The sequence below is a fragment of the Roseateles terrae genome (genome assembly GCF_014192155.1).
GTDB lineage: Bacteria > Pseudomonadota > Gammaproteobacteria > Burkholderiales > Burkholderiaceae_C > Roseateles > Roseateles terrae.
On sequence record NZ_JACHXO010000001.1, the window covers coordinates 1,376,900 to 1,432,266 of the forward strand.

The window sequence follows — 55,367 nt, forward strand, 5'->3', positions numbered from 1 at the left end:
GGGGGCGCATGGCCCACAGCGCATTGAGCAGGAAATTGAAAAACAGCACCAGAACGGTGACCACCGGTTGCGCCAGATACGGATGCAGACCCAGGTGCAGCAGCAAGGCCATGCCGCCGGCGTTGAGGAGCCAACCGAGGCTGGCCACTGCGGCGAAACGTGGCAGATGTCGGGCGTGATGGCCGCGCAGTCCGAAGGTGAAGCGCGCGTTCAGCAGGTAGTTTGCGAACGCGCCGACGATGAAGCCTGCGGCAGAGGCCGGCACCGCCGGCCATCCCGCCAGCCGGAGCAGCAGGAAGGCGGTGAGGTAGTGCACCGCCGTCGCCACACCCCCCACCAGCAGGAAGCGACCGAATCGGCCCAGCGAGACCGGTGCAGCTGCAGCCGGAGGTGCAGGGCGTGTGGCAGCACTGCCAGCCCCCGCGGCGACGGTAGCCGCCGGTGCCGAAGCTGTGGGCGTGGGAGAGCCGGCAGCCATGGGCGCGAGGTCAAGTGGGGTGGCGTGAAGCAGGGTCGCGTGACGGAGCCCGCTCAGGCGATGGGCTTGAAACGCACGCGCTTGGGACGCGCGCCCTCTTCACCCAGACGCTTCTTCTTGTCGGCCTCGTACTCGTGGAAGTTGCCGTCGAAGAAGAACCACTGCGAATCGCCTTCACACGCCAGGATGTGGGTGCAGATGCGGTCCAGGAACCAGCGGTCGTGGGAGATGACCATCGCCGAGCCACCGAACTCCAGCAGCGCCTCTTCCAGCGCGCGCAGGGTTTCGACGTCCAGGTCGTTGGACGGTTCGTCAAGCATCAGCACATTGCCGCCCTGGGCCAGGGTCTTGGCCAGGTGCAGACGGCCGCGTTCACCGCCGGACAGCTGACCCACCATCTTCTGCTGGTCATTGCCCTTGAAGTTGAAGCGGCCGATGTAGGCGCGCGACGGCATCACGAACTTGCCAACGATGATGTTGTCCAGACCGCCGGAGACGTCTTCCCACACCGTCTTGTTGGCGTCCAGGCTTTGACGGCTCTGGTCCACGAAGGCCAGCTTGGCGGTCTTGCCGATCTTGACCGTGCCTGCGTCCGGCTGCTCCACGCCCTGGATCATGCGGAACAGCGTCGACTTGCCGGCGCCGTTCGGGCCGATGATGCCGACGATGGCGCCCGGGGGCACCTTGAAGGACAGGTTGTCGATCAGGACGCGGTCGCCAAAGGATTTGGTGACGTTTTCGAACTCGATCACTTCATTGCCCAGACGCTCGGCGACGGGGATGAAGATTTCGTTGGTTTCGTTGCGCTTCTGGTATTCGACGTCGCTCAGTTCCTCGAAGCGGGCCAGACGCGCCTTGCTCTTGGCCTGACGGCCCTTGGCATTGGAGCGCACCCACTTCAGTTCTTCCTTCATCGCCTTGGCGCGGGCGTCTTCGGACTTCTGTTCCTGCTCCAGGCGGCGTTCCTTCTGGTCCAGCCAGTCGGAATAGTTGCCCTTCCAGGGAATGCCGTGGCCGCGGTCCAGTTCCAGGATCCATTCGGCGGCGTTGTCCAGGAAGTAGCGATCGTGGGTGATGGCCACCACGGTGCCGGGGAAACGCTGCAGGAACTGCTCCAGCCATTCGACGGATTCCGCGTCCAAGTGGTTGGTGGGTTCGTCGAGCAGCAGCATGTCGGGCTTGGACAGCAGCAGGCGACACAGGGCCACACGGCGCTTCTCGCCGCCGGACAGCACGCCGATGTTGGCGTCCCACGGGGGCAGGTTCAGCGCGTCAGCAGCCAGTTCCAGCTGCAGGTCGGTGTTTTCCGAGCCGGCGGCGGCAATGATGGCTTCCAGCTCGCCCTGTTCGGCGGCCAGGGCGTCGAAGTCGGCGTCCGGCTCCGCGTAGGCGGCGTAGACCTCATCCAGGCGCTTCTTGGCGGCCAGCACGCCGCCAATGCCTTCCTCGACGGCTTCCCGCACGGTCTGGTCCGGATTGAGCTTGGGCTCCTGCTCCAGATAACCGATCTTGATGCCGGGCATCGGCACGGCTTCGCCTTCGATTTCCTTGTCCACGCCAGCCATGATCTTCAGCAGGGTGGATTTGCCGGAGCCGTTCAGGCCCAGCACGCCAATCTTGGCGCCGGGGAAGAAGGACAGCGAGATGTCCTTCAGGATGTGACGTTTGGGAGGAACCGTCTTGTTGACGCGGTTCATCGAGAAGACGTATTGAGCCATGGCGGAAGGGTTCCGGAGTGGTTCTGAAAGAGAGTGGGCGGCGTCTGGAAGACACCGGTCCGGCGGGGCCTGGACCGCGTGGGCGTTCTTTCGGTGCTCTCTCGGGCATTCGATCGGACGCCCGCCCGATGTCCCCCATTGTCGCAGCTTCCGCGACTGCCCCTAAACTGGATCGCAAGACGAAACTTCAGCATCTGAAGCTGAAACGCTGACTTGTCCGGGTGAATGTCCCCGGACTCGGGTCAGGACGCGGGTCTCCGCCCCCTGCGGAGCGGGCCGCGGCCGCTTCGATGCTGCCTCTGGAGAAGCCATGAATCACCCCCTGTCCGCGCCTGCGGCCGCTGCACTGTTGCCTGTGTCCCGTCGCCTGTCTCCGTTATTGCGCCAATCCATGCCGCTTGCCCGGCCCTTGTCCCTGCCCCGCGTCGGGACATCGCCTTCGCCCCGTGCGGCGCTCGTGCGCATGGCGGCTGCAGTGAGCCTTGGCGCGGGGCTGGTCCTGGGCCTGGGTCTGGCCGCGCAGCCGGTGCAGGCGCAAACCCTGCGCTGGGCTGGCGCGGGCGACATGCAGACCGCCGATCCGCATTCCCAGAACGAGATCGTCACCAACGCGATGAACGGGCAGGTGTATGAGCGCCTGGTGGCGCGGGACCGGAACCTGAACCTCGTGCCCAGCCTGGCCACCGAATGGACGCAGCTCAAGCCGACGCTCTGGCGGGTCAAGCTTCGCCAGGGGGTCAAGTTCCAGGATGGCACCCCGTTCACCGCGGACGACGTGCTGTTCTCGGTGGCGCGTGCGAAGGACGTGAATTCCAACATCAGCGCTTACGCGCAGGCGGTCGGCACCCCTCGCAAGGTGGACGACTTCACGGTGGAGTTCCAGCTGGAGCAGGTCAATCCCATCTTCCTGCAGCATCTGGACCTGATCTTCATCATGAGCAAGCGCTGGAGCGAGCAGCACAAGGTCACCCGTCCCCAGAACTACAAGGACAAGGACGAGACCTACGCCGCCACCCACAGCAACGGCACTGGGCCCTACATGATGATGGAGCGCCAGCCGGGGGTACGCACCAGCTTCAAGCGCAATCCCAATTGGTGGGGCAAGTTTGAAGGCAACGTGCAGGAAGCGGTGTTCACACCGATCGCCAATGACTCGACGCGGCTGGCGGCCCTGGTCTCCGGCGAAGTGGACGTGGTGCTGGACCCGGCCCCGCGCGACCTCAACAAGCTGAAGCAGACCAGTGGCGTGAAGGTGCTGGAAGGACCGGAGAACCGACTCATCTTCATTGGCATGGATCAGGCGCGGGACAAGCTGCTCTACGGCAAGGTGCCGGGCGACAAGAATCCATTCAAGGATGCGCGTGTCCGTCAGGCGCTCTATCAGGCCATCGACATCAACGCCATCAAGCTCAAGCTGATGAACGGCCTGAGCATCCCCACGGGGGGCCTGACACCCTCCCCGCTCGGGGCCTACAACGATGCCCAGATCGAAGCGCGTCTGCCGTATGACGTGGCCGCAGCCAAGAAGCTGATGGCGGATGCGGGCTATGGCAATGGCTTCGAGGTGACGCTGGACTGCACCAACAACCGCTACGTCAACGACGACAAGATCTGCCTGGCACTGGCGTCCATGTGGGCGCAATTGAAGGTGAAGGTCAACGTCAATGCACAGCCGCGGACGCTGATGTTCCCGAAGCTCGAGAAAATGGACACCAGCCTCTACATGTTCGGCTGGGGTGGCGTGATCACCGATGCGGAGGTGGCCTTCACCCCGCTGCTGCGCAATCGCGGTGACAAGGGGGTGGGCTATTACAACTTCGGCAACTGGAAAGACGACAAGTTCGATGCGCTGGCAGCCAGCTCCAGTGTGGAGGCCGATCCGAAGAAGCGCGAGGAACTGGTGAAGTCAGCGCTGCGCGAATTCAAGGCGCAGAACCATGTGATTCCGCTGCATCGTCAGATGATCCCCTGGGCGTTCCGTCAGAACGTGACGGTGCAGCATCGGGCGGACAACTGGTTCGAGTTGCGCTGGGTGACGGTGGCCGGCAAATAATGCGGGCCGGCCCCCCTGACGCGCGCGGCGCGTCCGTTGGGCCGATCGGCCGTTTGGCCGTTTGGCCGTTTGGCCGTTTGGCCGCACGGCCGTTCGCTCATCGCGGGGTGGCGGCGGTGTCGGACGGCGACCCGCCGGGGCCGTCCGGGGCCTGCTGGACAGGCGTCAGGTTGTTCGCTGCCAGTCGCGGCGGCGCGGCCAGCGGCACCGGCACCGGCCGCACATCCAGGCGGACATCCAGCAAGGTGATGTCATCCGCATCCCCCTGACTGTTGAACCAGCCCTGGGTCCCTTCCCCCCGATAGAGGCGGAACACAAACGCAGTGCGGTCCCGCGGCTCGGTCGCGCCGGGGCGGACTCGCGCCGCCATCGCGCGGACTTCACCCGACGGCGCGGTCATCAATTCGGCCATGGCCTGCACGATGCGGTTGTCGCCCAGGATGTCCGTCTGGAAGGTGCTGACCGGGCTGGTCACCGCATGGGACGCGCGGATGATGCGGGCTTCCGGCAGCGGCGTCTTGCGCTTCTCCGGGGTCACCTGACCGCTGCGCAGATCGTAGTGGTCGCCGTTGTCCAGGTAGCTCAATCGCGCGTCCTGCACATTGAACATCGTCAGTGAGGGATCGGTGCGGGCGCTGCGCAGATCCACCAGCAGCGCGCCACGGGCGCCGATGATGTCCACTGACGGTCCGCGGATGACGGCGGCACTGTTCTCTTCGATGCCCAGACCCAGGCGGTAGCCCTGCGCCATCATCAGGGGCAGCATGCGGCCGATCCGACCACGCTTGAGGAAATGCTGGTCCACAAACAAGCGGTCGGTCACGAAGCCGAGGCCGCGGTCGATTTCATGGCCATCGCGCATCTGGCCGCGCATCACGCCCATCACGTCCAGCGCGTCGCGGAACATCGTGCGACTCATGATGGCGGCGCCGGCGCTCGTGCCAGCCACCACGCCACCCCGGCGGTAGACGTCCCAAATGGCGTCCAGCATGGCGGTGTTCTTGCCGCCCGGCTGGAAGGTGTCCACGATCAGGCCTTGCGCGCCGCCGGAAAAGAACACGGCGTTGGCGCCGCGGATCTTCGCGATCAAGGCGGGGTCGTTCAAATTCTTCTGCAGATCGGCGCCTTCCAGCCGCGGCGCCACCGGGATGTGCTCCGCGGACGCACCGTGCTTCTGCAGGACCTGCACGATGGCATTGGCCGATTGCTCGGGTGCGGCGGAAGCGGTGGCCAGCACCGCCACCCGCGCTTTCCCCGCGCCGCCCGCTTCATCGACGATGCGTTGCCACACCTCATCGTTATCGAAGCGAAGGTTCCCGCCGATCACCACGGCGGTTTGCGCCTGGGCAAGGTGCCAGCCACACACGGCCAGCAGCAGCACAGGCGTACGAAGGAGTCGGCTCAGCATCTGCATGTCGTGATAGTGCCGCGATTGCCAGTTGCAATCCAGCAGCTCCACCCAGGTTGGGGAGGGAGAAATGTCGAATTAGGGGGAAACGATGAGCGTCAAAGGACGGTCGTGGGGCGGTCGTGGGACGCTCACGGCGGCGGTATGTGCGAGGAGCAACATATTGCGTACGGTTGCCGGGCGTGACGGCGCTGAGAGCGGCGTCGCGCGGTGGCGGCGTCAGGCATGCGATCTGCCGAAAAGGGGGCAAGAACAGCGAGGCGGTCTCGTTGTGATGACCGGAGAAACCCATGTCCGACGAAGCAAGCTTTGGCGCCCCTCCTCAAGGCGGAGCGGCCACGTCGCCCACCGGCGCGATCAATGTCGGGGATGAGCAGGAAGTGCAGACCTGGGCACGCAAGCTCAATGTCACCGAGATGCAGATCCGGGATGCGGTGAAGGCCGTGGGGGCGCGTCCGACCGATGTGGAGGAGCACCTGAAGGGGTCGCGTGCCACCACGAATGCGGAGCAGACGCGCGCCGCCGGGGCTCGCTGAATCGCCGCTTCGCCGGGGCGGACCCAGGGCTTGGCGGAACTCAGGCAGCGCTGTGGAAGCTCGTCCCGCCGGCGCTGTCAGAGCCCGGTTTCAGGCTGACGCTGCGGCAGTCGGATATCGATCAACTGCCAGGACGCGAAGCCTCGCTGCTCCAGCACCAATCCCATCTTTTTGTGGTCAGGCTCATCGCCGCGCCGCGCATAGAAGATGACGGTGTTGAGGCCTTTGCGTTCGGTCCACCATTCGACCTGTCGGTGGGGATCGGCGCTGGCCCTGCCCTGCTGACCTTCGGCCCCCTCGCCGCGGTCTGAGGTCGGCTCTGCAGGACGCTTCTTCGGCAGCAGCTGACCTTCCTGCATGGCCCGCATGACCACTTCCGGCCGGACCAGCGCGCTCACCGCGCCGGCCGCCATGGCCTGGCCGAGCGCGCGGCCGAAGCCGCCGCCGGAGCGTTCGTCACCGGCTCCATGGGCGGGCACTTCCGCGCTGCCGCCGAAGGCGACCATGATCTGGCCGGTCAGGTTCTCTCGCAACTTCGGGTAGTCGACGTACGCGTTGAAGCGATCCGCCTGGCCTTCCCGGGCCGCCTCGCGCATCTGGTGCATCGTCCAGTAAGGCGATGCAAACCAAAGCCCGCCCACCGCCACGATGACCGCTGCCGTGGTCCCTTTGATCCAACGAGTGCTCATGGCGTGGTCAGTCTGAAGCGGGTTCAGAGATTTCAATCAGATTGAGGTCGGGGTCCCTCAGGTAAACCGAGCGGATCTTCCCCGTGGCGCCAGTGCGCATCACGGGACCTTCCACGATGGGGACGCCCATCGTCTGCAGGCGCGTGATCACATGGTCCAGAGGGACCGACGCCATGAAGCACAGGTCCAGCGCGCCCGGCACCGGCGTATGCGCCTTGGGCTCGAACTCGTGGCCCTTCAGATGCAGATTGATTTTCTGATGGCCGAATTTGAAGGCCCGACGCTCCACCGGGGGCGTGCCGCCGATGAAACTTTCCAGTTGCATGCCCAGCACGTCGGTGTAGAAGCGGATGCACTCGGCTTCATGGCTGGTGGTGAGCACCAGATGGTCAAGATGGTCGATCATGGTCGAGGGATGGTCTGGACGCATGGACTGTATGCCAACGCGATGTCAGTGGCCGGGGCCAACTTGATGCCATATGTTGCCGTGTGATGCCTCATCGGGCGCCTCGCTGGCCGGGCATCAACGCTTGGTCTTGCCCCGCCCTCGCCGCAACCGATACGCCGCCAGCGGCAGCACCAAGGCCAGCAATATGCCGATGACGACGCGCACATCCGACTGCTGCTTGTTTGGCAGATCGGTGAGCCAGCCCATGAGCTGCTTCGCCCCGCTGTTGATCAGCCAGATAAACAGCAGCGCCGCCACGGCCGCCAGCAGCAGCCCAATGGCCCGTTGCTGGCCCGTCGGTTTCATATTCATGTGAGATGCGCCCTCAGCCACGCCGGCAACTCCACCGACTTTTGGAGGGCCGCATCCTGCCACACGGTGGTGGCGCCGCCGGCGGCACAGAGGACGCCCGGCTCGTCCACTCGCTCCAGCGTGATCCAGGTATCAAAACTGGACCGCCCCGGCGACGACACGTAATGCCGGGCCAGCAACTCCCCGGGATAGGTCACCTGGCGATAGAAATTGCAGAAGGCATTGACGATCACCGGCCCCTGCCCGTCCGGGCTGGGTGCGCCGCCCAAACTCTCCAGCCATTCCACACGCGCCATTTCCAGGTAGCGGAAATACACCGTGTTGTTGACGTGCCCCATCGCATCCATGTCGCCCCAGCGGATCTGGATGTGCATCTCGTGCACCAGCTTTTTCTCCTCGGGGACCTCCAATCTCATGGCGTCATGCCCAGCTCAGCCTGAAGACGCGCCACAGCCGCCTTGAGCTGGTCCACATCCGCACGCAGGGCTGCAATTTCTTCATCCCGCGGGTCGGGCCCGGAGGGTGTTGAAGCGGCGCCATACGCAGTGCCCGGTCCGGCGGGCCCGCTGGCGCCCGCCGGTATCTCCGGCTCCCCGCTCAGCAGATGCGCCCAGCGCTGTTCCCGCGCGCCCGGGGCCCGCGGCAGTTTGCGCGCCATCGGCGGCTCACGCGCGGCCAGCTCCTCCAGGAAGCCCTCCACCGAGGACACATCGGCAAACTTGTGAATGCGCTCGGCATTGAGCCGCAGCTCCGCCGCCGTTTGCGGACCGCGCAGCATCAGCACCGTCAGCAGTGCCTCGGCCTGCCCGGGCACGCCCAGCACCCGCTTCATGTTGTGCTCGAAACGCACCACGCGGCTGCCACTCACGGTGTTGACCAGGCTCATCGCCTTCAGTTCGTCCAGCGCGGACGCCACATCGGCTTCCGACGCATTCATCACCGGGTCCCGCGCCGTCTTTTGATTCACGCCGAGGGTAAGGCTGTTCAGCGACATCGGATAGCTGTCCGGCACGGTGAACGCCTTTTCCACCAGCACGGCCAGCACGCGCGCTTCCAGCGCGCTCAATTCACGCAGCGCCATGCTCAGACACCGAATCCGTCGTCGGCCTGGATCACCGCGCCGTTGATGAACCGGCTCTCCTTGGCGCACAGCATCAGCAAGGTGGTATCCAGATCCTGCGGCTGGCCCACCCGCTTGCGAGGCAGCAGGTCCACCAGCTTGCGGCCCTGGTCGGTCTGCCAGTGGTGATGGTTGATTTCGGTATCGATATACCCGGGGCAGATGGCATTGACGTTGATGTCGTATTTGCCCCATTCCAGCGCCATGGCCCGGGTCATGTGGATGACCGCTGCCTTGCTCATGGAATAGACGCCGATCTGGGACAACACCCGCAGACCCGCCATCGAGGCAATGTTGACGATGCGACCGCCGGTGTAGGTGCCGGGGGCGGCGCCGCGGGCCCGGGCCAGCATGCGCTTGCCAACTTCCTGCGCCACGAAGAAGGCGCCACGGACGTTGGTGTCCATGACGAAGTCGTAGTCGTCCGGCGTCACGTCGGTCAGCCGCTGGGTGGTGCTGACGCCGGAGTTGTTGATCAGGATGTCCAGCGTGCCGACTTCCGTCTCCGCGCGCGCGACCGCGGCGGCGATGCTGTCCATGTCGGTCACGTCCATGCTCACCACATGCGCGTCTCCACCGCCAGCTTCAATTTCGGCGCGCAGCGCCTTGAGCCGCTCCACACGCCGGGCGGCCAGGACCACACAGGCGCCCGCCTTCGCCAAGGTCTTCGCGAACTGCGCGCCCAAGCCGCTGGACGCGCCGGTAACCAGGGCCACGCGGCCCTCCAGATCAATGCTGTAGCTCATGACAAGGTCTCTCGTTGGTGACTGCTCGGTGACCCAAAAAGTGCAGGGTTCACGATAGCACGCGTGCCGGACGGTTCACGTCACCGATGCGTCGGACCTTGCCCGGCGTCAGTCCCGGACCTTGTTGACCTCAATCGGCCAGAACCGTTTCGATCTCCGTCGTCACTTGCGTCATGAGCTTGTGGATGGGGCACTTGGCCGCCACCTGCAGCAGGCGCTCACGGTCTTCCGGCGTCAGCGGACCCACCAGCGTGACGGTAGCCTTGAGCTTGTAGATGCCCTGCTGCTCCTGGGACCCATCCCGGTCCACCTGCACCAGCACGTCTTCCACTGGCAACCCCTTGCGATTGGCATACCAAAGCACGGTCAACGCCTTGCAGGTGCCGAGGGCGGCGTCGTAGAGTTCGTGCGGATCCGGACCGGCATCTTCGCCCCCGCCGGAGACCGGCTGGTCGGCGGTGAATTGATGCTGACGGATGCGCACGGTCTGGCGCATCGGGCCGGTCTTGTCGCGCTGAATCTGGATGGTCATCGGGAACTCCCCTGCGGGTGTGAAGTCGAACAGTGGGGTCCGATCCTACGGCGGCCCTGCCCTCCCCGCATCCGCCGACCGGGAGAGCCACCTGCCGGAGGCCTCTGCACTCCTGTCTGTCACTTTCGGCGCACCTCTCTATTCCTGCCCCTCCGGAAAAGCACGACCGTTCTTTTTTAGCAGCGCACGGCTAGAATGCGCCGCAACCTTGCCGGTGCTGCTGCCCGGCCCCCAAACGAGAACAACCTAGGAAGACCATGACCTCCGAAGAACTTGTTGCCCAGTACGGCCCGCGCGACAGCATGGAATACGACGTGGTGGTCGTGGGCGGTGGCCCGGCCGGCCTGTCCACCGCCATCCGCCTGAAGCAGCTGGCGGCGGAAAAGGGCCAGGAGATCTCGGTCGTGGTGCTGGAGAAGGGTTCGGAAGCGGGAGCGCACATCCTCTCCGGCGCGGTGATGGACCCGCGCGCGCTGACCGAGCTGTTCCCCAACTGGAAGGAACTGGGCGCTCCGCTGGCCCAGCCGGTCACCGGCGACCAGGTGCTCTTCCTGAGCGAGACCGACGCCAAGGACACGCCGCAATGGCTGATTCCTGCCTGCTTCCACAATCACGGCAACTACGTGATTTCGCTGGGCAACGTCACCAAGTGGCTGGCCCAGCAGGCCGAGGCGCTGGGTGTGGAAATCTTCGCCGGCTTCGCCGCGGCCGAGGTGGTGTATGACGAGCAGGGTCGCGTCAAAGGCGTGGCCACCGGCAATGTGGGCGTCGGCAAGGACGGCGAGCCGCACGAAGGCTTCCAGCTGGGCATGGAACTGCATGGCAAGTACACCATCTTTGCGGAAGGCGCTCGCGGCCATCTGGGCAAGCAGCTGATCAGCAAGTTCCAGCTGGATGCGGGCAAGGATCCGCAAACCTACGGCATCGGCATCAAGGAACTGTGGGAAGTGCCGGCCGACAAGGCTCAGCCCGGCCTGGTCGTTCACACCGCCGGCTGGCCGATGGACAGCGAGACCTACGGCGGCGGCTTCCTCTATCACCTGGAAGGCAACAAGGTCACGCTAGGCTTTGTGGTGGGTCTGGACTACAAGAATCCGTGGCTGTCCCCCTTCGAGGAAATGCAGCGCTGGAAGACCCATCCGTCCATCCGTCGTCACATTGAAGGCGGCAAACGGCTGGGCTATGGCGCGCGGGCCATCACGGCCGGTGGTCTGCTGAGCCTGCCCAAGCAGGTCTTCCCCGGCGGCGCGCTGGTGGGGGATGACGCGGGTTATCTGAATGCGGCACGCATCAAGGGCAGCCACGCCGCGATCAAGAGCGGCATGCTGTGCGCGGAAGCCATTGCGGACGCACTGGCGGCGGGCCGTCAGCTGGACGAGCTGAATGCCTATCCGGCGGCCTTCGAGCAAAGCTGGCTGCGTGAGGAACTGAACCAGAGCCGCAACTTCAAGACCTGGTTCAAGAAGGGCAACACGATGGGGACGTTGATGACTGGCATTGAGCAGTGGTTGCTGCCCAAGCTGGGCATCAAGAGCCCGCCGTGGACGCTGCACCGCGACAAGCCGGATCACACTTATCTGCGTCCGGCCGCGGAGATGCCCAAGATCAGCTATCCGAAGCCGGATGGCAAGCTGACGTTTGATCGCTTGTCATCGGTGTTCGTGTCCAACACCAATCACGAAGAAAACCAGCCGGCGCATCTGAAGTTGAAGGACAACGCGGTGCCGGTGCAAGTCAACCTGAGCAAGTATGCGGGTCCGGAAAGCCGCTACTGCCCGGCGGGGGTGTATGAGTTCGTGAAGAACGAAGACAACTCCGAGCGACTGCAGATCAATGCGCAAAACTGCGTGCACTGCAAGACTTGCGACATCAAGGATCCGACGCAGAACATCGTCTGGGTGACGCCTGAGGGCGGCGGCGGTCCGAACTACGCGGGAATGTGATCTGCGCTGGCGGGGGACGGAGAGGCCCGAGTGGCGGACAGACTCCCGCCCGAGGGTCTTCGCCCGCAGGAGCCGAGGGGAATGCGGTCATGCCAGGCATGACCGCCCCTTGGAAGGATCATCGCTGCAACGACGGTGTCGTATCCGCCTTCGGAGTTCGGATCCAGTCGATGATGGCCAGAAGCAAGGGAGCTCCAATGATCCAGGTTGGGATGAGTGCGTCCATGTCGACTCCGTTGGAAGCTGAGGGTGATGGAGTCGGGCAAGGCGCGTGCCTCCCGGACAGGTCCTCTGGATGCCAGGGTCAGACTTCACCCGGTACTCGCGTCGACGTTGCAAGCCGAATCGCCGAGTAACGCATCGCCCAGACATCTCCTGTCTCGACGTTTCCGAGTTAGCCGCCGTTCCTGCCGCTGCCTCATCACAAGTCGTCAAACCGCTTCAGCCCCCTCGCCCGCATGGTCTTGATCAGCTTACTGGCGTAGTCCGGGTCCGTCGCATAACCGGCCGCCGCGACGGCCTGCGCAAAGTCTTCTGATTGGGTGAAATTGAAGCACTTGGCATAGCGGGCATTCTCGTGAAAGAACCTGGCGTGGTCGTCCAGGCTGTCCTGCCAGGTCGCGTACTTGCGCCATCGGGCGGTCACGTGGATCCACTGGTCGTTCTGGAACTCCCGCGTTTCCATCAGCACCACGTCGCCCGCCCAACTGGCGGTGGCTTTGACGCCAAACAGGTTTTTGCCCCTCACCGCCAGCAGCGACTTTCCCCAGTTCGACTCCAGCGCCGCCTGGGCAATGGTGAAGCCCGCCGGTACTTTGGACCATCGCATGGACGCCACCGCCGCCGCCCCAATGCGTTCAATGAAGGCCTCCGGGGAGGCAGGCGGCTCTTCGGGTGCCGTGGCAGGCGCCAGTGCCGGCAGACCGGGTTGCGGCGGCGCCTGGGCGCCTGCGGGAATGGCGTCCACCAATTCCAGCTGCAGCCCTCCCCAGGCGGCGTTGGCAAGGATGGGAGCAATCGGTGTAATGACGGTGCCCTCCGCCAGGCTCGTCGCGACCACCATCCCAATCACACGACCTTGACCGTCCAGTGCAATCGCCCCGCTGTCACCCCCCTGACTGATGGGCGCACTGGTGAAAATCTGCCGCTTGTAGTTGATGACCGGCGCGTCCGCCCACCCCGGTCCTGCGACCAAGACGTCAATATCCTGATTCACGGCCTTGATGCTGCTGACACGCGGCTGCTCCTGCCCTTCCGGCGGCACGATGAGCACCCGTTCGCCCACGGCCGGATTCAGATTCACCCCGCGAGGAACGCCCAGGCCACGCAGTTCAGGAGACACCGCTGCCGGGTCCACCCAGATCAGTGCCGCATCCGCGGTCGGATCGCCGTCGATCGAGGTCCACGAGAACAATCGCCCGATGAGAGCGCCGGTGTCGTTGTCGACAATGGCATCGCCTTGCTGCGCAAAGGTCGGCAGCACCACATGACCCGCCGTCAGCATCAGCATCCGGTCCGGGAAAGCGCTGAACCTGACCAGACATCCCGAGCTCCCCTCCTCGAATCGTCCATAACGCAGTCGGTCGCCACAGCTGAACTGAGCCATATCCACTCCTGGCGCGGTTTACTTGAGAGCAGGCGGCAGGGGACGGGCCGTCGCCATTGTGGAAGGCGATGGAGCACCTTTGACTTCAGCGCTCACCGTGGTGGCGGGCGCCGCCTTGTAGGCCAGATAGCCCGCATGGCTGATACCCAGCAGATAGACCAGTGAGTCGGACATCTTCGGCAGTTGCGTCAGTCCGCCAGTGGCCGTGCTCGCCGAGTCCCCGGTGTAGAGCAGCCGCGCCAGCATGCCGAGATAGAGGCTCCAGAGAATGAAGGTGACCACCCCTTGCTGCAGTTTGCCGATATCGACCGTTCCGGCCTTCGACACCTCGTCTCCCTGAAAGAGGTCTTTCACCATCGGATCACTCGCAGGATCCCGAATGACGACCTTGCCCACCGTCCCCAGTCGTGCGCCGACGCGCCGCTCCGCATCCGACACCGATGGCCCGGTGACGTTCTCCGATTGCGCCTTGACCGACAGAATGGCGGGCGCAGCCGCCGCGCTTGTGACGCTGATTCCCATGACCCAGAGCAGCTCCTCCGGAATCACGATATTCAAGGCACCCTCCATCCCACCGGTGCCGGCCGGCACGAACAACCCGTGGGCCCGACACGCGGCCACAGCCGCAATCGCGCTCAGCACGAGCAGTGTCCACATGCAGATCTGCAGCCGCGAGAGGCTGTAGCTGTTGCGGGTGCTCCAAAGGACACCCATGCGTTGCCCCGTGACGCCAACACCAATCGCCAGCATCGTGGTGACCATGGCCGCGAGGCTGCCGGCAAACATCACCAATCGCAGGGTCGCGGCGCCTGCGTCTCCCGGTTTGTAGTGAAGGGACAGTGGAATGACCACCAGCGTCACCACGACGATGGCCAGTGCAAGGACGACATACCAACGTGCCTGCCAGGGCCGGTCGTGGGTGGCGCCTGCTGAATGACGCGAGGCGGCGTGGTGCCGGGGCTTCGCTGTCGAGGGGATGGATGCTGGCATCTCGCACGCTCCTCGTGACACTCACCTGGACGCTGCGCTGGGGGCGATCACCGGCGGCCTCGGTACGGGGGCCACGCCGGAGGCGCCTGATGCAGGCCCGGTCACTGGCGCCGTCCCGGTCCCAGTCCCAGTCCCGGTCACTGGCCCGGTGGCAGGTGCTGGCGTCCCCGCGGCTGGCTTCGGTTCGGGGCAGTCGCCCGCGGAATTCACAGGCTTGCTCTTGCCCAGTGCAGCTTCCAGTGGCGCGCCGAATGCCGCTTCTGGGGGCGTGATCTGGAAGCAGTTGTTGAGCTTCAACACCCGCGCTTTCCAGGCAGGGTCATTCTCGGACTTGACCGCTTCCCCAAGCCCGATGAGGCTCCTGCGACGCAGGAAACTGTTCATCGCCCCTGCGCCGGTGTCACCCGTTGCGCCTCCGCGGCCCTCCGCGCCCGCGGACGGCGCCTCGGGCTTCACCACGGACACCGTCACTGTCGGACGCAGGCGTTTTCGGGTGTCACCGTCCTTCACATAGAAGTACATGACATAGCTTGCCGCAGCAGCGCCGGGCGGCGCTGCAAGACCGAACCGGCCGTCGCCCGACGGGGACACGGCCAGGTTCTGGGCCGTCGGGGTCGCGCCATCGAAGTCGTGGAAGATCGGTCGGCTGTCGGTCTGTTCGACCGTGAGCGAATACACGTCACCCCCCGCCTTGAGCACCGGCGCTGCCGCGGGCGTCACCACCCGGACGTCCTGATCCGGCAGGTTCATCGCGCAGCTGCCCAGCGACGCGGTGTTCACTGCTGCGTTCCTGGGCAATGCGTTGCCAATTTCATCGGCAACCTTCTGCAGAACGGCGAGGTCCATGACCAGCTGGTCGGCGAGCGTCTGATGTTTGGCCGATGCAATGGCCCCGACGCCCAAGCCGGCGGCCTTGGTGCTGTTGGCATCCGTCGCCAGCTTGCTGTGAACATTCACGAAACCGCCCACCACCGAACCGGCATTGGCAATCGTCGCGAGCGACGGGGCACGTTCCCGCAGCTGACTGTTGACCTCCCGAACCGTCGCATCAACGGCGGTATAGAGGGCGAATCCAATGTCGGAGTCTTTGAAGAATCGCGTCAATGTGGCTTGAAGCTCAATGGCGGCCGCCAGGGCTGTGTCACCACGCCCGATCAGCGTCTTCAGCGCAGCATCCGGGCTGGCGACGTTGTGCGCGGCGCTGAGATCGTCGGCCAGCTTCGTCGTGGCCTGTCGCAGGCGCGGCTCCAGCGCCCTCAGCGGCGCCCGCGCATAGTCGGTGGACTGATGGGCCTGGTAGGCGGCGGTGCGTATGCAGGCCAGTCTCTCCAGACCTGCCTTGTACACCTGCGACTGCGTCGCCGGCATGGAGGTCTGATTGAGCGCATAGGACATGCCGGCCACCGTCAGTGACCCCAGAATGAGATCCGGATGAGCCTTGGCCAGCGTGGCCACCGAAGCACCGACCGTGCCGGCGCCCACCCCGCCGAGCGTGACGGTATTGAGATGGTCGACGCTTTTCTGCCCCGCTTCCAGGCTGGCTCTCGCATCGGCAAGGTAGGTCAGCGCCCGGTTCCAGGAGAGTCCATTTTGCAGATCAGCGACGGTGGGATGCGCGGGGGCTTCAGCCAAAACGGTGCAGCCGCACAGGATGACGACTGAACACAAGCCAGCTGCGGTCGCCGCTGTTCTGGCGACAGACGGTGTCTTCATGGCCTCGCCCTGGAGGGGTTTGTGAAGCCACGGACTATCTAGAACGTCGTGCCGACACGCTTCATCAATCCAGTGGACATCCGGCTTGGCGCGCCCGCTTTCATGGACATCCGATGAAGATGGGGATGGACATGCAGAGCTTCGGACGGATGGAAGCAGTCAGCCGATGTCGCGTTCCAGCGGACTGCGTGGCACCGTCACCGCCACCCACAGCCCCCCCCCCTCCCGATTCCCGATCACAATGCGCCCGCCATGCGCTTCCGCAATCTCCCGCGCGAGCGCCAGCCCCAGCCCCGTCCCACTGCGCTTGGTGGAGTAGAAGGGCAGCAGCGCCTGAGACAGTTGTGCCTCATTCATCCCCGGCCCACGGTCCGCCACCTGCACCCGCCACTCATCCCGCAGCGCCTCCACCTTCAGGCTCACTTCATCTGGCGCGCTGCCCGACTCATGCGCATTCTTCAGCAGGTTGATCAGTGCCTGCTCCATTTGCGCCGCATCCAGGCGCGCGGGCTGCGTGGGCACCGGCGCGTCGAGCGTGAACCGGTAATGGGCGGACAACCCCTCCACCACCTGTGCCCAGGTCACGGACGCCAGCACCGGCGCCGGCAGCTTCGCCACGCTCGCATAGCCGGCCAGGAACGAATGCAGATGCGCCGCCCGCTCACCAATGCTGGCAAACACCCCGGGGATTCGTTCCATCTGCCCACGCCGCGCCAACTCAGCGCCGCTATGTGCCAATGAAGAAATCGGCGCCAGCGAGTTGTTCAGCTCATGGCTCATCACCCGGATCACCCGCTTCCAGCTCGCCACTTCCTGGCGCGACAGCTCCCGCGTCATGCGCCGCATCAGTCGCAGACGATGCGGCTGCCCCTGCAGTTGGAAGTCCCGCACCGACAGGTGAAAGCGCTCCTCCTGCTGATCCAGCATCACGCTGAACAGCCCGTCCCGCGGCTGCGAAAGGAGAGCGCGGAGGTCCTCCGGCGCCCGCCCCAGCACCTCGTCCATCGACCGGCCCGACAGGCTCCGCCCCTCATCCAGCAGATGGCGCGCCGCCAGGTTCGCATAGGCGATGCGGTCCTGCACATCCGTCAGCACCAGCGCCACCGGTGTGTTTTGCACCACCGTGTCCAGCAGCAGCTCCCGCTGCGCCAGTTGCCGACGCTGCTCCCGCAAGGCGTTGCCCAGCTCGTGATGCAGCCGCAGCAGTTCCTCCAGCTCGGACAAGCCGGTGGGGGCCTGTGCCGTGATGACGCTGCTGAAATCGCCGTCCCGGTAACTCAGCACCGTGCCTTCCAGCGCCCGGATCAGGCGCGTCAGCGGTGCCAGCAGCAGATGCGCCAGTCCCCAGATGCCGGGCAGCACCACCGCGGCGGTCAGCAGCAGGGCCGCCGGGCTCCACGGCGTCGGCGCCGTCCACCCCAGCCACGGTGCCAGCTGCGGCCACGGCCACAAGGTCCAGCTGGCGTGCGTGCCGATGGACAGCAGCGAGGCGCCCAGCAGAAACAGCATCAGCCGCAGTTTCAGCGAATAACGCCCCCCCGGTCGGCGCGCGCCGGTGCTCACAGGTCCAGCCCGTAGCGTTCCATGCGTCGGTACAGCGCCTGACGCGACAGCCCGAGCGCCTGCGCCGCGCGGCTCACCACGCCGGAGGCAGCCTCCAGCGCGGCCAGCAGCGCTTCGCGGCTTGGCTCGTCCAGCGAGCGCGACACCGGCGCTGCCGCCACGGGCAGCGAGAGGTCCTGCTCGGTGATCCGCCGATCCGGCCCGCTGCCGGGGGCCAGCAGCGCCGCGCGCTCCATCACATTCTTCAACTCCCGCACGTTGCCCGGCCAGGCATGCGCCAGCAAGGCCTCACGCGCACCATCGGTCAGCCGAGCGCGGCCCGCCAGGAAGTGCTCGGCCAGGGGCAGGATGTCCTGCGGCCGCTCGGCCAGACCGGGCAGCGCAATCTCGATCACGTTGAGGCGGTAATACAGGTCTTCGCGGAAGGTGCCGGCGGCCACCATCGCCCGCAGGTCCGCATTGGTGGCGGACAGCACCCGCACCTGCGTCTCCCGCGTGCGACTGGAGCCCAGGCGCTCGAACCGTCCCGTTTCCAGCACCCGCAGCAGCTTCACCTGACCGGCCAGGGGCAGGTTGCCGATCTCGTCGAGGAACAGCGTCCCGCCGTCCGCCGTCTCGAAGCGCCCTTCCCGCGCCCGCGCCGCGCCGGTGTAGGCACCGCTCTCTGCGCCGAACAGTTCCGCTTCGATCAGGTCCCCGGGCAATGCACCGCAATTGATGGCCACGAACGGCCCGCTCGACACCAGCGAATTCGCATGCACGATGGCCGCCACCCGCTCCTTGCCGCTGCCATTGGGACCGGTGATGAGCACCGGCGCCGGTGAACGCGCCACCTGACAGGCCAGCTCCAGACAGCGCAGCAGCGCTGGCGAACTCACCACCATGCCGTCCAGCCGATACCGCTGGCGCAGTGCCGCGAGGCGCTGCTGATGGTCCTGCCGCGCCTGGCGCAGCGCCTGGTGGCTCTCCCCCAGCTCCAGCAGGTTCTCGACCGTGGCGAGCAGCTTGGCGTCGTCCCAGGGTTTGGCCAGGTAGTCGGCAGCGCCGGCTTTCACCAGGGCCACCGCCTGCTCCAGCTGCGTCCAGGCGGTCAGCAGGATGACCGGCAGATCCGGATGCGCGTGCCGGATCTGCTGGAACAGCGTTCGCCCCTCTTCGCCGGAGGTCGTGTCTGCGCTGAAGTTCATGTCCTGGATGACCAGGTCAATGCGGCGCTCGGCCAGCAGGGCAAGCCCCTGCGCGGGTGTCAGCGCATGCAGGGGTTCCATGTCATGCAGGGACAGCAGCAGGGTCAGGGCTTCACCCACCGCGGGGTGGTCATCAATGATCAGGACAGTGCGCATCGGCGTGAGAATAATCGAGCCATGAACTCAGGCGCGCAGGGCCACCACTGGCGGCAAGGCGGCTGCGCGTCGGGCCGGCGCGAGCACCGCCACCTGACCCAGCGCCCACAGCACCACGGCGCCCACCGGCAGATACAGCGCCGGTAGCGGCGGCAGTTCGTACTGCCGCATCAGCAGCAGGCTGATGCCATAGGCACCCATCATCCCCAGCACGATGCCCACGGTGGACAACAGCAGGTTCTCCGTCTGGAAGTAGCGCAGGATCTGCCCGCGCGTGGCCCCGAGCGCCCGCCGGGTGCCGATCATGCGGGTGCGTTGCTGCACCCAGAAGCTGCCCAGCCCGATGATGCCGAAGGCCGTCACCACCAGCAGCGCCACGCAGACTCCGGCCAGCAGCTGGATCATCGAGCGGTCCTGCCGGTAGTAGTCGCGGCGCATGTCGGTCAACAGCTGTTGCTGGCGGACCAGCCGCTTCACGCCGGGGCTGTTGTGCATCAGCTTGTCCGCCGCGGCCTTGAGCACCGCCTCGCGCTGCGCCGGGTCGGTGCGCAGCAGAAAGACGCCACCCTGGTAACTGGGCCGGATGGGCAGGATCAAAGCGCCCTGCCCCAGTTCCAGATTCGAGCCCGGCGTCGTGGAGGTGAGGCGCTCCACCACGCCCACCACCCGGTGCGGGAGGTTGCCGTAGACGTAGAGCGCCTGGCCGAGGGGCGACTGGCCGGGAAACAGACGGTCCGCCATGTCCTTGTTGATCAGGACCGACGGAATCACCGGGTTCTCTTCATTCGCGGTTGACGTGCCCACGAAGTCTTCGCCCACGAAATCCCGCCCGGCGATCAGGCGCAGGCCCATCGTCGCCACGCCCTGCTCCGCCGCGTAGTAACTGGACGCGCCGAGGTCCGGGGCACCTGGCCCGGGCTTGAGGCGCACGCTGGAGTAGATCGAGCTGGGCGCATACACCACCTGATTGACGATGGTGGCCGACTGCACGCCGGGCACCTCACGCAGCGCCTGCAGATCGGTCTGTGTCTGCGCTTCCGCATTGCCGTTGCGGGTGACGCCCGACACCTGCAGCATCACCAGATGTTCTTCGTCCAGGCCGGACGGCACGCCGATGCGGTCGATGCGCTGGCTGATCAGGAACAGCGCATTGCAGACAATGGCGCAGGTCAGCGCCATCTGCAGGACGATGAGGCTGGCGGCCGTTTTGTGCCGCTTCAGGGTGGAGAGGATGGGAAGGATGTCCATCAGGTCACCTCATTGCGATTTCAGTTGCAGGGCGGGCGTCACCTGGCAGGCACGCCAGGCCGGCAGCAAGCCGGCCAGGAGACTGGCCACCAGGGAGAGCAGCACCGTCAGACCCAGCATCTGCCAGTCCATCCTCGCCAGTGCGGCGTAGGGGGCCGGATTCATGCGCACGATCCACAGCGCTGCCCAGGTCATCAGAAGCCCGAGCAGGCCACCGGCCAGACCCAGGCTGCCGGCCTCGACGAGGAACTGCAGGAAGATCTGTCGGCGCGGCGCCCCCAGCGCCCGGCGCACGGCAATCTCGCCACTGCGTCGCAGACACTTGGCCAGCAGCAAGCCCACCGTGTTGGTGAGGCAGACCACGAGGAAGCCGAAGGCCAGCCACACCTGCAGGCGGAAGTCGCTGGGCACGACCTTGCGCACCGTCAGCCATTCCATGACCGGCCGCAGTCGGGGATTGGCCGGCCGCTCGAATCGACCCGCCTCGCGCTGCTGGTCTGAATACTGCACGAGGTAGTCGAAGTAGTCGCGGCGCTGTTGCTCCGTGTCCAGCTGCACCCAGTATTGAAGGAAGCTGCAGCTGGCGCCGAGTGCGCGGGGATCCTGGTTGTTGCTGCCCCAGCAGTTCATGCTGCCGGAGCCGCCCAGCTTCAGCGCATAGGAGGTCGCCAGCGGCAGATAGACGTCGGCGGCTTCGGCGTAGGCGCCCAGGGTGAGGTCGAAGTAATGCGGCGCGGGCCGCCAGGGACGCAGCACACCCACCACGGTGAAGTCCTTGTCCCGCAGCCGCACGGTGCGACCCCGGCTGTCCGCCCCCCCGAAGAGCTGCTCGTTGAGGCGGTGCGAGATCACCACCACGCGCGCCTCATTGGCGTCGTCACTGTCCGACCAGCCGCGTCCAAAGGCGAAGGGTGCGTCGAACACGGCGAAGAAGTCGGCGCTGGCGTAGCGGGCCGGGGCAAAGAAGGGCTGCTGAACGGTGCCGCCCGCCGGGCTGGAGCCTTCCGGATCCACCGCGATGTTGGCACCCGTCATCATCACCTGATGCACGGCGCGCTTGTCGCGCAGCAGGGCTTCGGCGTCGAACCGCGTCAACTGCAGCGTTGGTTCACCGCCGGGCTGGAAGCCCTCTTTCGATTCGGCGTCCAGCTGGACATTGAACAGCCGGCCACTCTTCTCCGGAATGGGATCGCCGGAGAGCACATGGAAGACGGTCAGCGTGGTCATGCAGGCGGCCACGCCCAGCGCCATGGACAGCAGCATCAGCACCGTCAGGCCGCGGTGCGCCCGCAGGCTGCGCAGGCCGAGTTCAAGGTAGTGGGTCAGCATCTGGAGTTCCCGGGAGAAGCAGGAGGTTGACGGCGGCCAGTTGCGGCTCACCGAGACGGCCGGCGGCTTGTTGCAGCAGCAGCTTGGCCAGGACATGGCGATGACGCGCCTGTTCCCAGGCACTGCGGGCATTGCTCTGGGTCTGGATGGCGAGCAGCAGGTCGGTCATGCTGCGCGCACCCAGCTCCAGCCCGCTGCGGGTGGACGCAAGCGCTTTTTCGGCGGCATCTACCGCGGCACGTGTGGTGCGCATCTGGCTGAGGGACGACAGCACAGCCTGGTAGTAGCCTTGCGTGCTGCGGATCACCGTGCGGCGAGCCGCTTCGAGGTCGTCCTTCTGATGTTCGCGTTGGTAGACCGCCTGGCGCTTCTGCGATTCGATGGCGCCGCCCGCGAACAGCGGAATCGTCAGACGCAGGCCGACGGTGGTGGTGTAGCGGCCGTCCGGCGCGGCGACCGCAGTGCCGGCGCGGCGTTCACCGTCCAGGCCCATGCTCAGGGTCGGCCAATGCGCGGCGCCGGCGGCGGCCACGCGTTGCTCGCTGGCAGTGAGGTCCAGGGCCCCGGCGCGCAGGCCGGGGTTGTCCTGCAGCGCCTGGCTGACCCATGCCTGCGCATCGGCCGGATCGGGCGGTGCCATCGGCAGGTCCGGCGCGAGCGTGCGCAGGGTGCCGGGCATCTGGCCGGTGATCTGGGCCAGGGCCTGCCGGGCATCGGCCAGCGTTTCCTGCGCCTGCGCGGTACTCACCCGGGCCAGCTCGTAGTAGGCGCGGGCCTGCTCCACATCCTGCGCGGCGCTCAGCTTGGCATCGAAGCGGGCCTGGGCCTGGTCCACCTGCTGGCGGTAAGCGGCCTCCAGCGCCTGTGTGGTGGTGAGGCTGGCCTGTGCGGTGAGCACGCCGAAATAGGCCGTGGCCACGCGGGCGCAGAGATCCGCCTGCGCGGCCTGAACGCGCGCCTCTTCCGCGCTGGCGGAGGATTGAGCGGCGTCCCATGTGCGCAGCTTGCCCAGGTCCAGCAGCACCTGACTGAGGCTGTGGGTGAGCTGGTGCTCGCGGCTGCCGTCCGCCTGGTAGCGCAGCTCGGCATATTGGGCCGACCACTGCGGCAGCAACGCTGCACGCGCCTGGCGCGCCACCTCGGTCTGCCCGCCCTGCACCGCACGGGCCATGGCGAGGACGGGGTCATTGCGCCGGGCCAGGTCGTAGATCTCCAGCAGGTCCTCCGCCCGCGCTGCGGCCGGCAGGCAGCAGCCCACGCACAGCAGCGCGACGGCAAGGGCCGACAACGCACCCGTCCAGCGCCATGTCCGACGCGCCCTTGCGCTGCGATCGGTCTTCCCCATCATCTCGCTCACGCGGCGGCGACGCTGCGCACCGGAGCAGCATCCAGATGCAGTTGAGCGGCGACGTCCATCACCTGTCCGTCAATCACATGGACATTGCGCTGCGCCCGCGCCGCCAGTTGCGGGTCATGGGTGACCATGACGATGGTGGCGCCGTCCCGATGCAATTCCTCCAGCAGCTCCATCACACTGCGGGCCATGCTGCTGTCGAGGTTGCCGGTGGGTTCGTCGGCCAGCAGCAGGCGCGGCTCGCCTGCCAGCGCGCGGGCAATGGCCACCCGCTGCTGCTGTCCGCCGGACAGCTCCGCCGGGTAGTGACGTTCCCGCGCCGACAGGCCCACGCGCGCCAGCGCTTCCCTCGCCCGCCGCTGCCGCTCGGCCGACTTCATGCCGCGATAACGCAGCGGCACCTCGATGTTGTCCAGCAGGTTCAGGTCGGGAATCAGATTGAAGGCCTGGAAGATGAAGCCGATCTTTTCATTGCGCATGCGGGAGCGCTGGTCGTCATTCATGTGGCTGACGTCCACCCCGTCCAGTTCATAGCGTCCGCCGCTGAAAGACTCCAGCAACCCTGCAATGGTGAGGAAGGTGGTCTTGCCCGAGCCGGACGGGCCGGTCACCGCGACAAACTCCCCGGGTCGCACCTCCAGGTTGAAATCGCGCAGGGCGTAGGTCTCGATCATTTCGGTCCGGTAGACCTTGGAGAGCGATTGCATCTTCAGCATGGTTTGTCTCGCAGGGAATGGAATGGCGGTTGGCGAATCAGGGACGAATGAGGAACGAATCAGCGATGCATGAGCGACGAATCAGCGCGCCAGGGTGACCTGCTCGGCCCCGTTGAACGCCTGGGTGCCGGAGATGACGACCTGCTCGCCAGGCCGCAGACCGTCCAGCACCTCGACCTTGGACAGGCTCTGCGCGCCCAGCCGGATCGCGCGCTTGATCGCCTGGCCGTCCTGGATCACGTAAGCGAAGCGCCCGCCGCCTTCTTCAATGAAACTGCCGCGGCTGACGGTGGTGACCTTGTCTCGCCGGTCCAGCAGCACCCGCACCGACAGGCGCTGGTTCTGGCGCAACTGGGCGGGCATGGCGCCGTCGAATCGCAGACGCGCCGCGACTTCGCCGTTGACCACTTCGGGCGATACGGAGCTGACAACAGCCTTCCATGAACCGCCGCTGCCGGAGATCTCACCGGGCATGCCGATGGCCAGGTCGCGGGCGAAGCTTTCCGCGATCTGCATCTGCACTTCCATGGAGGTCAGGTCCACGACGCTCAGCAGCGGTGCGCCGGCGGCCACGTTGGCCCGCTCGGCCACCAGCAACTGACCGACCTGTCCCTTCACCGGCGAGCGCAGCTGCAGTTCCTCCACCTGGCGGCGCACGTCCTGCACCTGCAGCAGCTGGCGTTGCAACGCCTGCTGCCGGGCCTGAAGCTCGAACTTCAGGCTGTCATCCTTCAGACCCATGCCGGCCTGCGCATGCGACTGGGTGATGCGCGCCTTCTCCAGCGCATCCCGGGCCTTGTCGACCTGCATGCCGGCGACGGCGCCCGCTTCAAAAGCCTTGATTTGCCGCTCCAGGTCATTCCGGGCAGTCTGCAGGTCGATGCTGGCGCTCTCCAGCGCGCTTTGCAGGGCGGCGCGCTGCTCGCGGCCGTCCACTTCGGCGCGCAGGAGTTCGGTGCGCAGCGCGTCTGCATTGCTCTGCTCCTGGGCCAGGCGGGCCCGCAGGTCGGGACTGTCGATGTCCCCGAGGATCTGCCCCTGGGTCACCGGGTCTCCGGCCTTCACCCGCAGCACCAGATTGCCGCCATGCAGCGCATACACCGTCGGGCTCATGGCGGCCACCACCTTGCCCTCGCCAGCCACGTCGCGGACCAGCGGCCCCACTTCAACGGTCGCAACGCCCAGGCGCTGCAGGCTGACCGACGGGCCACCGGCCACCATGCGCTGGACGGCGGGCAAGGCGGTGGCGCTGACCAGCGCACCCACACCGACCAGGCCGCCCACCAGCAGCAGGCGGCGGTGACGGGACCAGACGGTGGAAGCTGGGGGGAGGAGTCGGTCTTGGCCGGAGGTGTCGCGAATCATGACACCTGTGTTCGCAAGGGCCGTGCCACGTCGGGCCGCAGGGAAATCTCCTTTGGATTCAGTGACTTGGCGACCCACCGCGCACGCCATCGTGTGTCCGCGGACACTTCCGTGGACAGCGGCGGACAGCGGCGGACAGCGCCGGACGGGCCGAACCGACACCGACGTGCCGCGGCACACACAGAGGTTGCTTCACAGGGGCCCGCACCCCGGACCGTTTATGCATCCCCTTCACCGATTCGTTCCAACCGCCCCCCGCGCCCATGCGCTCACCGTCCCGCCGCCGCATCATGAGCCCGTCCTGAGCATCGCCGAGTGCCGGGCCGTGCTCGAGATGGAGACTCAGACGGGCAAGCGCATGCGATCCCTCGTGTCTTTTTTGAATTCGAACGATCCCGGGGCGGTGATGCCGGAGCCGGAGCGCGAGCGGTTTTTGGCTCGCTGCGAACAGTTCACCGATTGCACGTATATGGAGGACCGCTGGCCCAGCGTCGGCACCGGTGCCTTGCGGTATCCGGCCGACGAGCCACCGCCCTTGTTCTCTCCGCGTCATCAACAGATGGCCAGGCAACGCGCCGCCGTCATGGACCAGTTGGCCGCAGACATCGGGAGCGCATCGACCTCCCTGCTCACACGGCGGTGTGCACCGTTGGAGGCCTCGCTCGCCGAACTGCAGAACCTCATCGTCCAGCTGATGACCGATACCCAACCGACCCTCTGCGCGCAACTGGAATCCACGCTGAGCGCCATCGCCAAGCGTCCGGTCCCGACTGACGGCACGGGCTGCCGGATCGCCGGCGAGGTCAACCGGCTGCAGAAGTTCGGATTGGACCCTCTCGGTCCGACCATCGAGGCCCTGAAGACGCTTCGCGGTTTGAGCAAGGGAAACGGCGCCCGCCCGTTCACCAGGTTCACGCAGCCCGCCTACTTCAACAAGTGGGACCGCGCATTGAGAGCGGTGGAGCGCGAAGACTGGGCCAAGTTTGAGCGGCAGGCCAAGGAGTTGAGGCAGCTGCATGCGGAACTGGTGCCGCCGACAGTGCCGCCCCGGCCGCAGCCGTCTCCGCAGCAGTCACCCCCCCCGGTGCCGCCGCGACCGCAGCCGATGCCTCGATCGCAACGACCGATCGCATCCGTCGATCCCATCCCTCGGTCGCATGGCCTGCCGGCGTTCCAGCGTGAACTCGCAGACACGAAGCCACCGGGTTCGCACCTGCCGAGCCCGTCCTGGCACTGGTCCTACAGCCCGATGCCTGAGGAAGATCTGCCCTCCGGCCTCATCAGTCCGGGCGGGATGCCGGAATGATCGTCATCCCTTCACGCCCAGGCTCGAACTGAAGGTGCACCCGCGCCGCACAGAGGGGGAGTGTTTTCATCGGCGTGACCACGCCTGCTCCCATGCACCGCATCGCCAGCGACGCTTCGTACGCCTCTCTCCCGTCCCCTTCACTCTGCTCACGATCGGATTCACCAGGAGCCGGGTCGTCCATACCGCCCTCTTACGACTCCGCGGTGTCGATGTCCACCATGGACATCGAGGGTCCCCACCTGTCGGCCGATTCCCAGCATCATCCGCTGAATCCACTGGACATCGGCGTGATGCTGCGCCGCTTCCGGGACAACTGCCTGCGCGGTTATGCGCTCGCGCGGTTCCTGAGCTCTCAGGACCCCGGCGCCCACATGCTGGAGGCTCGCCGGCGGCAGCTGATCGAACGGACCGTGAGGGCCGCAGACGCCCACTATATGGAAGACCAATGGCCCGACGTGGGCACCGGCACCCTGGCCTACCCGGACAACCGTCTGCTGCCTGCCTTCAGCAAAATGCACTGGGAGGTCACGGAGGCCCGCACGACCGTGATCGATTTGATCGCTGAGGAGGCCGGCGCCAACGCATGGAGAAACCTGAGCATCCTGGCCGTCCCCTTACGGACGGAGCTGGACCATCTGAAGCAGCAGCTTGGTCAGCTGGATCAGCTGGGAGTGGCCCTGCATCCCGCCAGCGTCGGTCGGGCAGAGCGACAGCTGCAGTGGGTGGATATCCGTCCTGCCGTCAGCGGGAGCGCTGACTGCGTCATTGCTCATGAGGTCGACAAGCTCGACTTCCTCTGCGGGACCGTCCAGCGCACCACCAAGGCGGTCAAGGCTCTGCGCTCGGCCCTCACCGGCTACAAGAGCGTGCATGGAGAGACGCCCTTCTTCAACGCGGAGAACCATCCAGCCTACTACCATCAGTGGCTGCGCGCGGTGAAGTGCGTGGAGAAGGAAGACTGGGCGACCTTCAGTGCCCAGGTGAAGGGGCTTCGTGCCGAGCGATCCAGGCTGCTGGCACAGCTCCCACGGCCCACCTCGTCGGAGTGCTGAGGCCGCGCCGCCCGGCGAGCCTCAGCGCTGCGCCAGCAAGGTCATCCAGCGGGCGAGCACCTGCTCTTCATACGAGCCCTTGCGCTGATGCGCCAGGATGCGGCTGCGCTCACCTTCACTGCGGTTCTGGCTGAGCTTGACCTTCAGCACACAGCGCTCCACCGGAATGCGGAACCCAATGATGCTGCCCAGCAGCTTGCCGTCCCGGTCGGCAGGCAGACCACTCCAGTCGCGCGCGTAAGCGGGCTCCTGAGTGGCAATGAGGCGCTTGAGCAGGGTGTCTTTTTCGAGCGGGTGATCAATGATTTGCACCCGGCCGTGAATCTGCACCGTCACGTAGTTCCAGGTGGGCACCGACTTGGAGACGTCGTAATGCCGCGGCGAGACATAAGCGCCAGGCCCACTGAACTGCACCAGCACCTGCCCCGCCTTGCCGCTGACCAAGGCTTCGGTGTTCTGGTTGGAGCGGGCCATGTGCCCCTCGACCCACCATTGGTCCGGCTTGTTCTTGTCCGCCCCCCAGATCATGGGCACCGGCACGGCGCTGAGACCATGCGTGGGGTCTTGCAGCATCAAGGTGGCCAGGGGGTGTTGCTGGATCAGCAACCGGGCCATGGACAAATCGGGCAGTTCAGACGAATTCGGCGTGTGCATTGCACCAGGAATGTAGACCACTTCTCCCGTGAATAGGGGGTTTGCGGCCGCCGGACCGTATCCAGCAGCAACAGGAGCAGGCCACGGATTCAGAGTGCAAAACGGGCTGTGACAAACAGCACAAACTGGCCGGATGGCCCGCGTCACACGAGGCCTGCTGGATGGCTTTGGCGCTTTGCATTGGCTCTCGCCGGCGTCACCGCAAGATCTCGAAGCCAAGATGTGAGAAAGCCCCCGCAACTTGCGCTGCGGGGGCCTCACATTCAGTTGGCGGAGACGGAGGGATTCGAACCCTCGATGCAGGTTTTGCCCACATACTCCCTTAGCAGGGGAGCACCTTCGGCCACTCGGTCACGTCTCCATCCGAAGAAGCTGAAACTATAGCATGGGTTTTTGCGCCTCCAGAGAAGATTCCCAAGAATCTCTCTGAGAAATCGCAATGCGCCCAGTCATTGCAGCTTCAGTGACGGACGCTTCAGGCCGTCTTTTCCTGATCCAGGTCGAAGGCACGGTGCAGCGCGCGCACCGCCAGCTCCATGTACTTCTCGTCGATGACGACCGAGGTCTTGATTTCGCTGGTGGTGATCATCTGGATGTTGATGCCCTCTTCCGACAGGGAGCGGAACATCTTGGAGGCGATGCCCACATGCGAGCGCATGCCGATGCCCACGATCGACACCTTGCAGATGCGGGTGTCCCCGATCACCTTGGCGGCCTGCACCGCCGGACCCACCGTCTTTTCCAGCAGCTCGATGGCGCGCTGGTAGTCGTTGCGGTGGACGGTGAAGGAGAAGTCGGTCTTGCCGTCCTGGGACACGTTCTGGATGATCACGTCCACATCGATGTTGGCCTCTGCCACCGGGCCCAGGATCTGGAACGCGATGCCCGGCTTGTCGGGCACGCCCAGCAGGGTGACCTTGGCTTCGTCGCGGTTGAAGGCAATGCCCGAGACGACAGCTTGTTCCATTTTTTCGTCCTCTTCAAAGGTGATCAAGGTGCCGGACTTGGCTTCCTCGTTGATGTCGATGTCCCACGGCGTGAAGCTGGACAGCACACGCATCGGCACGCGGTATTTGCCGGCGAATTCCACCGAGCGGATCTGCAGCACCTTGGAGCCGAGCGACGCCATCTCCAGCATTTCTTCAAAGCTGATGGTGTGCAGGCGACGGGCTTCAGGAACGATGCGGGGGTCGGTGGTGTAGACGCCGTCCACGTCGGTGTAGATGAGGCATTCGTCCGCCTTCATCGCCGCGGCGATGGCGACCGCCGAGGTGTCCGAACCGCCGCGGCCCAGCGTGGTGATGTTGTTGCCTTCGTCCACGCCCTGGAAGCCGGTGATGACCACCACCTTGCCGGCCGCGAGATCGGCACGCACCTTGGTGTCGTCGATGCTTTCGATGCGGGCCTTGGTGTAGGAGCTGTCGGTGGCCACCGGCACCTGCCAGCCGGTGTAGCTGATGGCGTCCATGCCCTCGGCCTGCAGCGCAATGGCCAGCAGGCCGACGGACACCTGCTCACCGGTGGCGGCGATCATGTCCAGCTCTCGCATCAGCGCCGGGGTGCTGCTGGTGGGAGAAAGCTCCTTGGCCAGGCCCAGCAGACGGTTGGTCTCGCCGCTCATGGCCGAGGGCACCACCACCATCTGGTGACCGGCGCGGGCCCACTTGGCGACGCGCTTGGCCACATTGCGGATACGGTCGGGGCTCCCCATCGAGGTGCCGCCGTACTTGTGAACGATCAATGCCATGGGAGTGTCTTCAGACGCAGGGGGAGGCCGCGACTTACACCCAAGCAGGCACCGCGGCCGGAGCCATCGATTCTATAGGTCGAAGTTCAGCGGTCCATGCCGCATCCGCATGCATCGGGGTGCCAACGCAGGCTGAACAGCGGCTCGGTGGACCGTTCGATCTGGCGTGCATCGAGGCCGAGTCCGGGCACAAAGAGCAGCGCCTGCAGGACCCATAACAGCGGCCCTTCCCTCTGTGGCGACGGGATTCCGGCGGTCTGCCAGCTCTTCTTGAGGCTTCGCGGAATCCCCTTGGCATGGGCCTGAAACTGGGTCCTGCCTTCGCGCGGACGCAACTCGACCTTGATGAGGCGGGAAGCCGCCACACCCGCGAAAAGTCCGTCCTGGTCCTGCTCGACGGTGAACACTTCCAGCGTGCCGTGCCACGCCGACAGGGGGTACAGGCCAGGGCGGGAGAGATCGAGTGGTGCAGCGGCCTCGCCGATGGCGGGGCTGGCAGTGCCAGTGCCAGTGCCAGTGCCAGTGCCAGTGCCAGTGCCAGTGCCAGTGCCAGTGCCAGCACCAGCACCAGCACCGATGTTTGCGTTGGCGTTGGCGTTGGCGTCTGCGTCGCTCACCCGGGTAGAGGTCAGCGATGCTGCCGGCCGAGATGGCATGACGCTCAAACGCCCCCGGTAGAGCTGCACTTCCAACTCGCCAAAGGGCCAGCGGCCAAGCTGCGCGCCGCTCACCTCCTCCAGCAGCCGCCGCACCAGCGTCGCAGGTGCGGCATGCCCGGCGCGAAGACGCAGCCAGGCCCTCAGCAGATTGGACAACCGTGCGGGGGACAACGCCGTCCAGGCCCCCACATCCAGGTCAGCCCCTGCTGGCGACCACGCCGCCAGATCCACCGCCGCCATCTCCTCCTGAAGCGCCAGCGCCTCCTGCGCCCACGCGGCGGACTGGGCCAGTGCGGACTCAGCGCCGGGTGCCGTCTGCGTCAGCGCCGGCCATACGGACTGCCGGATCCGATTGCGCGCAAACCGCAGGTGCTGATTGCTGTCGTCCTCGATGTGGGTCAGTCCATGCTGGGCCACATACGCCTGCACCGCTTCCCGTGGCTGACCCAGCCAGGGCCGCGCCCAGCACACGCCCTCGCGCCACTGCTGCGCCGGCATCGCCGCCAGCCCGGCCATGCCGGCCCCGCGCAGCGCCTGCAGCAGAAAGGTCTCGGCCTGGTCCCGCCGATGATGGCCCAGCAGCAGCAGATCCCCCTGCGCCGCCAGCGTCATCCGCTGCAAGGCCTGATGGCGGCCGGTGCGGGCCCAGGCTTCGATGCTCTCCCCCGGCGAGGGCTGCCCCTGCAGCCGCTCCCACACGAGCCGCACAGGCCGTCCCTGCCCCGCCCACTGCGCCACCTGCGTCTGCAGATGATCGAGCCAGCCGTCGGCCTGGGGATTCAGCCCATGATGCACATGCAGCGCCACGACCTGCAGGCCGAGCGTGTCGGCCGCAGAGACGGTGGCATGGAGCAAGGCGGTGGAGTCGCGTCCTCCGCTGCAGGCCACCGCGACGACCGGCGGCCGGGAGGCCGCGGGGGACGACGGTGCGAGGGAAGACATGGACAGGCAGGCGGGCCGACTGGCGGAGCCGCCCGCCGCGGCTTCAGTGGTTCTTGGTGTCGCTGAAGCGGCCGTAGGCCTGCAGGCGCTCGTAGCGGCGCTCCAGCAGGTCCTTGGTCTTGAGGTCGGAGACCTGTCGCAGGGCATCGCCCAGGGCGCGCTTCAGGCCGGCGGCCATCTGCTTCGGGTCGCGGTGAGCGCCGCCGACCGGTTCGCTGATGATCTTGTCGACCAGACCCATGGCCTTCAGACGGTGGGCGGTGATGCCCAGCGCCTCGGCGGCTTCCGGCGCACGAGCCGCCGTCTTCCACAGGATGGAGGCACAGCCTTCCGGCGAGATCACCGAATAGGCGGAGAACTGCAGCATCAGCACCTGGTCGGCGACGCCGATGGCCAGGGCGCCGCCCGAGCCACCTTCACCGATGACGGTGGCGATGATCGGCACTTCCAGCTGCGCCATCTCGAAGATGTTGCGGCCGATGGCTTCCGACTGGCCGCGCTCTTCCGCGCCGATGCCGGGATACGCGCCCATCGTGTCGATGAAGGTGAACACCGGCAGGCCGAATTTCTCGGCCAGCTTCAGCAGGCGCAGGGCCTTGCGATAGCCTTCCGGACGGGGCATGCCGAAGTTGCGCAGCGTGCGCTCCTTGGCGTCCGAGCCGCGCTGATGACCGATGACCATGCAGGGCTGGCCGTTGAAACGGGCCAGGCCGCCGACGATGGCGGGGTCGTCCGCGAAATGGCGGTCACCGTGCAGTTCCTGGAACTCGGTGAACACGTCGCGGCAGTAGTCCAGCGTCTGCGGGCGCTGCGGATGCCGCGCCACCTGGTACACCTGCCACGGTTGCACGCTGGCGTAGATGTCTTTGGTGAGCTGCTGGCTCTTCTTGCTCAGGCGGTCGATCTCTTCGGAGATGTCCACCGCCGACTCGCTCTGCACATAGCGGAGTTCGTCGATCTTGGATTCCAGCTCGGCAATGGGTTGCTCGAACTCGAGAAAATGTCGTTTGCTCATATCAGTAATCCACTGGTAGCGGATCCAGGCTACGCCAAATGTACCATGTGGCCACAGACCGATAAGGGGCCCAGCCCTCGCCCAGCTCCCGCGCTTCCGCCCGGGACACCGGCTCGTCGCTGAAGTAGTGCTGGCTGATGCCCTTGAGCAGCCCGAGGTCGTCCAGGGGCAGCACATTCGGCCGCATCAGATGGAAGATGAGGAACATTTCAGCCGTCCAGCGGGCAATGCCGCGGATGGCCACCAGCTCGTCAATGATGGCTTCGTCGTCCATCTGCGCCCATTGGCGCGGATGAACCTGCCCGGATTCGAAATGCTGGGCGAGGTCGCTGAGGTATTCCACCTTGCGGGCCGACAGGCCGACGGCCTTGAGCTGGTCCTTCTCCAGGGCCAGCACCTCGACCGGTTTGATCCGGTTGGACGGGCCGGTGGTCAGGCCGGCGAACTTGTCCCAGACCGACTGCGCGGCCTTGACTGAAATCTGCTGGCCCACGATGGAGCGCGCCAGCGTCGTGAAGGCATCGCCCCGACTCTGCAGCCGGGCTTCGCCGAATTGCGGGATGAGTTTCTTCATCACCCGGTCGCGCTTGACCAGATGACGGCAGGCTTCGTCCCAATAGTCCGGGGTCACCCCGGCGGTCGCCACACGCCCCATCAGGCCTTCACCCCACCCTTGGTGCCGGTGCGGACCCAGCTGGTGCCGGCCGCGGAATCCTTCAGCTCGATGCCTTGCTCCGCCAGCGACACGCGGATGCGGTCGGCTTCGGCGAAGTTACGGGCTGCCTTGGCCGCCGCACGGGCGGCAATCTGCGACTCGATGAAGGCCTCGTCCAGGCCCTCCCCGGCTTGCAGGTACGCCTTGGGCGACTGCTGCAGCACGCCCAGCACGCCGCCCAGCGCCTTCAGCAGGCCGGCATCCGCACTGGAGCGGCTGCGGTTGACCTGGTTGGCCAGCTCGAACAGCACGGCCAGGGCCGCCGGCGTGTTGAAGTCGTCGTCCATCGCCCGCTTGAACTCGGCCGCGGGGCCGGTGGTCCAGTCGATGGCGACGTCGTCCGCCGGCACGGCGTCCAGCGCCGTGTAGAGGCGGCGCACCGCGGTGCGGGCGTCGTCCAGGCTGGCGTCGCTGAAATTGAAGGGGCTGCGGTAGTGGGTGCGCAGCATGAAGAAGCGGATGGCTTCTCCATCGAACTTCTTCAGCACGTCGGCGATGGTGAAGAAGTTGCCCAGGCTCTTGGACATCTTCTCGTTGTCGACATTCAGGAAGCCGTTGTGCATCCAGAGGTTGACGAACGGATGGCCCAGGGCGCCTTCGCTCTGCGCGATTTCGTTTTCATGGTGCGGGAACTGAAGGTCCATGCCGCCGCCGTGAATGTCGAAATGCTCGCCCAGCAGCGCGCAGCTCATGGCCGAGCACTCGATGTGCCAGCCCGGGCGGCCTTCGCCCCAGGGACTGGCCCATTTGGCTTCCGCCGGCTCTTCAGCCTTGGCGGACTTCCACAGCACGAAGTCCAGCGGGTCCTGCTTGCCGGTGTCCACCGCCACGCGCTCGCCGGCACGCAGCTGGTCCACCGACTTGCCGCTGAGCTTGCCGTAGCCCGGGAACTTGCGGACGGCGTAGTTCACATCGCCGCCTTCGGCCTGATAGGCCAGGCCTTTGGCTTCGAGCTTGCCGATGATGTCCAGCATCTGGGGGACATAGTCGGTGGCGCGCGGTTCATGCGTCGGCTTGGCGATGCCCAGGGCGTCGAAGTCCCGATGCATGGCGGCGATCATCTCGTCGGTCAGCTGGCGGATGGTCTGCCCGCGCTCGAGCGCACGGCGGATGATCTTGTCCTCGATATCGGTGATGTTGCGGACGAAGGTCGTCTTGTAGCCACTGGCCTGGAGCCAGCGGTAGACGATGTCGAAGGCGATGTTCATCCGCGCATGACCCATGTGGCACAGGTCGTAGACGGTGATGCCGCAGACATACATGCGGACGTGGCCCGGATCAATCGGCTGGAACGGTTCTGGCTGACGGGTCAGCGTATTGAAAATGCGCAAGGAGGACATGGATGGGCCACTGGTGAGTCCGGCGCGCCAACCGCCCGCCGTGACTGGGTCCCGCCCCGGCACAGACGCCGGGCAGGACTGCGTGATGCTGGAGCCGCGAGCACTGTCCTGGGGACAGCACGGTGCATGGGTCAGGCACTACAAGGGCATTGGTCGGGCGAGAGACGACAGCTCGCTCTAGAATGACCGTCAGTATAGCGGCCCGCTGGTTCGGGAGCTCCGGGCAGACCCTTGGCGGGTCCCCGCGCAGCCCCCCGCACCACGGCCTTGACCATCGCCAACCGCCCATGCCCAAGTTCCACGCCCTGCTTCCCACCTGCTGCATTGCACTGGCCGCCCTGTTCACCTCCGCTGCCGTCCATGCCGCCGCCGTGGATGACGCTCAGGCCCTGTGGGCCGCGGGCAAGCGCGACCAGGCCATCCAGCTGGCAGAAACCGCCCTCAAGACCACGCCGGACGATCCGCGCCTGCGATTCGCCCTGGGCACCATGCTGCTGGAGCAGCGGCAGCTCGAGCGCGCCCGTGCGGTCTTCATCTCGCTGACCGAGGACTACCCGGACCTGCCGGACCCGTACAACAACCTGGCCGTCATCCATGCCGCCCGCGGTGAGTACGAAGCGGCCCGTCAGCAGTTGATGCGTGCCCTGGAATTGCAACCCGACCATGCGCAGGCGCAGGAAAACCTGGGCGACGTGCTGATGCGCCTGGCACAGCAGGCCTACGAACGTGCACTGAAGCAGGCGCTGGGCGATGATTCCGGGCTGCGGCTCAAGCTGCAGCGCGTGTCCGACCTGAACAACGGAAAGCGCCCGGCGTCCTGAACGAGTCATGAGCGCGTGTGCGTCGCCAGCGCGTCGCGGGTGCGGCAGTCATGCGGCAGCAAGGCGGCAGGGTCCCGGCAGGGCCGGGCGATGAGACCGGGCCCGCCCTCTGCCCCTCGAAACCGGTTGCCCTCTTTCACCTGCCGATTGACGCCCCTCACCGCACACTTCCCGAATGCTTCCCCGCTTTTTTCGGCATCCTTTCCGCACTCACCCCCACCACAGGCACCCCATGAGGACCACCAAACTGCTGATGGCGCTCGGCGCCACCGCGCTGAGCCTGGCCGCATCGCTGGCGCAGGCCCAGGTCGTGAAGCTGAGTACCACGCTGGGCGACATCCGCATCCAGCTGGAGCCTGAGAAGGCGCCCAAAAGCGTCGCCAACTTCCTGGCCTATGTGAAGTCGGGCCACTACAACGGCGTCATTTTTCACCGCGTGATCGACGGCTTCATGGTGCAGACCGGCGGCTACACGCCGCAGCTGGCCCAGAAGGCGACCAAGCCCCCGATTCCACTGGAAGCCGGCAATGGGCTGCTCAACATCCGCGGCAGCGTGGCCATGGCCCGCACCAACGATCCGAACTCGGCCACGTCGCAGTTCTTCATCAATGTGGTGGACAACCCCGGCCTGGATCCCGGCTATGCGCCGGACGGCCGCGGCTACGCCGTCTTTGGCTACGTCATCGAAGGCATGGAGGTGGTGGACAAGATCCGCGCCACCCCCACCGCCGCCAAGAACATGATGTTCCAGAATCTGCCCACCACCCCCATCCTCATCAACAAAGCCACCGTGGAGAACAAGCCATGAGCAAGAAAGTCGAACTGCAAACCAACCACGGCGTGATTACCGTGGAACTGGATGACGAAAAGGCTCCGGCCACCGTCGCCAACTTCATCGCCTACGTGAACAAGGGTCACTACGACGGCACCGTCTTCCACCGCGTCATCAAGGGCTTCATGGTCCAGGGTGGCGGTTTCGAAGAAGGCATGAAGCAAAAGCCCACCGACGCGCCGATCCAGAACGAAGCCAACAACGGCCTGAAGAACCACAAGTACACCTTGGCGATGGCTCGCACCAATGCGCCGCACTCGGCCAGCGCCCAGTTCTTCATCAACACGGTGGACAACGAGTTCCTGAACTTCAAGAGCGAGAGCCCTTCCGGTTGGGGCTATGCCGTGTTCGGCAAGGTCATCGACGGCACCGACGTCGTGGACAAGATCGAGAAGGTCAAGACCAGCCGTTCCGGTTTCCATGATGACGTGCCGGTCGACGCCGTCGTCATCCAGAAGGCTGTCGTCCTCGAGTGAACGCCGCATCCTTCCCGCTGCCGGGGCCGCTGGTGACCTTGCGCGCCGAGCCGCTCTGGCGGCGGGTGGATGTGCTGTCAGACCTGCACCTGTCGCCCGCCCTGCCCCGCACGGTGGAGCGGCTGCGCGAGCATCTGGCCGCCACGCCGGCCGATGCCGTCTTCCTGCTGGGCGACATCTTCGAAGCCTGGATCGGTGATGACGTCCGCTGGGTGCCGGACAGTTTCGAGCAGCACTGCATGCAGATGCTGCGGGATGCGGCTCGCCGCACCCGACTCTTTTTCATGCACGGCAACCGGGACTTCATGCTCGGTCCGGCCATGGCCTATGACGCCGGCCTGACCCTGCTGGACGACCCCGTCCGCCTGGAAGCCTTCGGCCGCCGCTGGCTGCTGACCCATGGGGACCTGCTGTGCATCGATGACCACGGCTATCAGCGCGCCCGCGCGGTGGTGCGACGTCCGTGGGTCAAGGCGCTGCTGCTGGCGATGCCGCTGTCGGCCCGCCGCGCCCTGGCGCGCCATCTGCGCCACCGCAGCAAGGCGCAGCAACTCGATCCGTCCCAGTGGGCGGATGTGGATCCGAAGGCCTGCCTGGACTGGCTCAAGGCCAGCGGCTGCGAAGGCCTGATCCATGGCCACACCCACCGACCGGCCACTCACGAGCTGGGCCTTGGCCTGCGCCGCGTGGTGCTGTCCGACTGGGACTTCGACCACGGCCAGCGCGGCGACGTGCTGATTCTGGACGCCACCGGCCTGCGCCGCGACGCGCCGATGCGCACCGAGGCCGTGCGGGACCGCCTGCGCCACTGAGGCGGCGGATGCTCAAAGGTCTGATCCAGCGCTGGCGGCAGCATCGGGAGCAGCAACAGCTGGCCCGGCACGCCATTCCGGATGCGCTGTGGGAGCTGACGCTGCTGCGTTATGGCTTCCTGGCCCAACTGTCCCCCCAGGATCGCAGCGAACTGCGCCGGCTGTGCTCACTCTTCCTTGCGTCCAAGGAATTCCACGGTGCCGGCGGCTTCGAGGTGACCGATGAAGTGGCCGTCTCGGTGGCCGCGCAGGCCTGTCTGCCGGTCCTGAAGCTGGGGCTGCACTGGTACGACGGCTTCGTTGGGATCGTGATGCACGAGGGGCAGCTGGTCGTCCCCCGGTCGGAGATGGACGAGGATGGCGTCGTCCACGAATATGAAGACACGCTCGCCGGTGAGGCGATGGCGGGCGGACCGCTGGTGCTGGCCTGGAGCGAAAGCACCCCCGAAGCGCATGAGCGACTGGAAGGCTTTGATCCGGTCTACAGCGTCGTCATCCATGAATTCGCCCATGTGATCGACATGTGGGATGCAGGCATGCAAGGCCCCCAGGGCGCGCCCGCACTGGCCACGCCGCAGGCCCGCGCCGCCTGGTTCGCCACACTGGAAGCGGAGTGGCAATGGTTCTGCGACCAGGTGGATGAGGGAGTCGCCACCGTCATCGATCCCTACGGTGCGGAAGCGCTGGAGGAGTTCTTCGCGGTGGCGACAGAAGCCTTTTTTGTCGCGCCCATGGAGCTGCGTCATGAGCAGCCGGCGCTTTACCGCATCCTCAGCGCGTTCTTCCTTCAGGATCCCGCCGCACCCGCAGCACCTGCCGTGTGATCGGCACGAAATCGCGCCGGCGTGACGCCGAGGTGCCGCTTGAACGCCCGCTGGAACGCCGCTTCCGACTGATAACCCACTTCGTCCGCAATCGCCGCCACTGAGCGCTCCGACTGCAGCAGGCGCTGCATCGCGCGCGCCATGCGGATCTGCAGCAGCAACTCCGCAGGCGAATGACCGGTGGCCGTCTCGAACTGCCGGATCAGGGTGGCGCGGGACATGTGGCACAGCGCCGCCAGCGCCGGCAAGGTCCACGGCTTGTGCGGCTCGGTGAACATCGCCATCAATGCCGGCTGAAGCGCGCGACGATGGGTCAGGGCCAGCAGCGTGGGTGCATCGTCCGTGTCCTGACTGGCCCGGCGCAAGGCCAGCGAGAACAGCGCGCCGCACAGATGCCCGATGATGGCGCCGCTGCCCGGCCCTTCCTCTTGCGCCTCCAGCCGCATCAATTCGATCAGTTGGGCCAGCGCCTGTGCCGCCGCAGGCGCGCTGCGCACCACCAGGCTCGCCGGCAGGAACTGGCGCGCCATCGGCGCGGCGTGGGCACTGAGCAGGAAGCGACCACAGAGGATGTCCGCCTCGGCGCCACGACCGCCGTTCTCGGCCACGGAGAGCACCGCAGAGGGGCGCTCGACCGCTGGTGATGTCCGGCGCCCGCTGCCGTCATGAAGGCTGTGCGCGTCGCCATGCGGCAGCAGCACGACATCCCCGGGCTGCAGCGTTTGAGGCGGGCGCCCCCGCATCTCCAGCACCGCCGAGCCGGTCAGCAGGACATGAAACGGGATCTCCAGCTGGCCCGCAGGCCCAGGTGCGATGCGCCAGGGCGCGCCGAAGTGGCAGCGCGTCTCCACCCGACCGCTCACCGGCATCAGCGCCAGCCAATGGCTCAGCGGATCCATGGTGCGCAGGCCCGCCGTTGACCTTCAGTGCGGAGGCCGAGAGACCCCGAAGCGAGCAGTTTGAAACTTTTGAGCATGATCATGGCATTCCTGGATGCAGAAGATATCACGCCTGCGGCCTACAGTTCATTCCATCCGCAGCGCACAGGGCGCCGCGGCCGATTCAACCGGAGCTCACACCATGTCCCGTATTGCACTCATTCCCCAGGATCAACTCTCCAGCGACGCCGCCACCCTCTTCACGCAAGTGAAGAAGGCCGTCGGCAAGGTGCCCAATGCCTACGCCACCATCGGCGGCTACAGCCCGAAGTCGCTGTCCACCCTGCTGACGGCGGACGCCGCGCTGAGTCAGGGCGCGCTCAGCCGGTCCGAGATCGAAGCCATCCGCCTGGCCGTGAGCGAGATCAACGGCTGTGACTATTGCGTGGCTGCGCACACGGTCGTGGGCCGCATGGTGGGGCTGCCCGCCCCCGCACTCAAGCAGATCCGCGCCGGTGAAGCCACCGGCCAGGACAAGCTCGACGCGCTGATCCGTTTCGTGCGCACGGTGCAGACCACCCGCGGCACCGTCCCGGCGGAAGTGCTGGCCTCCGTCCTCGCGGCGGGCTACACCGAGCAGCAGGTGGTGGAGGCGCTGCTGACGGTGTCGATGATCACGTTCACCAATCTGGTGAACCGGGTGAACGACACCGATCTGGACTTCCCCAAGGCCGATTGACCCCCTGCCGCGGCGGCCCCCGCACCGTGATGGAAATGAAAAAGGGCCCGCCGAAGCGGGCCCTTTCGGGGGACGGTGGGAGGGTCATCCGATCCGGAACCCCACCCGGGCATCAATCGGCTGTGGCCGGCTCCGCCTTGGGCTTGTTGTCCTTCTTCAGCGGGGTGATGTCCAGCTGGACCTCGCCCTTCTCGTCCACATCCACGCTCAGGCGGCCCCCGTCGACCAGCTTGCCAAACAGCAGCTCGTCGGCCAGCGCACGACGGATCGTGTCCTGGATGAGGCGCTGCATCGGCCGCGCGCCCATTTGCGGATCGAAGCCCTTGGCCGCCAGATGCTTGCGCAGCGCATCGCTGAAGGTGACTTCCACCTTCTTCTCCTGCAGCTGGCTTTCCAGTTGCAGCAGGAACTTGTCCACCACCCGCAGGATGATGTCTTCGTCCAGCGAGCGGAAGTGCACGATGGCATCCAGCCGGTTGCGGAACTCCGGTGTGAACAGGCGCTTGATGTCGCCCATTTCGTCGCCTTGCTCGCGCTTGGTCGTGAAACCGATCGTCGCCTTCTGCAGCGCTTCCGCCCCCGCATTGGTGGTCATGATGATGATCACGTTGCGGAAGTCGGCCTTGCGGCCGTTGTTGTCGGTCAGCGTGCCATGGTCCATCACCTGCAGCAGCACATTGAAGACATCCGGATGCGCCTTCTCGATTTCGTCGAGCAGCAACACCGCATGCGGCTTCTTGGTGACGGCTTCGGTCAGCAGACCGCCCTGGTCAAAGCCCACGTAGCCCGGAGGCGCGCCGATCAGACGGCTCACCGCATGGCGCTCCATGTACTCGGACATGTCGAAGCGGATCAGCTCGATGCCCAGGATGTACGCCAGCTGCTTGGCCACTTCGGTCTTGCCCACACCGGTCGGGCCGGTGAAGAGGAAGGAGCCGATCGGCTTGTCCGGCTTGCCCAGGCCCGATCGGGCCATCTTGATGGCGGCCGCCAGGGCGTCGATGGACGGATCCTGCCCGAACACCACGCTCTTGAGGTCGCGATCCAGGCTCTTGAGCTTGCTGCGGTCGTCCGAGGACACCGACGCGGGCGGAATGCGGGCGATCTTCGCCACGATGTCTTCCACTTCCGCACGGGTGATCGTCTTCTTCTGCTTGCTCTTGGGCAGCACACGCTGCGCGGCACCGGCTTCGTCGATGACGTCGATCGCCTTGTCGGGCAGATGACGGTCATTGATGAACTTGGCCGACAGCTCCGCAGCCGCCTGCAGGGCGCCCAGCGCGTACTTCACGCTGTGGTGCTCTTCGAAGCGGGACTTCAGACCCTTGAGGATCTCGATGGTCTGCTCCACCGACGGCTCCACCACGTCGATCTTCTGGAATCGGCGGGACAGTGCCGCGTCCTTCTCGAAGATGCCGCGGTATTCGCTGAAGGTGGTCGCGCCGATGCACTTGAGCTGGCCCGACGACAGCGCCGGCTTGAGCAGGTTGCTGGCGTCCAGCGTGCCGCCCGAGGCTGCGCCCGCACCGATGAGGGTGTGGATTTCGTCGATGAACAGAATGGCGCCTGGCTGGTCCTTGAGCTGCTTGATCACCGCCTTGAGGCGCTGTTCGAAGTCACCGCGGTACTTGGTGCCCGCCAGCAGCGCGCCCATGTCCAGCGAATAGACCACCGCCTCGGCCAGCACGTCGGGCACCTGGCCTTCGGTGATGCGCCAGGCCAGGCCCTCGGCGATGGCTGTCTTGCCCACGCCGGCCTCACCCACCAGCAGCGGGTTGTTCTTGCGGCGGCGGCACAGCACCTGCACCACCCGCTCGACTTCCAACTCACGGCCGATCAGCGGGTCGATCTTGCCGTCCCGGGCCTGCTGGTTCAGGTTCTGGGTGAATTGCTCCAGCGGCGAGCCCTTGCCACCACCGCCCTGGGTGTCGCCCTCTTCCCGCTCGGACTCGCTGCCCGAGCCTTCCGGGCCCTTGGGAGGCTCGGGCGGCTCGCTCTTCTTGATGCCGTGCGCGATGTAGTTGACGACATCCAGACGGGTGACGCCCTGCTGATGCAGGTAGTAGACCGCGTGGGAGTCCTTCTCGCCGAAGATGGCCACCAGCACGTTGGCGCCGGTGACTTCCTTCTTGCCGTTGCCGGTGGACTGCACATGCATGATGGCGCGCTGGATCACGCGCTGGAAGCCCAGCGTCGGCTGGGTGTCCACCTCATCGGTGCCGCCCACGGTGGGCGTGTTTTCCTTGATGAACTGGGCCAGCGACTTGCGCAGGTCCTCGATGTTGGCTGCGCAGGCGCGCAACACCTCAGCCGCGGATGGGTTGTCGAGCAACGCCATCAACAGGTGTTCCACGGTGATGAACTCGTGGCGCTGCTGACGCGCTTCCACAAACGCCATGTGCAGGCTGACTTCAAGCTCTTGCGCAATCATGCGGCCTCCATAATGCACTGCAAAGGATGCCCGGCGCGCCGCGCGGCGGCCAGGACCATTTCGACCTTGGTGGCTGCGACGTCCTTGGTGAAAACACCGCAGACGCCACGACCTTCATGATGGATCTTCAGCATGATCTGGGTGGCCGTATCCAGATCGTGGCGGAAATATTCCTGCAAGACCATCACTACGAACTCCATGGGCGTGAAGTCGTCGTTGAGCATCAGCACCTGGTAGAGGCGCGGAGGCTCCGTCTTCTGAGCAACACGCTCCAGCGTCGTTGACGCACCGCCGTCCTCATCTTGGCCCGGTGGCGTGCCTGGCGGTCCCGCTGGCGTGGAGTTGTTGGCAAACAAAGGCATGAACCGATTCTATAAACAGCGGGACTTCCCTACATGCGGTCGGGTTCCCGGGTTTCAAGCAAGCGAGAAATTGATCTGCTTCGGGCCAGTTTTCAGATGAGCCGCCGCATGATCAAGGTCTCGGGAATAGCCCTAGTTTGGCATCTTCAGCGAAGGCGACCCCGGGGAGTTCCTGAATTGACACTGACTTGACGCGGATTTGAGAATCCGCTCGGGTGCGACAAGACACCGGGATGGAGAGAAAAAAGATGGCTACAGGCACGGTAAAGTGGTTCAGCGACGCCAAGGGGTTTGGCTTCATTGAGCCGGATCAAGGCGGAGGCGATGTCTTTGCGCACTTTACGGCGATCCAGATGGAAGGTTTCCGCACCCTCAAGCAGGGCTGCCGGGTGAGTTATGAACTGGTGAACGGGCCCAAGGGCCTGATGGCCCAGGACATCCGCCCGCTGGATGTGGCGGAGCTGCCGGTAGACGTGAGTCTGCTGGCCGAGCAGCAGATGACGACCCAGCCGGCAGCGGCCGCCGCCGCCTGACCGCCGGCGCGGCTTCGCGCTTTGTCCGCCCGGGTGCGGGTTCGCGCCCCGTCCGCTTGGGCGGGGCCTCGCGTCCCGTCCGCTCCTCGCACGCGCCATGTCCCCGGATGGGACGGTGCGATGCCAAGCCCGCCAGTGGCGGGCTTTTCGCATGGCGACGGCGGTTGGACGGTTCACCGTTCAGCGCTCTGATGGGCCAGGGTCAGGAACGGGGCCGGAACCCGTGTCAGGGCCGGACGCGCGGCCAGGCTCCGCCTCTTCGCCCTGCAGCGCCCCGGCCATTTCCCTGAGCAGTTGCGGCACGGCCACGGGCTTGGCCAGATGGGCATCGAAGCCCGCCGCCAGCGCGTGTGCCTTGTCTTCAGCCGAGCCGTAGCCCGTCACGGCAATCATCACCTCCGGCCGATGCACCGACGACGCCGCCCGGGCCACGTCATATCCGCTGATGCCCGGCAGCCCGATGTCGCAGATCAGCACCTGCGGACGGGAATCCCGCAACGCCTGAATGGCATCCGGGCCGCTGTGCACCACGGTGACGCGGTAGCCATGGCCTTCCAGGATCATGCGCAGTGCCTCTGCGGCATCCACGTTGTCCTCGGCAATCAGAATCTCGCCATTCACCGCTTCGCGCTCATCCGGCGGTGACAGCTCGCGGCCGCCTTCGTCCGCATGTTCGGCGGGCAGATCCACCGTGAAGAGGCTGCCCTGACCAGGCCCCTCGGAATGCACCGACACCTCGCCGCCATGCATGGTGACCAGTCCCTTGACCAGGGCCAGCCCCAGCCCCAGGCCGCCGCGGGAGCGCTCCAGCGACCGGTCGGCCTGCACAAAGGCATCAAAGAGCTGCGGCAGCAGCGCCGGTTCGATACCGTCGCCATGGTCTTCCACCTGCCACAGCACCCGTCCGTCCCGCGCACTGATGCGCACCTGGATGCCGTGCCCGGGCGGTGAAAACTTGATCGCGTTGTCGATCAGGTTGTCCAGCACCTGGCGCAGACGGGTCTCGTCTGCATCCACCCACACCGAACAGCTGCAGTCGCAGCTGATGAGAATCTCCTTGGCCTGTGCGGAGATCGCATGGGCCTGCAAGGTCTCCTGCGTCAGCGCGCACAGGTCCACCCGGGTGCGCTCCAGCTGGATCAGACCGCGGGTGAGGCGGGAGACGTCCAGCAACTGGTCGATGATGCGGCCCATATGGCCAACCTGGCGGTCCACCAGCTCCGCCAGATGGCTCTGCCGGTCCGTCGCGAGGCCCGGCCGTTGCAGCAGGTGGGCGGCATACCGGATGGGCGTCAGCGGATTGCGCAGTTCATGGGCCAGCATTGCCAGGAACTGGTCCTTCCGCTCGCCCTGCTCCCGCTGCTGCTCCAGCAGATCCCTCACCTCCATCTGCCGGCGCCGGGCGCGCAGCGCCGAGGCCACGGTCGAGAGCAGTGCGTCACGGGTCATCGGACGCTGGATCATCGACACATTGCCCAGCGCCGCCACCGCCTTGAGCGGCAGACGGTCCGTGCCGTCATTGGCGACGATCAGCACCGGCAGGTCGGACCAGGCCGGCTGCGCCTGGATCAGCAGCGCGAGCCGCTCCAGCAGGGAGCGGCTGAGCCGCTCTTCAGCGATCAACAGGGAGCCCGACGCCGTCGAGAGCGTGTCGAGCAGCGCCTCTTCATTGGCGCACGACTGGCAGCTGTAGCCCGCGCCTTCCAGCGCCCTGGCGGTCAGTTCGGCGTCCCGACGCGCGGCCAGGATCAGCACGTCGGCCTGCGAACCGAGCGTGTCCGACTCCTGCACCAACAGGGATTGCACATGGTCATGGGTCATGCGGGCCCCGTCATGTTGCCCGCCGTCCCATCCACCGACTCACCCGCGCCGAGCGCCTCCGGGAGGCCGGACAGCACCCCGCGGTAGCCGGTGAGTGGTCGTCCCAACCGGATGCCGGGTGCCGCAATGAACATTTCGCGGATGCTGGTCTCATGGGACCCCATGCGCCGCTTGACCACGGAGAGTGCGCGGCGGATCTGCGCGTCGGATTCGAAGTAGCGCATCAGGATGGCGGCGTCGGCCAGATAGGTGACGTCCAGCGGCGAAGCGGACTCCCCCACAATGCCTTGCTGGTTCAGGGTCAACAGGGTGGCAACGCCGCGGTTGGACAGATAACTCAGCAGCTCCTGTACGTGCATGGCCAGATGTTTTTCGTCCGGCATCGCGGTGAGGTAGCCATTGAGGGAGTCGATCACGATCATTTCTGCGCCGTCTTCCTCCACCTTGCGGCGGATCAGATGCGCGAACTCGCCGGGGGAGAACTCTGCGGGGTCGATCTGGCGCAGAGACACCTGCCCCCGCTCGATAAGCTCGCGCGTAGGCATGCCCAGCGCCTCGGCGCGGGCCAGGAATGCACGCCGCGTTTCGTCGAAGAGATACACGGCCGCACGGCCGCCCTGGCGGGCCCGTTCATTGAGGAACTGCATGCACAACGTACTTTTGCCGATGCCGGACGGCCCGGTCATCAACAGGCTGGCACCGAGATCGATGCCGCCGCCCATCATTTGATCAAGTTCCGCACAACCGCTGCTGCAAGTTCCACCAGTGACCGGGGCGTCGTGCTCATTGGCGACCAGGCGCGGATAGACCACGACGCCGCCGGTTTCGATCGAGATGTCGTGAAAGCCCTCCCGCACCGCCACACCGCGCATTTTGTGCACCTGCAGGCGGCGACGCTGCTTGCCGTAGGCGGGGGCATGCTGGTAGAGGGTAATGATGCCGTGCACCACGCCCTCCCCGGCGGTGTCGGAGGTGGAGTCGATATCGGCCTCCTGGATGAGCAGCACCGTCGCACCCAGCTCAGAGAAATGCTCCCGCAGCTTCAGCAATTGGCGACGAAAGCGCAGGGGATCACGGGCGAGCAGCTTCACATCGGAGAACGGGTCGAACACCACGCGGGTGGGCCGCAGGGTCTGGGTGACCGACAGGATGCGACCCACGACGTCGTTCAGCTCGACGTCACTCGGCGAAAAGAAGGAATAGTCGCCCTCTTCCGGGCCGGCGGAGTCGGCCAGGTTGATCACGTCCACGCCGGTCAGGTCCCAATGGTGGGAGTGGGCGGTGGCCATCAGCTGCGACTCGGTTTCCGCCAGGGTGCACCACAGGACACGTTCCCCCTGGCGGACACCCTCCAGCAGGAATTGCAGACCCAAGGTCGTCTTTCCGGCACCGGAAGCCCCTTCGAGCAGATACAGATGCGAGGCCGGGAGGCCACCACGAAGGACTTCGTCCAGGCCGGAAACGCCTGTACTGACCTGCTGGAGGGGGGTTGCCAAGGGCTGAATCATCATGGGCTCGTCGTGGGAATGCCCTCATTTGGCAAGGTGCGGGCCCGGTGTACGTTTGTCCCGCCCTTCGCATGCAATTCGGGGCCCGCGCTGGCGGCCGGTCGGGGTCCCGTCTGACAGACCGGTGGGCAGTGGGCGCTCGGCGGCAATGCTCGCAGCCCATGAAAAACGCCCGCGAGGGCGGGCGTTTGAGGCCGGAGGGAAGGCTCGAGACGCCAAAGGCGCCCGTTCCCCGCCCTGCTTACTTCAGCGTGTAGCTCTGCTGCGCCGTGTCATAGGCGCCATTGCGGCTGGGATCCCAGTAGGTGAAGCTGTACCGCACCACGTCGCCCTTCTTCAGGCCGCTGACGGTATAGGCATTGCCGCTGCCTTCCTTGGACATGCGCACATTCAGCTGACCACCGCCATTGACGGTGTAGTGCACGTCCGCCCAGCTGCCGGTGGCCTGGCTGAACTTCACCGACGTGGCAGTCGGTTGGCTGATGCCCGCCGGCGTCGGATCCACCGGCGGCTCCTGCGGGGTCGTCGTGCCCGAATCCCAGACCACATCGTCGATGGCGAACTGGAACGGCGCGTTCGGCAGACGGTTGGCATCGCTGGAGATCATGAAGATGTCTGCGACCGACTGCAGCGCCACCTTCGGTCCGATCAGCGTGGAGACCGGGATCGTGGCGGTCCCCCAATCCCCGTTTCGCACCAGACCAAATGCGGTGGTGTTGGCCGGGAAATTGACCCACGACTGGTTGGTGTAGGTGTCGCCGATGCCGATGTTGAAGGACACATCCGCCGGAATCTTGATCCGGAACTTCACCGTGCCATTGCGGAAGTTGGTCAGGTCCCGGATCTGACGCGACTGGATGCCGCCGCCGAACCACTGGCCGGGGGTGTTGTAGCTCCAGGCGATGACGTTGCTGCCTTCAAACGGTCCGATGTTGCCGGCACCTGAGGAGGCGGGATTCCACAGGAAGATGTCCGACGACGTACCCGCCACCAGCTTGTTGTTGACCGTCGTGTTGTCGGTGAACACACCGAACTTGCCGGTCTCCGGCGTGATCTGGCTGCCCAGCTTCACTTCGCCCTTGCCGTCCAGCTGATAGACACGCACATAGTCCACATACATCGTGGCCGGCAGTTGGGCCGTCACTTGGCCCGGCGTGGCGGCATCGGTGAAGTTGCCCCCGACGGCGAGGTTCAGCAGGAAGTAGAACGGCGCCTGCAGCGAGGTGGAGGTCACCGGCAGCGGGGCGTTGTACATGTCGTGCTCACCGTCGTTGTCCACCACGGTGAAACGCATCTGGCTGTCGGTCCAGTACAGGCGGTACTTGACGAACCGATTGGCCAGCGAGGCCTGCGGCTTGTACCAGTTCTTCGTCTGCCAGGCGGTGGAAGCCGCGCACGATTCATTGCCCGGCACGCAGGCCGCCTGCGACCAGGTGATCACATTGGAGCCGACGTAATAGTCCGGCGACGGCGCACCCGCGGCCGACCAGGCCGAGGCGCGGTGCCCCTGCTCCATGATGTCGATCTCGCCATTGCGCGGCCAGGTCTGCGGGCTGGTGCCCAGCATCCAGGCAGCAGGCCACAGCCCGGTGGTGACCGAGGGCGAGGCCATGCGCACTTCGATCATCCCGTACTGGATCTGCACCTTGCCGTAGGTGTCCAGCTTCCCGGAGGTGAACTGGTTGCTGCCCACCGTCTGGCGCTGGGCGCGGATGGCCAGCGCCCGGGTGCCGGGTTCGAACGGCACGTCGGCGATGGAGAGGTTGTTGGGGCTGTAGTACTCCAGCTCCGCATTGCCGTAGCCACACAGGTTGATCTGGCAGCCGTTGCCGTCATAGGTGCGCCAGACGCCGGTGTTGAGCGATGTGCCGTTGAATTCCTCCGACCACAGCAGTCGGCCGATGGTCGGATTGGTGACGCTGGCGCCGGCCTGCGCGCCGGTCAACACAAGCGCCCCGAGCAGGGCCGTGCGCAGCAGCGCGGGAGGGGTGGCGCGGAGGCCGCGATGTTTCTGAAGTCCCATGTGTTGTCTCCAAGAAAAGTCGGTGGGTGCGGGAGGACACCGATCGGCGCCCGCGGCCAACGTTCTGCGACGTCGATCCACGGACGGCTGCTCCAGCGCCGGTCATCCTAGACAAGATTGGGCGATTTTGAAACCGCTTTCACGATTCAGGGGTTCCCGAGACGTATGGGATTGCAACGGGGTGAATCGGGCGTATCCGGGAAACCGCGTAGGGGACATCGTGAAGCGGCCGGGTGCACTTCACATTGGCCTCACCATGCCTGCTTACGCTGGGTGCCATGAACCAGTCCTTCCTACGCGGCAAGACAGCCGCCAACATTCACAAGCCGCCAGCGTCCGGCCTTCGGGCATCTGGACTCTGGCGACTCAGTCCTGCTTACGCGCTATGGGCGCTACTGATCTTCCTCGCCGAAGTGGCGATTGCGACCGTCGGACGCGAGGTGGAATGGCTGCGCTGGTACGCCGGCGATGTCATCGTTGTGGCGTGGGTGCACTGCCTGATTGCGATGGTGGTGGCGGCCCCTGTCGGGCGCATCGCAGCGACGTCTTTGGGCATCGCCTGTCTGGTGGAGCTCTCACAATACATCTGCGGCGCGGTGGGCTGGCAGATTCAGCAGCCGGTGCTGCGCATCATCGTGGGCAGCACGGCGGACTGGCTGGACGTGGCGTCGTATGTCGTCGGCGCGATGCTGGTGCCGGGGGTATTGCTCGCGGTGACGCTGGGCAAGTCGCTTGCCTCGCGACAGCGGCCCCTTTTCAACCGCAGGAAGCCTGTATGTCCATGACGCCTGAGCATTTGCAAGAACTCCGGAACGCCCACCAGCTGCTGGAGAATCCGGGCTTCATGGCGCGGGCCTCCCACCTGCTGGGCCGCCCCATCGAGGCCGCGCTGGCGGGTTTGCCCAAGGCGGCCCAGTCCATCGTGGCCTCGGCCACCGAGAAGGCTCTGAAGGTGACGCTGCAAGGGGCGCTGGTGACGATGGACAAGGCCCCTGCCCTGGACTCCCCCCGCTTTCACAAGATGCTGGCGACGGTCAGCGGTGCCGCGGGCGGGTTCTTTGGGCTGGCCGCGCTGCCGGTGGAGTTGCCGGTGTCCACCGGGGTCATCTTCCGGTCGATTGCCGACATTGCGCGGGCGAATGGGGAGAACATCAACAGCGCCGAGGTCAAGCTGGAATGCCTGAAGGTGTTTGGTATGGGTGGCCCGTCGGACAAGGACGATGCCGGGGAGTCCGGCTATCTGGCACTGCGCTCCAGCATGGCCAAGCTGATCAGTGAAGCGGCCGACTATCTGGCCGCCACGGCGGTGGCCGGGGAAGGCGCGCCGGTGATGGTGCGGGTGATTGCGGCGATTGCCTCACGCTTCCAGGTGCAGGTGACCGAGAAGCTGGCGGCGCAGGCGGTGCCGGTGATTGGTGCGGTGGCCGGGGGAACCATCAACTTCCTGTTTGTAAGCCATTTCCAGGACATGAGCCGCGGGCATTTCACGGTGCGGCGGCTGGAGCGGCTGTATGGATCGGACGTGGTCCTGGGGGCGTATGAGCGCTTGCGGGGATAGTTGATGGCGCAATGGTGCAATGACGCGAGAGCGCGAGGGCGCAATGGCGCGAGATGTGGCCGTATACTGACGTCGCTGCCTCTCCAGCAGCCGTAAGCGTTTACGTCAACCAACGCACTTTCGGACCACGCCCAGCATTGCGGCGAGGCGTCCGGGTGCGTTGAGCTTTGGTTCCCCGGCACCCGAATGCCCCTGCTGCCGGCGGTGCGTGGCTCCATGACCCTACATGGATGCATCATGCAACAACGCTCTCATACCCTCACTTTCAATCATCTGAGCTTTCCGTCTCGCGACGTCGCTGCGACGGCGGGTTTCTTCGTGCGCCATCTGGAATGGCAGGCCACGCCGATGGGCCGCTCCTGCGTGCTGAAGGGGCACGGCTTCGATGTGGTCATTGACGACGCCGCAGACCGGCCCGTGCACTGGCCGGGGAACTTCCACATCGGTTTTGAAGTGGCGTCATTGGACGACCTGCAGTCGCTCTTCGAGCGTTTCAAAGCGGCTGAAGTCGAGTTCGTCACCGGCCTGATCACCCATGGGCGAGGCTCACGCTTCTTCTGCCGCATTCCAGGTGGCGTGCTGGTGGAGCTCAATACGCGGGAGGATGCGGCGGAGCCGTTCCGGGCGGGGTTTGGCCGGGCCTGATCGCTGATCCGGTGATCTGCTCGATGTCACTGCATCAGTAGCCAGGGCAACCCGGCGCACACAGAGCCACCTGCGCTTCAGACGCCGGTGCGCGCTTACCGCGCCTGCTCCCCAGTGCTAAAGCCGGGGAGCATTCTCCGGGCTCGTTCCATGCACCGGCGGTCAAGCCCGCATCAACAGGGTGTCGCGTCGGATATGGGTCGTGTCGGACGGTCCGTAAGCTCAGAAGAACGGACAATCTACGGCGCCAACAACATTTCAGGGAGGAATGAATGACCGCCGCCAATACGACGACAGCAGCGCACCCACGAGGCGAGCCACTTGATGGAAAGATGTCCGCAGACGTCCTGGAGTGCCATCGTGCTTGAGGCTCTTGCCGTACAGAACTATCGAACGCTCCGCGACTTTGTCATTCCGCTGGGCGCCTGCAACGTGATTACCGGGGCCAATGGCAGTGGCAAATCGAATGTCTACAAGGCGCTGCGCTTGCTGGCCGAGACTGCACAAGGCGGCGTGATCGCTTCGCTGGCGCGGGAAGGCGGTCTGGAATCGACGCTTTGGGCAGGACCTGAGGCGATCTCAGCGGCCATGAAGCGTGGCGAGGCGCCCGTCCAAGGCACACGCCGCACCAAGCCCATCAGCCTTGGACTGGGCTTCCAAAGCACGGAGTTCAGCTACTCCATCGACCTCGGCCTGCCGCCCCCTTCGGACGCCCCTACGGCGTTTGCACGCGATCCCATCATCAAGGGTGAATACGTCTGGGCGGGACCAAAGCCCCGGCCGTCGGCCATGCTGGTGGAGCGCAAGAACGGCCTGGTCCGCACAAGAGACGACAGCGGAGACTGGCAAATCGTTCAAGAACGTCTCTCCCCGTTCGACAGCATGCTCGCCCGCCTGGCGGACCCGCGCAGGACTCCGGAGCTGCTGACCTTGCGGGATGACATCCGGTCCTGGCGTTTCTATGACCATTTTCGTACGGATGCTGCGGCGCCCGCGCGCCTGCCGCAAGTCGGCACACGTACGCCGGTCCTGGGCCACGACGGCGCGGACTTGGCTGCGGCCCTGCAGACCATTCGCGAGATCGGTGACAGTGAGGCGCTGGACAAGGCGGTGGACGATGCGTTTCCGGGCGCTGAGGTGGTCGTTGAACACCATGACGGGCGCTTTGAGACCACTATGCGCCAGCATGGACTGCTGCGTCCGCTCAAGGCGGCAGAGCTGTCGGACGGTACGCTGCGCTACCTGCTGTGGATCGCGGCGCTGCTGTCGCCGCGTCCGTCCTCACTGCTGGTGCTGAATGAGCCTGAGACCAGCCTTCATCCGGACCTGCTCCCGGCACTCGGACGCCTGATCGGACGCGCGGCGCAGCACTCCCAGATCTTTGTGGTCTCGCACGCCCGCCGATTGATCGCGTCGCTGCAGGATATGGAAAGCCAGACGCTGACGCTGGAGAAGTCTTTCGGTGAAACGACGATTCTGGAGTTCGGGGATCTGGAGCGGCCGGCGTGGCAATGGGTGGGGCGCTGAACGAGGCGTCATTGCGGCAAACGCTTGACGGGTGTTCAGTCCGCTGACGCACTGGAGATCCGCGCCGTGCTGTGGTGGAACCTCAGCGATCAGGACGCCGCCGTGCGCGAAGAGGTCTTCGTAGGGCTGGCCGCTCGGCGCGACGGGCGAGTGGTCGGTTCGTTCGCAAGCGGGCGATTAACCGTCCGCAAGGCTTGCGGCAACCGCTTCATGCCGCCTCTCTTTTGGAGCAGCTGGACGTGCAGGCGAAGAAGAGACTTGAGCGAGAAACAAGGTCCGCCGATTGCCGATGACGGGCAAAGTCGATGAGGGTTGATTGATGAGTGGGACCAACAAAGATCTCTTGAAGGCCGCTAACGCAGCAATCGTCCGCGGCGACATTGAGACCTTCCTCAGTCACTGCAGTGACGACATCGTTTGGGTGACCGTTGGCCAACCGCCCATCTCGGGCAAGGCCGCGCTGCGTGAATGGATGCGAGTCGAGTACGCCGAGCCGCCCGAGTTTTCTGTCGAACGGATGATCGAGGAAGGCCCGTGGGTCGTGGCCCTTGGCAGCATCACGGTAAAAAGCGCCGACGGCAATTCCAGCGTTCACCAGTACAGCGACGTGTGGCGTTGTGAGGGCGGAAAGCTTGCCGAGCTGAGGGCGTTTGTCATGAAGCCATCCGCCTGATCTCGTACACCTGGGACGTCCGCACGGCGCTCGACGGAGGGCGCGTCGGGCAGCGGGTCGAAGGGTAAGGTTCCCTACACCGGCTGTCCGATTCTGAAGATCAGTTCCGTCACCCCGGGTTGTTAGCTGGACAGGGCCATGGCTCGGAGGTCGCCGGACCAGCAGACGGGGTCCTGTGAGTGCTGCGTCTTGAGATGTTGAACGAGCTCATCGGGGAAGCGTTCTCCACAAAAGACGCCTTCGGCGAGCTTGGCAGAAACTTCGTCCATCAGCAGCTCCATGCTCCAACGGTCGAAGCTTCTGGCCGACGTATGGCTGTCGAGCACCATTTGCACATCATGATGTCGCTCATCGGCTCGTATACGGATAAGCGTCTGCTCGACGTCGTTTGAATCGCCCTCCAGTATTTGCGCGAAGATTCCATCGCCAACCGCCAGAACACCGGTCACATCGCGACGCCGATTGTTCATCTGCGCAGCCGCGACGATGCGCTTCAAGCTTTGGTCGTCAACATCCTGAGCCACGCGGCTCAGGTAGAGCACCTGACGGATGGAAGAAGCCATGGCCTACCCTTGATTGAATGCAAGCCAGCCGGTCGAGGACCTCTTCGAATGCTGCTCACGTTGCCTTTACCCTAGAGTGTCCCTGGCTCGTTCAGACCTCACTAGAAGCAACATCAGGAATGCTGTGTAGGGAATCGCCTCACACTCAAGCTGGAAGTGTCGTGCCCCCTTGCCTGGAATGGTTGGTCTCTAGGCGGCAAAGTCGGGTTGATGTCGGTCGCATCGATTGCTCCGACGGCGGATCGAGAGTCTTGCTGGCATCACTTCAACACCAGCTTCAACCATGCCGATCCGTCGGCGGCTTTTCGTGAGCGGACGACTTTAAAAACAGCAACCGCGCACAGGCGACTGGATCAAGATCAAGCGCCCAAACGCCACGCCAGCGGGACGCTTCTCCCGCGCAGTCCCGACGGGATGACGTAAGCCACTCGCCAGGCTGGGGGGGATCGGCTCCAATGCGGCCATGACTCAGCCCACCCCTCTCGACATCGTCCAACAACTCGTTGCCGCACCGTATCCCGACCGGATCGGAGATGTCCTGCTCTACGGCATCCACGAGAACGACCACAACTTCTTCCGCAACGGTCCGCGCCGCAAGATTGCGGTGCTCCACGATGAGAGCGGCGACTTCGAGCAGGACGAGGACCTGACGCCGGACGACCAGATCGATAGGGAACTGGCCAATCGGGACGTCTTCGAGGCCGTCATGGCCGAACTCTCCGCATGGCTGAGCGACCGCACGCCGCTGACGGATACCTGGCCTGCTGACATGCCGATGTCGAGCGACTTCGATGACGAAGCGCGGGAGGACGAAGCGCTGGAAGACGGCTCGGGCACCTGGACCGCGTCCTATGAAGGCGGCTACCACGAGGCGGAGATCGACCAACGCGTCGTGTGGGACCTGGGGAACGAGTACCTGGTGTTGTTCTGCCAGGAGATGCCGGGCGATGGGAACTTCGTGTGTGCGACGGGTGTGTGCGTCCTGCCCAAGGATGGCGCTGAGCGCTGAATCGGTTCAACCGTTCAGGGTGAGTTCGCCGGACGCATACCCATGACCGCCGTCATCAAGGGGAGCACGACCATGCTTCCCATACCGGTGATGGCGCGCGTCAGCGCCTCGCCGCCCGCTTGCGTGACCCGCCAGTGCTGTGCCCACACCAGGACCCACGCATCGACGGGCTGCGTCTCGGTCTCGAGCATCTTCGAAGTGAGTAGCGCGAAGCCCGCCAACATCACCGCCGCGAGTAGTACGAGCGCGTGACGTGCCATCAAACCTCGCATAGCGTTCATAAGGCCCCCCCGAGGCGCGGAGAGTTGCTGAGAAGGTGTCCACATGGCCGCACTATCGGAGCAGGCACCTTAAGCGTAAGCGTCCGGCGAACCCATCTGGCGCTACTCGTTAAATTGGTGCAGCGGCTTCAACCCAGATGATCTGTTGAGAGTGGTGCTCATCGATGGTGCCGATGGCATCGGCGACCAGAACCCGGTCGCCAAGTTCGTCGATGAACCGGGCCAGGTTCAGGTGCTTCATCGTGGCGTAGTCAACCTCGGTGATCGCATCGCTGCCGCACCAGACGGCGTCATCTGCAGTAGCGGCGCGAAGTGCATTGGCCAGGCCGGTAGGCGTGATTGCGAGGAAGACCATTGAATGTGCCGATGTCGAGGTGATGCTGGCTACGCAGTTCGCCAGCGGTGCGG

Annotated in this window: 54 protein-coding genes and 1 tRNA gene (2 of these 55 running past the window's edge); 18 read left to right on the forward strand and 37 right to left on the reverse strand. The window is 65.5% G+C overall.

What is annotated here, in order from left to right:
- Positions 1 to 478, reverse strand: the 5' portion of a protein-coding gene (locus FHS28_RS05745; RefSeq protein WP_088448678.1) for a GtrA family protein. 32 nt of this gene lie to the left of the window's left edge; 478 of the gene's 510 nt are visible here — the first part of the coding sequence; its start codon is at positions 476 to 478; its stop codon lies off the left edge, out of view.
- A 53-nt stretch (positions 479 to 531) separates the two neighbouring features.
- On the reverse strand, positions 532 to 2,196 hold the full coding sequence (gene ettA / locus FHS28_RS05750; protein WP_088448677.1) for an energy-dependent translational throttle protein EttA: 1,665 nt from the start codon (positions 2,194 to 2,196) through the stop codon (positions 532 to 534).
- A 310-nt stretch (positions 2,197 to 2,506) separates the two neighbouring features.
- Here ettA and FHS28_RS05755 point away from each other — a divergent pair, with 310 nt between their 5' ends.
- Positions 2,507 to 4,249, forward strand: coding sequence for an ABC transporter substrate-binding protein (locus FHS28_RS05755; protein WP_246409511.1), 1,743 nt, complete (start codon positions 2,507 to 2,509; stop codon positions 4,247 to 4,249).
- A gap of 97 nt (positions 4,250 to 4,346) precedes the next feature.
- Here the strand turns inward: FHS28_RS05755 and FHS28_RS05760 are convergent, their stop codons facing one another.
- Positions 4,347 to 5,657, reverse strand: a complete 1,311-nt coding sequence (locus FHS28_RS05760; RefSeq protein ID WP_184294210.1) for a cyanophycinase — start codon at positions 5,655 to 5,657, stop codon at positions 4,347 to 4,349.
- A 290-nt stretch (positions 5,658 to 5,947) separates the two neighbouring features.
- Here FHS28_RS05760 and FHS28_RS05765 point away from each other — a divergent pair, with 290 nt between their 5' ends.
- On the forward strand, positions 5,948 to 6,193 hold the full coding sequence (locus FHS28_RS05765) for a DUF3606 domain-containing protein (protein ID WP_088448674.1): 246 nt from the start codon (positions 5,948 to 5,950) through the stop codon (positions 6,191 to 6,193).
- A 77-nt stretch (positions 6,194 to 6,270) separates the two neighbouring features.
- Here FHS28_RS05765 and FHS28_RS05770 read toward each other — a convergent pair whose 3' ends face one another.
- The 7 genes from FHS28_RS05770 to FHS28_RS05800 form a co-directional block, all read right to left on the reverse strand.
- The gene (locus FHS28_RS05770) at positions 6,271 to 6,882 is read right to left on the reverse strand and encodes a DUF2939 domain-containing protein (RefSeq protein WP_088448673.1); all 612 of its coding nucleotides are present in this window, start codon (positions 6,880 to 6,882) and stop codon (positions 6,271 to 6,273) included.
- Positions 6,883 to 6,889: 7 nt separating this feature from the next.
- The gene (locus tag FHS28_RS05775; protein ID WP_088448672.1) at positions 6,890 to 7,288 is read right to left on the reverse strand and encodes a VOC family protein; all 399 of its coding nucleotides are present in this window, start codon (positions 7,286 to 7,288) and stop codon (positions 6,890 to 6,892) included.
- A gap of 117 nt (positions 7,289 to 7,405) precedes the next feature.
- Positions 7,406 to 7,642 carry a hypothetical protein gene (locus FHS28_RS05780; protein WP_184294213.1) on the reverse strand — a complete coding sequence of 79 codons (237 nt, stop codon included), beginning with the start codon at positions 7,640 to 7,642 and terminating at the stop codon, positions 7,406 to 7,408.
- On the reverse strand, positions 7,639 to 8,058 hold the full coding sequence (locus FHS28_RS05785; RefSeq protein WP_088448670.1) for an acyl-CoA thioesterase: 420 nt from the start codon (positions 8,056 to 8,058) through the stop codon (positions 7,639 to 7,641). The genes FHS28_RS05780 and FHS28_RS05785 overlap by 4 nt, the downstream gene beginning before the upstream one ends.
- Positions 8,055 to 8,723, reverse strand: coding sequence for a YceH family protein (locus FHS28_RS05790; protein ID WP_184294216.1), 669 nt, complete (start codon positions 8,721 to 8,723; stop codon positions 8,055 to 8,057). Before FHS28_RS05790 ends, FHS28_RS05785 begins: the two co-directional genes overlap by 4 nt.
- Positions 8,724 to 8,725: 2 nt before the next feature.
- Positions 8,726 to 9,508, reverse strand: coding sequence for an SDR family oxidoreductase (locus tag FHS28_RS05795; RefSeq protein WP_088448669.1), 783 nt, complete (start codon positions 9,506 to 9,508; stop codon positions 8,726 to 8,728).
- Positions 9,509 to 9,638: 130 nt separating this feature from the next.
- Positions 9,639 to 10,040: an OsmC family protein gene (locus FHS28_RS05800; protein WP_088448668.1), complete on the reverse strand. Its 402-nt coding sequence runs from the start codon at positions 10,038 to 10,040 to the stop codon at positions 9,639 to 9,641.
- A 257-nt stretch (positions 10,041 to 10,297) separates the two neighbouring features.
- Between FHS28_RS05800 and FHS28_RS05805 the strand changes: the two genes are divergently transcribed.
- Positions 10,298 to 11,983 (forward strand): electron transfer flavoprotein-ubiquinone oxidoreductase, encoded by a 1,686-nt coding sequence (locus FHS28_RS05805; RefSeq protein WP_088448667.1) that lies wholly within the window; start codon positions 10,298 to 10,300, stop codon positions 11,981 to 11,983.
- 421 nt (positions 11,984 to 12,404) lie between these two features.
- On the opposite strand, the gene FHS28_RS24055 is transcribed toward FHS28_RS05805, so the two are convergent.
- The 10 genes from FHS28_RS24055 to FHS28_RS05855 all read right to left on the reverse strand — a co-directional run bounded on the left by FHS28_RS24055 (position 12,405) and on the right by FHS28_RS05855 (position 25,210).
- A complete protein-coding gene (locus FHS28_RS24055; RefSeq protein WP_246409516.1) occupies positions 12,405 to 13,589 on the reverse strand; it encodes a glucosaminidase domain-containing protein in 1,185 nt (394 codons plus the stop codon).
- Between the two features lie 18 nt (positions 13,590 to 13,607).
- A complete protein-coding gene (locus tag FHS28_RS05815) occupies positions 13,608 to 14,453 on the reverse strand; it encodes a hypothetical protein (protein WP_088448666.1) in 846 nt (281 codons plus the stop codon).
- Between the two features lie 147 nt (positions 14,454 to 14,600).
- Positions 14,601 to 16,211 carry a hypothetical protein gene (locus tag FHS28_RS05820; RefSeq protein ID WP_088448665.1) on the reverse strand — a complete coding sequence of 537 codons (1,611 nt, stop codon included), beginning with the start codon at positions 16,209 to 16,211 and terminating at the stop codon, positions 14,601 to 14,603.
- A gap of 240 nt (positions 16,212 to 16,451) precedes the next feature.
- Positions 16,452 to 17,801, reverse strand: a complete 1,350-nt coding sequence (locus FHS28_RS05825) for a sensor histidine kinase (protein ID WP_088449669.1) — start codon at positions 17,799 to 17,801, stop codon at positions 16,452 to 16,454.
- A 50-nt stretch (positions 17,802 to 17,851) separates the two neighbouring features.
- Positions 17,852 to 19,198 carry a sigma-54-dependent transcriptional regulator gene (locus tag FHS28_RS05830; RefSeq protein ID WP_088448664.1) on the reverse strand — a complete coding sequence of 449 codons (1,347 nt, stop codon included), beginning with the start codon at positions 19,196 to 19,198 and terminating at the stop codon, positions 17,852 to 17,854.
- Positions 19,199 to 19,225: 27 nt separating this feature from the next.
- Positions 19,226 to 20,446, reverse strand: a complete 1,221-nt coding sequence (locus tag FHS28_RS05835) for an ABC transporter permease (RefSeq protein ID WP_088448663.1) — start codon at positions 20,444 to 20,446, stop codon at positions 19,226 to 19,228.
- Positions 20,447 to 20,455: 9 nt separating this feature from the next.
- The gene (locus FHS28_RS05840) at positions 20,456 to 21,775 is read right to left on the reverse strand and encodes an ABC transporter permease (protein WP_088448662.1); all 1,320 of its coding nucleotides are present in this window, start codon (positions 21,773 to 21,775) and stop codon (positions 20,456 to 20,458) included.
- Positions 21,756 to 23,063 carry a TolC family outer membrane protein gene (locus FHS28_RS05845; RefSeq protein ID WP_184294218.1) on the reverse strand — a complete coding sequence of 436 codons (1,308 nt, stop codon included), beginning with the start codon at positions 23,061 to 23,063 and terminating at the stop codon, positions 21,756 to 21,758. Before FHS28_RS05845 ends, FHS28_RS05840 begins: the two co-directional genes overlap by 20 nt.
- Positions 23,064 to 23,128: 65 nt before the next feature.
- Complete coding sequence (locus tag FHS28_RS05850; protein ID WP_088448660.1) at positions 23,129 to 23,845, reverse strand: ABC transporter ATP-binding protein; 717 nt, start codon at positions 23,843 to 23,845, stop codon at positions 23,129 to 23,131.
- An 81-nt stretch (positions 23,846 to 23,926) separates the two neighbouring features.
- Positions 23,927 to 25,210 carry an efflux RND transporter periplasmic adaptor subunit gene (locus tag FHS28_RS05855; RefSeq protein WP_088448659.1) on the reverse strand — a complete coding sequence of 428 codons (1,284 nt, stop codon included), beginning with the start codon at positions 25,208 to 25,210 and terminating at the stop codon, positions 23,927 to 23,929.
- 220 nt (positions 25,211 to 25,430) lie between these two features.
- On the opposite strand from FHS28_RS05855, the gene FHS28_RS05860 reads away from it, so the two are divergent.
- Together FHS28_RS05860 and FHS28_RS05865 are read left to right on the forward strand one after the other, a co-directional pair.
- On the forward strand, positions 25,431 to 26,516 hold the full coding sequence (locus tag FHS28_RS05860) for a hypothetical protein (RefSeq protein ID WP_088448658.1): 1,086 nt from the start codon (positions 25,431 to 25,433) through the stop codon (positions 26,514 to 26,516).
- Between the two features lie 206 nt (positions 26,517 to 26,722).
- Positions 26,723 to 27,571 carry a hypothetical protein gene (locus FHS28_RS05865; protein WP_184294220.1) on the forward strand — a complete coding sequence of 283 codons (849 nt, stop codon included), beginning with the start codon at positions 26,723 to 26,725 and terminating at the stop codon, positions 27,569 to 27,571.
- Positions 27,572 to 27,592: 21 nt separating this feature from the next.
- On the opposite strand, the gene FHS28_RS05870 is transcribed toward FHS28_RS05865, so the two are convergent.
- From FHS28_RS05870 to cysS, 7 genes are all read right to left on the reverse strand, one after another.
- A complete protein-coding gene (locus tag FHS28_RS05870; protein ID WP_088448656.1) occupies positions 27,593 to 28,225 on the reverse strand; it encodes an FMN-binding negative transcriptional regulator in 633 nt (210 codons plus the stop codon).
- Positions 28,226 to 28,493: 268 nt separating this feature from the next.
- Positions 28,494 to 28,586, reverse strand: a tRNA-Ser gene (locus FHS28_RS05875).
- Positions 28,587 to 28,700: 114 nt separating this feature from the next.
- A complete protein-coding gene (locus FHS28_RS05880) occupies positions 28,701 to 29,972 on the reverse strand; it encodes an aspartate kinase (protein WP_088448655.1) in 1,272 nt (423 codons plus the stop codon).
- A gap of 86 nt (positions 29,973 to 30,058) precedes the next feature.
- Positions 30,059 to 31,573 (reverse strand): tRNA lysidine(34) synthetase TilS, encoded by a 1,515-nt coding sequence (gene tilS / locus FHS28_RS05885; protein WP_184294224.1) that lies wholly within the window; start codon positions 31,571 to 31,573, stop codon positions 30,059 to 30,061.
- Positions 31,574 to 31,616: 43 nt separating this feature from the next.
- The gene (locus FHS28_RS05890; protein WP_088448653.1) at positions 31,617 to 32,588 is read right to left on the reverse strand and encodes an acetyl-CoA carboxylase carboxyltransferase subunit alpha; all 972 of its coding nucleotides are present in this window, start codon (positions 32,586 to 32,588) and stop codon (positions 31,617 to 31,619) included.
- A 1-nt stretch (position 32,589) separates the two neighbouring features.
- Entirely contained in the window at positions 32,590 to 33,243 is a 654-nt protein-coding gene (locus FHS28_RS05895; RefSeq protein ID WP_088448652.1) for a DNA-3-methyladenine glycosylase family protein, read from the reverse strand.
- Positions 33,243 to 34,643 (reverse strand): cysteine--tRNA ligase, encoded by a 1,401-nt coding sequence (gene cysS / locus FHS28_RS05900; protein WP_088448651.1) that lies wholly within the window; start codon positions 34,641 to 34,643, stop codon positions 33,243 to 33,245. Before cysS ends, FHS28_RS05895 begins: the two co-directional genes overlap by 1 nt.
- A 287-nt stretch (positions 34,644 to 34,930) precedes the next feature.
- Here cysS and FHS28_RS05905 point away from each other — a divergent pair, with 287 nt between their 5' ends.
- The 5 genes from FHS28_RS05905 to FHS28_RS05925 all read left to right on the forward strand — a co-directional run bounded on the left by FHS28_RS05905 (position 34,931) and on the right by FHS28_RS05925 (position 38,408).
- Positions 34,931 to 35,464 (forward strand): tetratricopeptide repeat protein, encoded by a 534-nt coding sequence (locus tag FHS28_RS05905; RefSeq protein WP_184294226.1) that lies wholly within the window; start codon positions 34,931 to 34,933, stop codon positions 35,462 to 35,464.
- A 232-nt stretch (positions 35,465 to 35,696) separates the two neighbouring features.
- The gene (locus tag FHS28_RS05910) at positions 35,697 to 36,272 is read left to right on the forward strand and encodes a peptidylprolyl isomerase (protein WP_088448648.1); all 576 of its coding nucleotides are present in this window, start codon (positions 35,697 to 35,699) and stop codon (positions 36,270 to 36,272) included.
- Positions 36,269 to 36,772 (forward strand): peptidylprolyl isomerase, encoded by a 504-nt coding sequence (locus FHS28_RS05915; RefSeq protein ID WP_088448647.1) that lies wholly within the window; start codon positions 36,269 to 36,271, stop codon positions 36,770 to 36,772. The genes FHS28_RS05910 and FHS28_RS05915 overlap by 4 nt, the downstream gene beginning before the upstream one ends.
- Complete coding sequence (locus FHS28_RS05920; RefSeq protein ID WP_310736740.1) at positions 36,769 to 37,584, forward strand: UDP-2,3-diacylglucosamine diphosphatase; 816 nt, start codon at positions 36,769 to 36,771, stop codon at positions 37,582 to 37,584. The genes FHS28_RS05915 and FHS28_RS05920 overlap by 4 nt, the downstream gene beginning before the upstream one ends.
- Before the next feature lie 8 nt (positions 37,585 to 37,592).
- Positions 37,593 to 38,408 (forward strand): M90 family metallopeptidase, encoded by an 816-nt coding sequence (locus FHS28_RS05925; RefSeq protein ID WP_088448646.1) that lies wholly within the window; start codon positions 37,593 to 37,595, stop codon positions 38,406 to 38,408.
- Here the strand turns inward: FHS28_RS05925 and FHS28_RS05930 are convergent.
- Positions 38,372 to 39,307 carry a cupin domain-containing protein gene (locus FHS28_RS05930; protein ID WP_088448645.1) on the reverse strand — a complete coding sequence of 312 codons (936 nt, stop codon included), beginning with the start codon at positions 39,305 to 39,307 and terminating at the stop codon, positions 38,372 to 38,374. The genes FHS28_RS05925 and FHS28_RS05930 overlap by 37 nt on opposite strands.
- 181 nt (positions 39,308 to 39,488) lie before the next feature.
- Here FHS28_RS05930 and FHS28_RS05935 point away from each other — a divergent pair, with 181 nt between their 5' ends.
- A complete protein-coding gene (locus FHS28_RS05935) occupies positions 39,489 to 40,025 on the forward strand; it encodes a carboxymuconolactone decarboxylase family protein (RefSeq protein WP_088448644.1) in 537 nt (178 codons plus the stop codon).
- A gap of 112 nt (positions 40,026 to 40,137) precedes the next feature.
- Here the strand turns inward: FHS28_RS05935 and clpA are convergent, their stop codons facing one another.
- Both clpA and clpS read right to left on the reverse strand, forming a co-directional pair.
- Positions 40,138 to 42,456 (reverse strand): ATP-dependent Clp protease ATP-binding subunit ClpA, encoded by a 2,319-nt coding sequence (gene clpA / locus FHS28_RS05940; protein ID WP_088448643.1) that lies wholly within the window; start codon positions 42,454 to 42,456, stop codon positions 40,138 to 40,140.
- Positions 42,453 to 42,818 (reverse strand): ATP-dependent Clp protease adapter ClpS, encoded by a 366-nt coding sequence (gene clpS, locus FHS28_RS05945; protein ID WP_088448642.1) that lies wholly within the window; start codon positions 42,816 to 42,818, stop codon positions 42,453 to 42,455. Before clpS ends, clpA begins: the two co-directional genes overlap by 4 nt.
- Positions 42,819 to 43,066: 248 nt before the next feature.
- On the opposite strand from clpS, the gene FHS28_RS05950 reads away from it, so the two are divergent.
- Positions 43,067 to 43,351 carry a cold-shock protein gene (locus FHS28_RS05950; protein WP_088448641.1) on the forward strand — a complete coding sequence of 95 codons (285 nt, stop codon included), beginning with the start codon at positions 43,067 to 43,069 and terminating at the stop codon, positions 43,349 to 43,351.
- A gap of 180 nt (positions 43,352 to 43,531) precedes the next feature.
- Here FHS28_RS05950 and FHS28_RS05955 read toward each other — a convergent pair whose 3' ends face one another.
- The 3 genes from FHS28_RS05955 to FHS28_RS05965 form a co-directional block, all read right to left on the reverse strand.
- A complete protein-coding gene (locus FHS28_RS05955; RefSeq protein WP_088448640.1) occupies positions 43,532 to 45,172 on the reverse strand; it encodes an ATP-binding protein in 1,641 nt (546 codons plus the stop codon).
- Positions 45,169 to 46,668, reverse strand: a complete 1,500-nt coding sequence (locus FHS28_RS05960) for an ATPase domain-containing protein (RefSeq protein ID WP_184294228.1) — start codon at positions 46,666 to 46,668, stop codon at positions 45,169 to 45,171. The genes FHS28_RS05955 and FHS28_RS05960 overlap by 4 nt, the downstream gene beginning before the upstream one ends.
- Positions 46,669 to 46,921: 253 nt before the next feature.
- Complete coding sequence (locus FHS28_RS05965) at positions 46,922 to 48,703, reverse strand: glycoside hydrolase family 16 protein (RefSeq protein ID WP_088448638.1); 1,782 nt, start codon at positions 48,701 to 48,703, stop codon at positions 46,922 to 46,924.
- Between the two features lie 278 nt (positions 48,704 to 48,981).
- Between FHS28_RS05965 and FHS28_RS05970 the strand changes: the two genes are divergently transcribed.
- From FHS28_RS05970 to FHS28_RS05990, 5 genes are all read left to right on the forward strand, one after another.
- The gene (locus FHS28_RS05970) at positions 48,982 to 49,488 is read left to right on the forward strand and encodes a ribosomal maturation YjgA family protein (RefSeq protein ID WP_088448637.1); all 507 of its coding nucleotides are present in this window, start codon (positions 48,982 to 48,984) and stop codon (positions 49,486 to 49,488) included.
- Positions 49,479 to 50,261: an EcsC family protein gene (locus tag FHS28_RS05975; protein WP_184294230.1), complete on the forward strand. Its 783-nt coding sequence runs from the start codon at positions 49,479 to 49,481 to the stop codon at positions 50,259 to 50,261. The genes FHS28_RS05970 and FHS28_RS05975 overlap by 10 nt, the downstream gene beginning before the upstream one ends.
- 237 nt (positions 50,262 to 50,498) lie before the next feature.
- Positions 50,499 to 50,906, forward strand: coding sequence for a VOC family protein (locus FHS28_RS05980; protein WP_088449666.1), 408 nt, complete (start codon positions 50,499 to 50,501; stop codon positions 50,904 to 50,906).
- Between the two features lie 324 nt (positions 50,907 to 51,230).
- Positions 51,231 to 52,433: an AAA family ATPase gene (locus tag FHS28_RS05985; RefSeq protein ID WP_221193720.1), complete on the forward strand. Its 1,203-nt coding sequence runs from the start codon at positions 51,231 to 51,233 to the stop codon at positions 52,431 to 52,433.
- A 319-nt stretch (positions 52,434 to 52,752) separates the two neighbouring features.
- On the forward strand, positions 52,753 to 53,106 hold the full coding sequence (locus tag FHS28_RS05990; protein ID WP_088448635.1) for a nuclear transport factor 2 family protein: 354 nt from the start codon (positions 52,753 to 52,755) through the stop codon (positions 53,104 to 53,106).
- Positions 53,107 to 53,228: 122 nt separating this feature from the next.
- Here the strand turns inward: FHS28_RS05990 and FHS28_RS05995 are convergent, their stop codons facing one another.
- A complete protein-coding gene (locus FHS28_RS05995) occupies positions 53,229 to 53,669 on the reverse strand; it encodes a BLUF domain-containing protein (RefSeq protein WP_088448634.1) in 441 nt (146 codons plus the stop codon).
- Positions 53,670 to 54,132: 463 nt separating this feature from the next.
- Here FHS28_RS05995 and FHS28_RS06000 point away from each other — a divergent pair, with 463 nt between their 5' ends.
- Positions 54,133 to 54,678, forward strand: a complete 546-nt coding sequence (locus FHS28_RS06000) for a hypothetical protein (protein ID WP_088448633.1) — start codon at positions 54,133 to 54,135, stop codon at positions 54,676 to 54,678.
- Between the two features lie 14 nt (positions 54,679 to 54,692).
- Here the strand turns inward: FHS28_RS06000 and FHS28_RS06005 are convergent, their stop codons facing one another.
- The 3 genes from FHS28_RS06005 to FHS28_RS06015 form a co-directional block, all read right to left on the reverse strand.
- Positions 54,693 to 54,938: a hypothetical protein gene (locus tag FHS28_RS06005; protein ID WP_184294232.1), complete on the reverse strand. Its 246-nt coding sequence runs from the start codon at positions 54,936 to 54,938 to the stop codon at positions 54,693 to 54,695.
- Between the two features lie 130 nt (positions 54,939 to 55,068).
- Positions 55,069 to 55,314, reverse strand: a complete 246-nt coding sequence (locus FHS28_RS06010) for a hypothetical protein (RefSeq protein WP_088448631.1) — start codon at positions 55,312 to 55,314, stop codon at positions 55,069 to 55,071.
- Between the two features lie 29 nt (positions 55,315 to 55,343).
- Positions 55,344 to 55,367, reverse strand: partial view of an IS66 family insertion sequence element accessory protein TnpB gene (locus FHS28_RS06015; RefSeq protein WP_088448630.1) — the end only. It continues 171 nt past the right edge of the window; only the last 24 of its 195 coding nucleotides appear in the window; its start codon lies beyond the right edge, outside the window — the gene reads right to left on this strand; the stop codon is at positions 55,344 to 55,346.

Bases quoted from the DNA above. Each gene is read 5' to 3' on its own strand.
- tilS (WP_184294224.1), bottom strand. From the start codon at position 31,573: ATGTCTTCCCTCGCACCGTCGTCCCCCGCGGCCTCCCGGCCGCCGGTC.
- FHS28_RS05835 (WP_088448663.1), bottom strand. From the start codon at position 20,446: ATGGACATCCTTCCCATCCTCTCCACCCTGAAGCGGCACAAAACGGCC.
- FHS28_RS05915 (WP_088448647.1), top strand. From the start codon at position 36,269: ATGAGCAAGAAAGTCGAACTGCAAACCAACCACGGCGTGATTACCGTG.
- FHS28_RS05950 (WP_088448641.1), top strand. From the start codon at position 43,067: ATGGCTACAGGCACGGTAAAGTGGTTCAGCGACGCCAAGGGGTTTGGC.
- FHS28_RS05830 (WP_088448664.1), bottom strand. From the start codon at position 19,198: ATGCGCACTGTCCTGATCATTGATGACCACCCCGCGGTGGGTGAAGCC.
- FHS28_RS06010 (WP_088448631.1), bottom strand. From the start codon at position 55,314: ATGGTCTTCCTCGCAATCACGCCTACCGGCCTGGCCAATGCACTTCGC.
- FHS28_RS05755 (WP_246409511.1), top strand. From the start codon at position 2,507: ATGAATCACCCCCTGTCCGCGCCTGCGGCCGCTGCACTGTTGCCTGTG.
- FHS28_RS06005 (WP_184294232.1), bottom strand. From the start codon at position 54,938: ATGGCACGTCACGCGCTCGTACTACTCGCGGCGGTGATGTTGGCGGGC.
- FHS28_RS05965 (WP_088448638.1), bottom strand. From the start codon at position 48,703: ATGGGACTTCAGAAACATCGCGGCCTCCGCGCCACCCCTCCCGCGCTG.
- FHS28_RS05905 (WP_184294226.1), top strand. From the start codon at position 34,931: ATGCCCAAGTTCCACGCCCTGCTTCCCACCTGCTGCATTGCACTGGCC.
- FHS28_RS05760 (WP_184294210.1), bottom strand. From the start codon at position 5,657: ATGCTGAGCCGACTCCTTCGTACGCCTGTGCTGCTGCTGGCCGTGTGT.
- FHS28_RS05990 (WP_088448635.1), top strand. From the start codon at position 52,753: ATGAGTGGGACCAACAAAGATCTCTTGAAGGCCGCTAACGCAGCAATC.
- FHS28_RS05930 (WP_088448645.1), bottom strand. From the start codon at position 39,307: ATGGATCCGCTGAGCCATTGGCTGGCGCTGATGCCGGTGAGCGGTCGG.
- FHS28_RS05925 (WP_088448646.1), top strand. From the start codon at position 37,593: ATGCTCAAAGGTCTGATCCAGCGCTGGCGGCAGCATCGGGAGCAGCAA.
- FHS28_RS05980 (WP_088449666.1), top strand. From the start codon at position 50,499: ATGCAACAACGCTCTCATACCCTCACTTTCAATCATCTGAGCTTTCCG.
- FHS28_RS05785 (WP_088448670.1), bottom strand. From the start codon at position 8,058: ATGAGATTGGAGGTCCCCGAGGAGAAAAAGCTGGTGCACGAGATGCAC.
- FHS28_RS05765 (WP_088448674.1), top strand. From the start codon at position 5,948: ATGTCCGACGAAGCAAGCTTTGGCGCCCCTCCTCAAGGCGGAGCGGCC.
- FHS28_RS24055 (WP_246409516.1), bottom strand. From the start codon at position 13,589: ATGGCTCAGTTCAGCTGTGGCGACCGACTGCGTTATGGACGATTCGAG.
- FHS28_RS05880 (WP_088448655.1), bottom strand. From the start codon at position 29,972: ATGGCATTGATCGTTCACAAGTACGGCGGCACCTCGATGGGGAGCCCC.
- FHS28_RS05790 (WP_184294216.1), bottom strand. From the start codon at position 8,723: ATGGCGCTGCGTGAATTGAGCGCGCTGGAAGCGCGCGTGCTGGCCGTG.
- clpS (WP_088448642.1), bottom strand. From the start codon at position 42,818: ATGCCTTTGTTTGCCAACAACTCCACGCCAGCGGGACCGCCAGGCACG.
- FHS28_RS05955 (WP_088448640.1), bottom strand. From the start codon at position 45,172: ATGACCCATGACCATGTGCAATCCCTGTTGGTGCAGGAGTCGGACACG.
- FHS28_RS05860 (WP_088448658.1), top strand. From the start codon at position 25,431: ATGCATCCCCTTCACCGATTCGTTCCAACCGCCCCCCGCGCCCATGCG.
- FHS28_RS05825 (WP_088449669.1), bottom strand. From the start codon at position 17,801: ATGCTGTTTCTGCTGGGCGCCTCGCTGCTGTCCATCGGCACGCACGCC.
- FHS28_RS05805 (WP_088448667.1), top strand. From the start codon at position 10,298: ATGACCTCCGAAGAACTTGTTGCCCAGTACGGCCCGCGCGACAGCATG.
- FHS28_RS05800 (WP_088448668.1), bottom strand. From the start codon at position 10,040: ATGACCATCCAGATTCAGCGCGACAAGACCGGCCCGATGCGCCAGACC.
- FHS28_RS05775 (WP_088448672.1), bottom strand. From the start codon at position 7,288: ATGATCGACCATCTTGACCATCTGGTGCTCACCACCAGCCATGAAGCC.
- FHS28_RS05975 (WP_184294230.1), top strand. From the start codon at position 49,479: ATGTCCATGACGCCTGAGCATTTGCAAGAACTCCGGAACGCCCACCAG.
- FHS28_RS05850 (WP_088448660.1), bottom strand. From the start codon at position 23,845: ATGCTGAAGATGCAATCGCTCTCCAAGGTCTACCGGACCGAAATGATC.
- ettA (WP_088448677.1), bottom strand. From the start codon at position 2,196: ATGGCTCAATACGTCTTCTCGATGAACCGCGTCAACAAGACGGTTCCT.
- FHS28_RS05855 (WP_088448659.1), bottom strand. From the start codon at position 25,210: ATGATTCGCGACACCTCCGGCCAAGACCGACTCCTCCCCCCAGCTTCC.
- FHS28_RS05890 (WP_088448653.1), bottom strand. From the start codon at position 32,588: ATGAGCAAACGACATTTTCTCGAGTTCGAGCAACCCATTGCCGAGCTG.
- cysS (WP_088448651.1), bottom strand. From the start codon at position 34,643: ATGTCCTCCTTGCGCATTTTCAATACGCTGACCCGTCAGCCAGAACCG.
- FHS28_RS06000 (WP_088448633.1), top strand. From the start codon at position 54,133: ATGACTCAGCCCACCCCTCTCGACATCGTCCAACAACTCGTTGCCGCA.
- FHS28_RS05840 (WP_088448662.1), bottom strand. From the start codon at position 21,775: ATGCTGACCCACTACCTTGAACTCGGCCTGCGCAGCCTGCGGGCGCAC.
- FHS28_RS05770 (WP_088448673.1), bottom strand. From the start codon at position 6,882: ATGAGCACTCGTTGGATCAAAGGGACCACGGCAGCGGTCATCGTGGCG.
- FHS28_RS05780 (WP_184294213.1), bottom strand. From the start codon at position 7,642: ATGAATATGAAACCGACGGGCCAGCAACGGGCCATTGGGCTGCTGCTG.
- FHS28_RS05935 (WP_088448644.1), top strand. From the start codon at position 39,489: ATGTCCCGTATTGCACTCATTCCCCAGGATCAACTCTCCAGCGACGCC.
- FHS28_RS05970 (WP_088448637.1), top strand. From the start codon at position 48,982: ATGAACCAGTCCTTCCTACGCGGCAAGACAGCCGCCAACATTCACAAG.
- FHS28_RS05795 (WP_088448669.1), bottom strand. From the start codon at position 9,508: ATGAGCTACAGCATTGATCTGGAGGGCCGCGTGGCCCTGGTTACCGGC.
- FHS28_RS05895 (WP_088448652.1), bottom strand. From the start codon at position 33,243: ATGGGGCGTGTGGCGACCGCCGGGGTGACCCCGGACTATTGGGACGAA.
- clpA (WP_088448643.1), bottom strand. From the start codon at position 42,456: ATGATTGCGCAAGAGCTTGAAGTCAGCCTGCACATGGCGTTTGTGGAA.
- FHS28_RS05910 (WP_088448648.1), top strand. From the start codon at position 35,697: ATGAGGACCACCAAACTGCTGATGGCGCTCGGCGCCACCGCGCTGAGC.
- FHS28_RS05995 (WP_088448634.1), bottom strand. From the start codon at position 53,669: ATGGCTTCTTCCATCCGTCAGGTGCTCTACCTGAGCCGCGTGGCTCAG.
- FHS28_RS05870 (WP_088448656.1), bottom strand. From the start codon at position 28,225: ATGCACACGCCGAATTCGTCTGAACTGCCCGATTTGTCCATGGCCCGG.
- FHS28_RS05985 (WP_221193720.1), top strand. From the start codon at position 51,231: ATGGAAAGATGTCCGCAGACGTCCTGGAGTGCCATCGTGCTTGAGGCT.